At 60.6% G+C, this 57,671-nt stretch carries 53 protein-coding genes and 1 pseudogene (1 of these 54 only partly in view); 30 read left to right on the plus strand and 24 right to left on the minus strand.

Annotated features, from left to right (window positions below; all coding sequences use genetic code 11):
- Window positions 1-72 precede the first annotated feature (72 nt).
- The 6 genes from CK226_RS20765 (at window position 73) to CK226_RS20790 (ending at window position 7,834) form a co-directional block, all read left to right on the plus strand.
- Window positions 73-2,022 carry a BTAD domain-containing putative transcriptional regulator gene (locus tag CK226_RS20765; RefSeq protein WP_095792912.1) on the plus strand — a complete coding sequence of 650 codons (1,950 nt, stop codon included), beginning with the start codon at window positions 73-75 and terminating at the stop codon, window positions 2,020-2,022.
- 21 nt (window positions 2,023-2,043) lie between these two features.
- Window positions 2,044-2,577 carry a hypothetical protein gene (locus CK226_RS20770; RefSeq protein ID WP_095792913.1) on the plus strand — a complete coding sequence of 178 codons (534 nt, stop codon included), beginning with the start codon at window positions 2,044-2,046 and terminating at the stop codon, window positions 2,575-2,577.
- A 4-nt stretch (window positions 2,578-2,581) separates the two neighbouring features.
- Window positions 2,582-3,835, plus strand: coding sequence for a YcaO-like family protein (locus CK226_RS20775; protein ID WP_095792914.1), 1,254 nt, complete (start codon window positions 2,582-2,584; stop codon window positions 3,833-3,835).
- Complete coding sequence (locus CK226_RS20780; protein WP_095792915.1) at window positions 3,832-4,548, plus strand: TfuA-like protein; 717 nt, start codon at window positions 3,832-3,834, stop codon at window positions 4,546-4,548. Before CK226_RS20775 ends, CK226_RS20780 begins: the two co-directional genes overlap by 4 nt.
- Entirely contained in the window at window positions 4,545-5,879 is a 1,335-nt protein-coding gene (locus CK226_RS20785; protein WP_142887639.1) for a hypothetical protein, read from the plus strand. Before CK226_RS20780 ends, CK226_RS20785 begins: the two co-directional genes overlap by 4 nt.
- A gap of 1,169 nt (window positions 5,880-7,048) precedes the next feature.
- On the plus strand, window positions 7,049-7,834 hold the full coding sequence (locus tag CK226_RS20790; protein WP_245437791.1) for a hypothetical protein: 786 nt from the start codon (window positions 7,049-7,051) through the stop codon (window positions 7,832-7,834).
- 29 nt (window positions 7,835-7,863) lie between these two features.
- On the opposite strand, the gene CK226_RS20795 is transcribed toward CK226_RS20790, so the two are convergent.
- From CK226_RS20795 to CK226_RS20815, 5 genes are all read right to left on the minus strand, one after another.
- On the minus strand, window positions 7,864-10,230 hold the full coding sequence (locus CK226_RS20795; RefSeq protein ID WP_245437803.1) for a type I restriction enzyme HsdR N-terminal domain-containing protein: 2,367 nt from the start codon (window positions 10,228-10,230) through the stop codon (window positions 7,864-7,866).
- Window positions 10,231-10,752: 522 nt separating this feature from the next.
- A complete protein-coding gene (locus CK226_RS20800; protein ID WP_095792919.1) occupies window positions 10,753-12,168 on the minus strand; it encodes a trypsin-like serine protease in 1,416 nt (471 codons plus the stop codon).
- Window positions 12,168-12,692, minus strand: coding sequence for a hypothetical protein (locus tag CK226_RS20805; RefSeq protein WP_142887638.1), 525 nt, complete (start codon window positions 12,690-12,692; stop codon window positions 12,168-12,170). Before CK226_RS20805 ends, CK226_RS20800 begins: the two co-directional genes overlap by 1 nt.
- Window positions 12,693-12,742: 50 nt before the next feature.
- Window positions 12,743-13,318, minus strand: coding sequence for a hypothetical protein (locus tag CK226_RS20810; protein ID WP_095792921.1), 576 nt, complete (start codon window positions 13,316-13,318; stop codon window positions 12,743-12,745).
- A gap of 91 nt (window positions 13,319-13,409) precedes the next feature.
- A complete protein-coding gene (locus tag CK226_RS20815) occupies window positions 13,410-16,376 on the minus strand; it encodes a hypothetical protein (protein WP_095792922.1) in 2,967 nt (988 codons plus the stop codon).
- A gap of 162 nt (window positions 16,377-16,538) precedes the next feature.
- Between CK226_RS20815 and CK226_RS34975 the strand changes: the two genes are divergently transcribed.
- Both CK226_RS34975 and CK226_RS20825 read left to right on the plus strand, forming a co-directional pair.
- On the plus strand, window positions 16,539-16,880 hold the full coding sequence (locus CK226_RS34975; RefSeq protein ID WP_210202248.1) for a hypothetical protein: 342 nt from the start codon (window positions 16,539-16,541) through the stop codon (window positions 16,878-16,880).
- Between the two features lie 296 nt (window positions 16,881-17,176).
- Complete coding sequence (locus CK226_RS20825; RefSeq protein ID WP_095792924.1) at window positions 17,177-18,055, plus strand: DUF4365 domain-containing protein; 879 nt, start codon at window positions 17,177-17,179, stop codon at window positions 18,053-18,055.
- Here the strand turns inward: CK226_RS20825 and CK226_RS20830 are convergent, their stop codons facing one another.
- Window positions 18,056-18,550 carry a hypothetical protein gene (locus tag CK226_RS20830; RefSeq protein WP_142887637.1) on the minus strand — a complete coding sequence of 165 codons (495 nt, stop codon included), beginning with the start codon at window positions 18,548-18,550 and terminating at the stop codon, window positions 18,056-18,058.
- A 340-nt stretch (window positions 18,551-18,890) separates the two neighbouring features.
- Here CK226_RS20830 and CK226_RS20835 point away from each other — a divergent pair, with 340 nt between their 5' ends.
- On the plus strand, window positions 18,891-19,751 hold the full coding sequence (locus tag CK226_RS20835) for a DUF3800 domain-containing protein (protein ID WP_245437792.1): 861 nt from the start codon (window positions 18,891-18,893) through the stop codon (window positions 19,749-19,751).
- A 270-nt stretch (window positions 19,752-20,021) separates the two neighbouring features.
- On the opposite strand, the gene CK226_RS20840 is transcribed toward CK226_RS20835, so the two are convergent.
- Together CK226_RS20840 and CK226_RS20845 are read right to left on the minus strand one after the other, a co-directional pair.
- On the minus strand, window positions 20,022-20,504 hold the full coding sequence (locus tag CK226_RS20840) for a hypothetical protein (RefSeq protein WP_095792926.1): 483 nt from the start codon (window positions 20,502-20,504) through the stop codon (window positions 20,022-20,024).
- A gap of 296 nt (window positions 20,505-20,800) precedes the next feature.
- Complete coding sequence (locus tag CK226_RS20845) at window positions 20,801-21,274, minus strand: hypothetical protein (protein ID WP_095792927.1); 474 nt, start codon at window positions 21,272-21,274, stop codon at window positions 20,801-20,803.
- Between the two features lie 33 nt (window positions 21,275-21,307).
- Here CK226_RS20845 and CK226_RS20850 point away from each other — a divergent pair, with 33 nt between their 5' ends.
- A complete protein-coding gene (locus CK226_RS20850) occupies window positions 21,308-21,664 on the plus strand; it encodes a hypothetical protein (RefSeq protein ID WP_095792928.1) in 357 nt (118 codons plus the stop codon).
- 552 nt (window positions 21,665-22,216) lie between these two features.
- Here the strand turns inward: CK226_RS20850 and CK226_RS20855 are convergent.
- Both CK226_RS20855 and CK226_RS34980 read right to left on the minus strand, forming a co-directional pair.
- Complete coding sequence (locus CK226_RS20855; protein ID WP_095792929.1) at window positions 22,217-22,777, minus strand: hypothetical protein; 561 nt, start codon at window positions 22,775-22,777, stop codon at window positions 22,217-22,219.
- 1,154 nt (window positions 22,778-23,931) lie between these two features.
- On the minus strand, window positions 23,932-24,096 hold the full coding sequence (locus tag CK226_RS34980) for a hypothetical protein (protein ID WP_179295996.1): 165 nt from the start codon (window positions 24,094-24,096) through the stop codon (window positions 23,932-23,934).
- A 240-nt stretch (window positions 24,097-24,336) separates the two neighbouring features.
- Here CK226_RS34980 and CK226_RS20860 point away from each other — a divergent pair, with 240 nt between their 5' ends.
- A complete protein-coding gene (locus CK226_RS20860) occupies window positions 24,337-27,090 on the plus strand; it encodes a winged helix-turn-helix domain-containing protein (RefSeq protein ID WP_280951479.1) in 2,754 nt (917 codons plus the stop codon).
- On the opposite strand, the gene CK226_RS20865 is transcribed toward CK226_RS20860, so the two are convergent.
- A complete protein-coding gene (locus CK226_RS20865; RefSeq protein ID WP_095789170.1) occupies window positions 27,087-27,743 on the minus strand; it encodes an NAD(P)-binding domain-containing protein in 657 nt (218 codons plus the stop codon). The genes CK226_RS20860 and CK226_RS20865 overlap by 4 nt on opposite strands.
- Before the next feature lie 207 nt (window positions 27,744-27,950).
- On the opposite strand from CK226_RS20865, the gene CK226_RS20870 reads away from it, so the two are divergent.
- The 3 genes from CK226_RS20870 to CK226_RS20880 are packed head-to-tail and all read left to right on the plus strand — an operon-like array spanning window position 27,951 to window position 29,900.
- Window positions 27,951-28,769: a DJ-1/PfpI family protein gene (locus CK226_RS20870; RefSeq protein ID WP_280951037.1), complete on the plus strand. Its 819-nt coding sequence runs from the start codon at window positions 27,951-27,953 to the stop codon at window positions 28,767-28,769.
- A 55-nt stretch (window positions 28,770-28,824) separates the two neighbouring features.
- Window positions 28,825-29,121, plus strand: a complete 297-nt coding sequence (locus CK226_RS20875; RefSeq protein ID WP_095789171.1) for a putative quinol monooxygenase — start codon at window positions 28,825-28,827, stop codon at window positions 29,119-29,121.
- A 20-nt stretch (window positions 29,122-29,141) separates the two neighbouring features.
- Window positions 29,142-29,900, plus strand: a complete 759-nt coding sequence (locus CK226_RS20880; RefSeq protein ID WP_095792931.1) for an alpha/beta hydrolase — start codon at window positions 29,142-29,144, stop codon at window positions 29,898-29,900.
- Between the two features lie 722 nt (window positions 29,901-30,622).
- Here CK226_RS20880 and CK226_RS20885 read toward each other — a convergent pair.
- The 3 genes from CK226_RS20885 to CK226_RS20895 all read right to left on the minus strand — a co-directional run bounded on the left by CK226_RS20885 (window position 30,623) and on the right by CK226_RS20895 (window position 32,515).
- Complete coding sequence (locus tag CK226_RS20885; RefSeq protein ID WP_095792932.1) at window positions 30,623-31,093, minus strand: hypothetical protein; 471 nt, start codon at window positions 31,091-31,093, stop codon at window positions 30,623-30,625.
- 146 nt (window positions 31,094-31,239) lie between these two features.
- A complete protein-coding gene (locus CK226_RS34985) occupies window positions 31,240-31,680 on the minus strand; it encodes an ROK family protein (protein ID WP_179301100.1) in 441 nt (146 codons plus the stop codon).
- A gap of 403 nt (window positions 31,681-32,083) precedes the next feature.
- Window positions 32,084-32,515, minus strand: coding sequence for a substrate-binding domain-containing protein (locus tag CK226_RS20895; RefSeq protein WP_245437794.1), 432 nt, complete (start codon window positions 32,513-32,515; stop codon window positions 32,084-32,086).
- 159 nt (window positions 32,516-32,674) lie between these two features.
- On the opposite strand from CK226_RS20895, the pseudogene CK226_RS35595 reads away from it, so the two are divergent.
- Window positions 32,675-32,956 (plus strand): annotated as a pseudogene (locus CK226_RS35595) (SDR family NAD(P)-dependent oxidoreductase); the annotation flags it as partial.
- 98 nt (window positions 32,957-33,054) lie between these two features.
- Here CK226_RS35595 and CK226_RS20900 read toward each other — a convergent pair.
- From CK226_RS20900 to CK226_RS20920, 5 genes are read right to left on the minus strand one after another with little or no spacing between them, the layout of a single operon-like run.
- Window positions 33,055-34,080, minus strand: coding sequence for a leucyl aminopeptidase (locus tag CK226_RS20900; protein WP_095792934.1), 1,026 nt, complete (start codon window positions 34,078-34,080; stop codon window positions 33,055-33,057).
- Between the two features lie 50 nt (window positions 34,081-34,130).
- On the minus strand, window positions 34,131-34,820 hold the full coding sequence (locus tag CK226_RS20905; RefSeq protein WP_095775919.1) for an N-carbamoylsarcosine amidohydrolase: 690 nt from the start codon (window positions 34,818-34,820) through the stop codon (window positions 34,131-34,133).
- Window positions 34,821-34,831: 11 nt separating this feature from the next.
- On the minus strand, window positions 34,832-35,587 hold the full coding sequence (locus CK226_RS20910) for an Asp/Glu racemase (RefSeq protein ID WP_095792935.1): 756 nt from the start codon (window positions 35,585-35,587) through the stop codon (window positions 34,832-34,834).
- A complete protein-coding gene (locus CK226_RS20915; protein ID WP_095775917.1) occupies window positions 35,584-36,408 on the minus strand; it encodes an alpha/beta hydrolase in 825 nt (274 codons plus the stop codon). Before CK226_RS20915 ends, CK226_RS20910 begins: the two co-directional genes overlap by 4 nt.
- Window positions 36,408-37,547, minus strand: a complete 1,140-nt coding sequence (locus CK226_RS20920; RefSeq protein ID WP_095792936.1) for an FAD-dependent monooxygenase — start codon at window positions 37,545-37,547, stop codon at window positions 36,408-36,410. Before CK226_RS20920 ends, CK226_RS20915 begins: the two co-directional genes overlap by 1 nt.
- 391 nt (window positions 37,548-37,938) lie before the next feature.
- Here CK226_RS20920 and CK226_RS20925 point away from each other — a divergent pair, with 391 nt between their 5' ends.
- The 4 genes from CK226_RS20925 to CK226_RS34990 all read left to right on the plus strand — a co-directional run bounded on the left by CK226_RS20925 (window position 37,939) and on the right by CK226_RS34990 (window position 43,155).
- On the plus strand, window positions 37,939-38,418 hold the full coding sequence (locus CK226_RS20925; protein WP_095792937.1) for a MarR family winged helix-turn-helix transcriptional regulator: 480 nt from the start codon (window positions 37,939-37,941) through the stop codon (window positions 38,416-38,418).
- Window positions 38,419-38,455: 37 nt separating this feature from the next.
- Window positions 38,456-38,959, plus strand: coding sequence for a (2Fe-2S)-binding protein (locus CK226_RS20930; protein WP_095789177.1), 504 nt, complete (start codon window positions 38,456-38,458; stop codon window positions 38,957-38,959).
- Window positions 38,956-42,522, plus strand: a complete 3,567-nt coding sequence (locus CK226_RS20935) for a molybdopterin cofactor-binding domain-containing protein (RefSeq protein ID WP_095792938.1) — start codon at window positions 38,956-38,958, stop codon at window positions 42,520-42,522. The genes CK226_RS20930 and CK226_RS20935 overlap by 4 nt, the downstream gene beginning before the upstream one ends.
- A 420-nt stretch (window positions 42,523-42,942) precedes the next feature.
- Window positions 42,943-43,155, plus strand: coding sequence for a hypothetical protein (locus tag CK226_RS34990; protein ID WP_179301101.1), 213 nt, complete (start codon window positions 42,943-42,945; stop codon window positions 43,153-43,155).
- Between the two features lie 220 nt (window positions 43,156-43,375).
- Here the strand turns inward: CK226_RS34990 and CK226_RS20940 are convergent, their stop codons facing one another.
- Entirely contained in the window at window positions 43,376-44,068 is a 693-nt protein-coding gene (locus CK226_RS20940; RefSeq protein WP_095775912.1) for an alpha/beta hydrolase, read from the minus strand.
- 102 nt (window positions 44,069-44,170) lie between these two features.
- On the opposite strand from CK226_RS20940, the gene CK226_RS20945 reads away from it, so the two are divergent.
- A complete protein-coding gene (locus tag CK226_RS20945) occupies window positions 44,171-45,094 on the plus strand; it encodes a LysR family transcriptional regulator (protein WP_095792939.1) in 924 nt (307 codons plus the stop codon).
- A gap of 476 nt (window positions 45,095-45,570) precedes the next feature.
- Here the strand turns inward: CK226_RS20945 and CK226_RS34470 are convergent, their stop codons facing one another.
- On the minus strand, window positions 45,571-45,849 hold the full coding sequence (locus CK226_RS34470) for a hypothetical protein (protein WP_142877206.1): 279 nt from the start codon (window positions 45,847-45,849) through the stop codon (window positions 45,571-45,573).
- Window positions 45,850-46,004: 155 nt separating this feature from the next.
- On the opposite strand from CK226_RS34470, the gene CK226_RS36025 reads away from it, so the two are divergent.
- From CK226_RS36025 to CK226_RS20990, 10 genes are all read left to right on the plus strand, one after another.
- Complete coding sequence (locus CK226_RS36025; RefSeq protein ID WP_280951258.1) at window positions 46,005-46,139, plus strand: hypothetical protein; 135 nt, start codon at window positions 46,005-46,007, stop codon at window positions 46,137-46,139.
- 50 nt (window positions 46,140-46,189) lie between these two features.
- Window positions 46,190-46,711 (plus strand): hypothetical protein, encoded by a 522-nt coding sequence (locus CK226_RS20950; RefSeq protein WP_245437795.1) that lies wholly within the window; start codon window positions 46,190-46,192, stop codon window positions 46,709-46,711.
- A gap of 87 nt (window positions 46,712-46,798) precedes the next feature.
- Window positions 46,799-47,101 carry a YdhR family protein gene (locus tag CK226_RS20955; protein WP_095775909.1) on the plus strand — a complete coding sequence of 101 codons (303 nt, stop codon included), beginning with the start codon at window positions 46,799-46,801 and terminating at the stop codon, window positions 47,099-47,101.
- A gap of 640 nt (window positions 47,102-47,741) precedes the next feature.
- On the plus strand, window positions 47,742-48,875 hold the full coding sequence (locus CK226_RS20960; protein WP_095792941.1) for a transporter substrate-binding domain-containing protein: 1,134 nt from the start codon (window positions 47,742-47,744) through the stop codon (window positions 48,873-48,875).
- A complete protein-coding gene (locus CK226_RS20965) occupies window positions 48,875-49,519 on the plus strand; it encodes an ANTAR domain-containing protein (protein ID WP_095792942.1) in 645 nt (214 codons plus the stop codon). Before CK226_RS20960 ends, CK226_RS20965 begins: the two co-directional genes overlap by 1 nt.
- 249 nt (window positions 49,520-49,768) lie before the next feature.
- Window positions 49,769-50,614 carry a nitrilase family protein gene (locus tag CK226_RS20970; protein ID WP_095792943.1) on the plus strand — a complete coding sequence of 282 codons (846 nt, stop codon included), beginning with the start codon at window positions 49,769-49,771 and terminating at the stop codon, window positions 50,612-50,614.
- 53 nt (window positions 50,615-50,667) lie between these two features.
- Window positions 50,668-51,819 (plus strand): substrate-binding protein, encoded by a 1,152-nt coding sequence (locus CK226_RS20975; protein ID WP_095792944.1) that lies wholly within the window; start codon window positions 50,668-50,670, stop codon window positions 51,817-51,819.
- Window positions 51,820-51,883: 64 nt separating this feature from the next.
- Window positions 51,884-52,717 (plus strand): branched-chain amino acid ABC transporter permease, encoded by an 834-nt coding sequence (locus CK226_RS20980; protein ID WP_095792945.1) that lies wholly within the window; start codon window positions 51,884-51,886, stop codon window positions 52,715-52,717.
- The gene (locus CK226_RS20985; protein WP_095792946.1) at window positions 52,704-54,482 is read left to right on the plus strand and encodes an ATP-binding cassette domain-containing protein; all 1,779 of its coding nucleotides are present in this window, start codon (window positions 52,704-52,706) and stop codon (window positions 54,480-54,482) included. The genes CK226_RS20980 and CK226_RS20985 overlap by 14 nt, the downstream gene beginning before the upstream one ends.
- Window positions 54,475-55,203, plus strand: a complete 729-nt coding sequence (locus tag CK226_RS20990; protein WP_095792947.1) for an ABC transporter ATP-binding protein — start codon at window positions 54,475-54,477, stop codon at window positions 55,201-55,203. Before CK226_RS20985 ends, CK226_RS20990 begins: the two co-directional genes overlap by 8 nt.
- Before the next feature lie 364 nt (window positions 55,204-55,567).
- Here the strand turns inward: CK226_RS20990 and CK226_RS20995 are convergent, their stop codons facing one another.
- The 3 genes in view from CK226_RS20995 to CK226_RS21005 are tightly spaced (each overlapping or abutting the next) and all read right to left on the minus strand, a layout consistent with a single transcriptional unit that may run on beyond the window.
- On the minus strand, window positions 55,568-56,479 hold the full coding sequence (locus tag CK226_RS20995) for an ABC transporter permease (RefSeq protein WP_095792995.1): 912 nt from the start codon (window positions 56,477-56,479) through the stop codon (window positions 55,568-55,570).
- A complete protein-coding gene (locus CK226_RS21000) occupies window positions 56,476-57,576 on the minus strand; it encodes an ABC transporter permease (RefSeq protein WP_095792948.1) in 1,101 nt (366 codons plus the stop codon). Before CK226_RS21000 ends, CK226_RS20995 begins: the two co-directional genes overlap by 4 nt.
- Window positions 57,573-57,671 carry the final stretch of an ABC transporter ATP-binding protein gene (locus CK226_RS21005; RefSeq protein WP_095792949.1) on the minus strand. Its footprint extends 1,425 nt past the window's final position, so only the last 99 of its 1,524 coding nucleotides appear in the window; the start codon falls outside the window, past its right edge — the gene reads right to left on this strand; the stop codon is at window positions 57,573-57,575. The genes CK226_RS21000 and CK226_RS21005 overlap by 4 nt, the downstream gene beginning before the upstream one ends.

Consider the following 57,671-nt stretch of genomic DNA (forward strand, 5'->3'; position numbering starts at 1 on the left):
ATGCCGAACCAGCGCGAAAGCATTTGCCTTCATTGATTTTTTGATCGAATATCGGGTTTGGGGGTTGGGAAAATGGCGTCGATACAGCCTGAGAATACTGTTTCGTTTCGATTGTTTGGTTTCCCCCAGGTCGGTTCCTCGAAAAAAACGAGCGTGTTTCCGTCGCGGGGCTTCTGCCTTTTGGCGTTGCTCTGTTTGGCGCCGGTCAAAAAGCTGACGCGTGCTCGGGTCGCCGCGCAGCTTTGGGACAGTGCCGACTCGACTGCAAGCCTGGGCAACCTGCGCCAACTGCTGTTGCGCATGCAGAAGGCTCTACCCGATCTGAACACGATCCTTGCGGTGGACGACAAATCACTCTGGCTGACAAACGCCGCCGGCCAGATCGATGTTTGCAGATTTCTGGAGCTGGGTGACGGGCCTGCGGATCAAACTCTCCTGGAGCTAGTCGCACTTTACCGGGGCGATTTTCTGGAAGGCCTGGCCGCCGCGGCCAATCAACCGGATGACGCCTTGGCTATAGCCAGCACCTATTTGCGAGAGCGCTATTTCGCCCTTGTTCAAGAGGCGCTGAAGGCGCTCACCCGCTACGGGACTGCTGACTTGACGTTGCTTCGCGCCGTCGAACGACACAGCCTTTCCATCGACAACGCCAGGGAAGACACCTACCGCGCACTGATCATGGCCTACGGCGCAATCGGCAGGCCCGAAGAAGCAAGGCGGATTTACGGCCTCCTAGCTTCGGTGCTGAACATGGACGGCGCCGACAGTCCCGTCCTGAATACACGCGTTTCGCTTGCGCACGCGACAGCAAGGCTCATCGATCAGACATTCGGTCGACCCAATGACGTCGGCGAAGCCGGAACACGCCTGATGCGGGTCGCCCTGCTAGCACCTAATTGGGCATCACGGATGTCGGATCGCGACAATTTCCTTCGCGCTCTTGTGGAAGACATCGCGAACGAGCTGGCACGATACAAGAGCCATCTGACGCTGGCACCCCACAGCAGCTTTCAGGTAATGCACGACGGCGGCGTTCTGCAGGAGAACAGCTTGTTGCGGGCAGATTATACGGTCAGCAGTTTCGTCCGGCCCGCAGCCGGTCCTGGTACCTTGTGTGTGCGCCTCGTGCACAGCGATTCCGGCGCCATCGTCTGGGCTGGTGACTTCGCGCTGCAACATGAGGTGCTTGTCCACTCCAGTCGGGTGCTCGTCGCGCGGATTGCTGCCGAAGTGTCCGGTGCCGTGGAAAGCGATTCGCTCAAGCAACTGGAGCGAACCGGGAACGCCTCGTCGTACTTGCATTTCCTGAGAGCTCAAAGCGCGCTGAAGACATGCGACCTGCGAAGCGTGCGACGGGCGCGGCGGTCGTACGCCAATGCGATCAAAGAAGATGGCCGCTTCGCAGAAGCTTACTCCGGTGTGTCCTGCTCACTCTATCTCGAGTGGCTCTTGCTCGGCGGCAACGATCCGAAGCTGCTGTCGGAAGCGCGCGAACTAGCCGATCAGGCGATACGCTACGATCCGAACAGCTCGTCCGGCCACTGGCGCAAGGCAATGGTCGCGCTTTATCAACACGACTTCGCTCAATCGGAACAGTGTTTTCACCGGGCGCGGGACCTGCATCCGAACTCCGCTGACATCCTGCTCGACCACAGCGACGCCATGGGCTTCGTCGGCGACGCCAACGATGCATGGCGGATGTACGAGCGCGCCATCGATCTCAATCCCACACCGCCCGACCACTACTGGTGGGCCGGAGCGAGCATCGCCTTTTCCAAGGCGGACTATTTCAAGGCCATCGAATTATGTAGCCGGCTTGACCACGAAGAGTCCGTTCTGCGACTGCTGGCCGCGTGCCATGGGCAGTTGGGAAACGTCGTCGAGGCGCGAGAGTACGGCCACCGACTAATGGAGATGTATCCCGGCGAGAGCGCCGAGAGCATGACGCGCCTGCAGCCGCACCGCAGCAGGCAGGACCTGCAACCATTCATCGACGGACTGCGGTTGGCAGGTATCAAGTGAGAAGAGGGAAGGGGAAGTGCAATGAAAAATCTGAAGCCATCTAGGGCCTTCATCATCGGAGATCGCGATCTCGGTCTCACAATCGTCATTACCGATCCGGTGATGGTTGTTTACTACTCTGCCGAAGATCTCAAAAAGGCGGAACACAACGACATGAGTGGGCAGGAGCCCATCGTCTCCATGGCAGCGATAGTCAAGGATCTGGTGCCGCATCTGCGTGGGGTCGAGGTGGTGCAGCTGAAGCAAAGATTGAATCAGATCGACCAAGGCAAGCACGGCGACTTTTCGCTCGCTCAGGAGGAGGCCGCGTTCGCCGAGGCTGACTATGCCAGGACTATCGGCAGGATCATCAGAAACGGTGGCAATGTGTGCGATGTGGATTTCTGCGTCGCGCTGGATGTCGATCCTGCGGAAATAGTCGCGAAGGGGCGAAACACTGAGCCGGCCTCGGAGATTGCGGACTACCTGGCAGCCAACGCAAGCAAGCCGCAGCAATTCCACATCGGCAATCTTGCGCCCAGCGAGCTCGATCCGCTGGAACCGTGGAAGCCCTGAACCGGTGATCAAGCAGGCGGCCGATGTGGCCGCAGCGCTGGCCGCGCTTCGGATGCTTTACGCAGATTTGCAATGCGGCAATCCAGCGGCGTGCAAAAGACTGTCGCGCGCGATGCTCGAGCCGGAGTTGGCACGGCTCGGCATCTCACGCGTCGGGGATATCACTGGCTTGGACCACATCGGCATTCCGGTCTGGTTCGCAGCCAGGCCTGCCTCGCGGTCGCTATGCATCGCCAACGGCAAAGGGGTCACCGAAGAGGGCGCATGGCTTTCGGCAGTGATGGAGAGCGCCGAACAAGCCATCGCGGAGGAGGCATCGCTCCTCGTCAGCTTCGTTGCCAGCCGGGCCGCCGTCGCCCGGAAGGGGCTGCGCAGCATACCACTCGAGCGGCAGGCCCGCTGCGCAGCTCGCCGCCTGACCCAGGAGGCCGAGCTTGGCTGGGTGATGGGCCTGTCACTGAGGACGGGCGAGCCGGTATTCGCGCCTTATGAGCTCGTCGGCATGGATATGGTTTCCTCGGCGCCGTGGAATACGCGCGACTTTCGAATGTCGTCACTCGGCCTTGCCGCGGGGGGCGACCTGGCGAGCGCCATCCTGCACGGGCTGCGGGAACTGGTCGAGGAGGATGCCATTTTCGGTCCGCTTGCCGGCGGCGCGCCGGCCGAGCGTCGCGACGTGATCTTCAATCGTCCCCGCGCGACAGGGATCGCCTGGGCGATCGAAAAGTTGGCGGAACGGGATATCGAGGCACGCTTCGTGCAAGTCTCGGACGACATCGCCATGCCGGTTGTCATGGCCGCCCTGAAGCCTCGACATGGAGATCAGGCCGGCCTTGCGTATTTCTGCGGATCAGCCTGCAGGTCCACCGTGGAGGATGCCGCGTTGGCGGCCCTGCTCGAGGCTGTGCAAAGCCGGCTGACATATATCTCCGGGGCGCGAGACGATCTCTATGCCGAGGAGTATCACCGGCAACTGAGACCGGGGACCGAAGCTCTTTTCGGCGGCCACCGGTTCTCCGACGAGCGGCCTGCTGAAGAATCTGGCCAGGATGGATCGGATGACCTCGCCGTGCTGCTTGCGGCAGTGTTCGCAGCAGGCATTGGCGACGTCTATGCCTTTCCTCTCGGCGGTTGCCGCTATGGCTTCGAAGTTGTGCGGGTCCTGGCCGACGATCTGGTTGCCTTCGAGGTCGTGAGAGGCAGCGCCCGCACCGGCCGAGCTGGCCACAAGCTGTTGCGCAGGTGGATGCATTCGTGAAGCCCATTGTCTTTGCCGGACCCAGCCTGCACGGCCTCCAGTTGCCGAGCGAAAGCCGCGTCGAGTTCGCGCCGCCGGCGGGTTGCGGCGATCTGCTGAGGGCGGCCAGGGAGGGCCGTGGCGTCATCGGGCTCATCGACGGAACGTTCGAGTCCGGCCCGGCCGTCTGGCACAAGGAAATCCTGTTCGCCTTGGCGTCCGGCTGTACGGTCCTGGGGGCGTCCAGCATGGGGGCCATTCGAGCAGCCGAGTGCGCGGCATTCGGCATGATCGGTATCGGGCAGGTGTTCGAGGACTTTCTCGCCGGCAGGCGAAGCGCCGATGCGGACGTCGCCCTGATCCATGGGCCGATGGAGCTCGGCTATGTCCCGCTCAGCGTAGCGCTGGTCGATGTGGAAGACGCGGTCGCCCGCATGCACGCGGCCAGAGAATTGTCCGATACATTGCGCGACGAGATCGTTGGCCAGGCGAGAGCCATGTTCTTCAAGTCGCGAACGTGGCCCAGCCTGCTATCGGCAGCCGGAGCGGACACTGGCTGCTCGCAAAGGATCACGCGCTGGATTGCAAGCAACGGCCCGGGATTGAAGGCCCGCGACGCCCAGCTGCTCCTCGAAGCACTGCCTGGAACCGGGCGCCGGGACGACCGTATCGACACGGCTTTCCTGGAAACAAGGTTCTTTTCCAAGCTGATAGCCGGGATGGGGGATGGATGATGGACACGCGTGGACGTTTTACGGCGGGCGCCGTGCTGGTGCTCGCGTTCGTCACCCTTCCGGTCGTTTGGTATCTTCGACCGGTGCCCGCTGCCGGCAAAGAAGGACAACCCTGCGCATATGGCGCTGCCTACGGAATGGTGTACGACCTGGCGACGGGCGACGAGGTCAAGGTCACTCCGGATACCGTCGGGCCGGCGATGACGCAGGTGCGCAATTGCGCCGAAGATCGCCTGGCTGATGCCGAGCGAAGCAGATATGCGCAACAGAGCCAGCTGTTGCCGATCGCAAGCGCCGGCGCCCACGCGATGGAACGCGATATTGTCCTGGTCGAACTCGCGGCAGCAATCTCTGTCGACGTCACGGTGGACGAGCAAAGCCGCATCGCCCGGCGCCTTTTGGCTCAGATCGGAGGAAGCAACGTCAACGAAATCGTCGAGCACAGCGGCGCGAGAGACCTGTTGGCCGCGAATGGCTGGGTCGGGCAGACGCCGGGCAAATACGCGCAGTACGTCAAGCAATACCTGGACAACTGCCGAACGGCGCAGGTTCCCGTGCCTGACGCGATATCCAGCGGAGGGCACTGGTCCAGCCCCTTCGATCTCGCAGCCGATGCAGGCAAATACTTCTTCGGCAAGGACATAAAGAAGAAATTGACGCTTTGGAAATACGACGCGGGCAGTCAGGGCATGTGCGTGACCTTGCTGCGCGAGGCGTATCCGGACGAGCATGGAAATCAACCCGTCCCGCTGATTGGAACGATCTGTACGGATGCAGGCCGAAAATATGCCTGTTTCTTTGACAATATAGTTTACGGAAAAGATGGAAGTACCCAGCGCATCGACGAAGCGACGATGCTTTCAACCAGCTTTGACCAACTTGCACATCCAGCCGATTACGATGATGATTGCAACCTGTGCCATCTTGGAGACAATCCGCTCATCGTCCATCCAGGAATGCGCTTGGGCGAAATTCTCAATCCGAATGCCGACAAGACAAATAGCGATCAGTTCGCATTCGTCGAGTTCGGCGCGCCGCTGCTGAGTTGGATCAACCCGGCGCCTGTGGATTCGACCGGAGAAGGCGGCGCCTGCATGAGGTGCCACGATATTCCACGTACGCGCACTTCCTACTGTTCGACGGTCCTTGGCAACGCCGCCAACGACACCATGCCACCAAGCTGGCATCACGGAGAGAACGATGAATTCTGGCCCGACAAAGATGGCTGCTTTTCGGACTCCGTGAGCGGCCTGAAAAAGTACTTTGCGAGCATGCGAAGATTGAAGTCGGTATGCGACGGAGTTCCAGAGAAATCCTGCCCCGAGAAATAGAGCCTGGTGGGGATTTCGGCGCAATCGAAATCGATTTTCCTAGGGGTTGCGTACTCGCCCGTCACAGGCAGTCCCCTACCTGGCCACCACGGCGAGATTTCGGTCTCGCAGCGAGGGGTCAGATGGGCAGGGGCCTAAGCCCTATCGTGGAGATCAGATCGCCTGCTTCGTTGGGAAAACCGGATCTCGTCAATTTCCAAGGTCCTTGGGTCGCCCCATCGGGACAGCGCGGGCGATGATCGAGGCCGGATTGCCTGATCTTGATGGGAATCAGGTATCGCCTCCTGCCCGCCCGTTGTGCCTTCGCCGATCGTGGCAACTCGGCAAAGGTCGCGCCCGGCCGTGTGAGGTGGGCTTCACTTCGTGGCGGAGTGCCTCGCCGACGGCACGGATGTGGTGGGACAAAAAACATTGAAAGACATCGGAGCAGATTTGAATGCCGCGCGATCCCACCGATCGATAACCGTTTATTTTCCTTGTTTTGCAAACATCCTCCGGTTCACCAAAGTCTTTTAATATTAATTGCTTATGGCCAATTTCGCCAATCGAGCTTCACTGTGCCCCAGCACTCTCAGAATGATTGTTCTCATGAAGACGATCCGGGAGCGGGGAGGGCGATCTCTGCCTGCTTCATCTATCTTCGATTCTTGCTGCTGTTCGCCAGTCAGTCTCTGTATGGCCGCACATAGCGCAGCTATTTCAAGTCTGGAAAGCCCATTGCTCAATGCGTGCGGCAAAGGGCGGTAACGACCTACTAATGGGATAGTTTGGAGCGCCTGATCGAGAATGCCGAGGCGGCAAACGGGTGAAACGCCAGCATCCGACCCCGCAGCAGACTTTCGCGTACGGGGCCGTGTATGACCGCTCTGCGTCTCATTTCGGCCGGTGCGGCAAGTTTGCCGCTAGCTGAAAGCGGACATCGCCATCAGCACGCTGGGTGCGAAGCCGGAACGAGAGCTGGCCAACATATCTATTGATGGAGCGCCACGGCACTAGCTTCATTGTCGCAAAGATGCGCGCCGATAGCTACGTAATGCCATTATCCTGTTGCGGTTTGACGACGGGTGTTACCAAGCCCTACTTGTATGCAATAGCGACAACACCTTATTGATATCGAGAACCGATCAATGAAAATGGAGAGTTCCTGGCGATTCGATACACCCGGTCCCATGCCATCTGAAGCGGTGCGTGAGTTCGACACCCTCATCGGCAAGGTCGTGGCTCAAGGCAACCGCTGGCGAATGCTTGAACATTTCAAGGGATACTTCGGGGCATCGGGCAGCAGCTCTTCTGAGAGCTGGGCGGAATCCGACCTGAACAGTTTCATGTCGCAGACAGCAGAGAATGCGCCGCTGTTCATCGAAGCCTTTTACGAGGGGTGTGAGGCGCTGCGCGGCGACGACGGTATTGCTGTCCCTGATGTCGGCCGTATGAACCGCATTCTGAAGGAGCACGGCGTCGGATACGAAATCAGGCCGCCGGAGCTGGTGGCAGTCGGGTTCCATGAGCCGATCTCCGTCCCCGAGCGCTATCAGTCGCTCGATGAACAGGCGCAGGACATTGTGCAGCAATCGCTCCAGCAATCCGAGAAGCTGCTTGCCGAAGGACACCCCCGGCAGGCCGTCCAGGAAATCCTATGGCTGATGGAATCAGTCGTAACGGCTTTCAAAGGACTCAGCGCCGGCAATTCGACGATTGAAGAAAAATACTTCAACAAGATCGCGCAGGAACTCCGGGCCAAGAAGAAGGGACAAACGATAGAACAAGTTCTTACTTGGCTCACGACGCTGCATGGCTATCTTTCATCACCGACGGGCGGCGGCGTCAGGCATGGCGTTGACCTTAAGAGTGGCATCACGATCAACGCGGATGAGGGGCGACTCTATTGCAACCTGATCCGCAGCTACGTGACCTTCCTTATGGCCGAACACTACCGAATGAGCCGGGGCACCTAGGGACAACGCACGCAGCGCCCATTAACCGATCAATGCAGACCCGGGAATTCTTGCAAGGCAGGTCGAATTTTGCTGACCAGCATTTCGCTTGCCCAGGATGCAACTTGTGGGTTGCCGCCCTCTACCAGCGCAAGAAGCGCAACTTCGATGCGCGCCAACAAGGGGAATGACTTGCGCTCGATAGCTTCATCGATCCAGTCCTCCACGCCGGCATGGTCGCGGCGCAGGAACGTATGGATTGAATAGGTGATCGGTTCGACGATGCCCGCATTGTGACAGACGATCGATCCATGCCCCTCGATATGGTGCATGAGAACCCCGCTCATGTCCTCCTGCAAAACAGGCCGGCGCAGAGCCATGGGCGCTGTACCGATCTCAGTAAGAAGCATGGGATCAGCGCGGCTAGCTACCGTGCCGTCCGGGGTCTGCGCCACAAATGGATATCCCGCCAAGTGCGCAAGGATCATCCAACTATCCATATCAGCGTACATCTCGCCGTCCGCAAATTCCTCCGCGGCAAAAACCTCCTGGACTGCACCGGTTTCCACCATGACCTGACCATCCTCACGGACAGTGAACTCGATGCGGCCTGAGCCTGGCACATTCATGGCAAACTTCATCCCCGGCCTTAACTTCTCGGCGCGGGGCTTAACGCTCAGCATCTCTGTGATGAAGTTCATAGGTATCGACCCGCCAATGGTTACAAAATCGAACAGCGCTTGCGCGCCAATTATGTCCCCCAGCGGCAATCGCGCGCACGCGGCAATGAACCACGCGGCGGCGCTTGGCGGGTTGGCTATTCGCGATTTCAGGTCATGAGCCAAATGGAAAGCCAGTTCCGAAGCCAGCAGTTCAGGAAGACGAGCGACAATCACCATATCTTGGTCTTCGTTCACGCTCTCCTTGGCAAATCCCCTACTTATGAGTTCCTTCAGCTCCCTGGTGTCGATGTGGTCTTTTAGTGTCTTGCGGCGGATGACGAACGTCTCCATCGACTGCAGTACGGTTGCCGGCAGCCGGCTGTTGTCCGCCGTGTCCACCATCACGGCCTCGGCGAGTGCCCGGTAGCTATGACGAATGACGCTGTTTTCATCAAAGCGCTCCCGGGCACGATTCAGCAACTCCACCCCCAATAGGGGCGGCAGGGCTGCGGCCAACGCTTCATTCGCATATTGCGGCGAAGTCGTAATATCAGCGCCCAGAGAGCGCAGTACCCATGGAATTCTATATTCGATTGCCGACTGTCCGCCCTGCATGATCCCGATGCGGTGGTCTGACAAAAGATTGACGGCTTGGCCGAACTCCGATGCTGCCAGAACGTCCAGTGTTACGACAGTTGAGCGCCTTCCTATCTTGGTGGCTTTTCGTCCTGTCTCGTTCATGGTCAGACGGGTGGTGACTGTATCATCCACCCCGATAACGAGCCGGAGATTACTGCCATACCGATCGCCGGACAGCTCTTCGATATCTCTTCTGACTTCGTCGCGCGCCGTCCCTAAACCGTCGATCGCCAGCACAAGTGCCGGGCCATCCTGCTTGGAAAGGCTGGCAAGCCAGTTTCGCGTATCGTTAGCAGAGACGTGCCAGCCCAAGGCATCCCCAAGGATTGCGGAAATCATGGAAATTATCCCTCCACCATGGCTGTCCGCCTCTACGAAGAGAACAGCCATGTCATCAACGGAGAACTGGCTCAGAGCGACCTCGCGCAGAACATTGCTTTTGCCCGCCAGCGGTGCGCCCTCGACAATGGTAATCCGTTTCCTTGCACGGACATTGTCCAGTACCTCGGCTGTCGCAGAGCGGGGAATGAGAAACCCCTCTACAAAAGGCTTCTCAAATTCGTCCCAGCGCCCAGTCATGTCAGCAAGCGTAGTGTCGGTAGCAGCGCGAACGGCGCTCATCCACACGCGGGAGCTAGGCCCCATCAGTACCTCGACCGCCCGCTGCAGGTCGGAAGCGGCGAGCATGCCGGCGGCAGAGAACAGCTTTCCGAGCGCAACTTCCGATGGCGTACCCGGCTGCCATTCTTTGGCGGCATGTGTTTCGATTAAGGTAAGGTCCACGCCGTTCGTGATGACGACGAGAGGAGGACGCGGGTCAACCATCCGCGCATATGACAGCCCCTGATCCGTGTCGTCTTGGGTAAGCGGAAGCCCCTCCCTCTTTAATTCCAGAACAGCCAGCGGCGTCGAACCGTGAAACACGAGTATGTCGGCGCGCGCCTGCGCTTGTGAAGCCGCCGCGCCGTCCACCTCGACAATCTTATGGCCGAACTTGAACGTGAATTTTAATTGATGTTTCAGGCTGCCAGGGGGCAGCCATGGGAAGGCCAAGAGAAGCACAGCGTGAATCCGCGCCTCCAGATCGGCTTCGGTCGGCGCGGTGGTCACCGGCACTAAGGTCAAGGACGCTCCTGACGATTGAAGTGTATGCGTGTTGCGATAGTCCCAGATACCGCACCAATAGGTCAAGCTAACGGCTTGATCTGTATTTCCCGAGGGCGCGGCCGCGCCGCGCAATCGCTTCGTGCAACGGCTGCCGTTCCGCACAATTCACGACGTGTGGCACTCATGCTCGACCGACGCCAGGAAAGGCGCGAGCACAGCCGGTGCGCCGCTGTCATCGTGTGCGGGCATCCTTGAGGATGTCGGTCTTAGCGGCAAGCCGTGTGCGTCTCGCACGGTTCTGCGGCTCACATCGCCGGAAACGCACGCTTGAGGCCTTTACCGGTGCACGGCGTGCTCCGCCACAGGTAGTCTTGGTAACGCGGCACCAATCGTCCGCTGTTGCCGACATGCGCGGGACTGCGGTTTATGTGCCGTTTTTTTGGGACCGACCGGTTGCTTGGGTGCCCCATTTTTCCGGTGGTCAAGAAGCCGGTGAGTTGGAAGGACAAATACTGGCAGCCGGTCCGGCCCCTATTGCAATCGGCTGTCGATCCACTGGTTATGCGCATCAACGCGCATCTCGATTCCGCGCGTACAATTCTGATCTCCAGCCGAGGTAATGCCGACCAAGATAAGGTCGCCGCTCTTCTGCTCACGCAGAAAGGCTGGGCCGCCTGAATCGCCGCTACAGGTGTTTGATGCCTGCCCCTTGAAGTAGAAATTGAAGGTGTCCAGGTCCGAATAACGCCATGTCGCTTCCCGCTTGACGCCGGCGCCAGATCCCTTTCCGCCTTTCATAACCTTGAGGCCAAAGCCGACAAAGGTAAGCTCGGCGGAATAGCTCTTCTTGATATCGGACCAGGTCGGGTTGAGTTTGTGTAGCGCGGCATTGGGAGCGCCGATGTCCGCGGCGGTGTACATGAGGCCGATGTCATGCTGGATTGAGTTCTTGGTGCGCTTGTATTGGATGCCCATTTCGCCCTTCGGAAAGGCCGCGTCGACTACCTGTTTCAGGGCGCCAGGCTCGAAGATGCTATTGCCAAGAAACAGCTGAACCTTGCCTTCAGCTATCGCGGTTTCGTAGCCGTCGATGCAATGCGCCGCAGTCAACACCGTGCGTTTGCCGACCACCACGCCCGAGCAATGGATCCTGCCGTCAAGCAGAATACCGACGACGGAATCGTACAGGCCGTCCGCCACCGGCGTTCCGCCAAGAATGTACGGATCGAGCGGCTCTTCGGACGCAATGATCGCATTGGGGGTAACGCTGACCTTGACGGCCGACGAATGCTCAGCTCGGCTCTCGCAACAACCGCCGGCATTGCTTGCCGCCACGTGAGTGCCGACCGTCAGGAAGTAGACGTCCCCTTCCTTGGGCTCCACGTTCAACGCAGCCGCGTGGCTTGAGTCGACCGAGGTGGTCGTGCCGTCCGGCGCCTTGAGCGCAATCGACAATTCGCCCGTGGCGCCGGTCGCGGCCACGGCTATCGTATAGGCGGAATGGTTGAGCTCTTTGCTGAACTCGATCTTGGTTACGCTGACGGCACCGCCCTCGCTGCGCGCAGTTGTGTCGTGTCCGTCGATAAGAACGCATTGATCGTTCGGACCGCAGAAGCCGCACGTGCGGTAATGTCCGCCCGCAGCAAAGGCGGAGGCACGCAGCTCGACGAACATACCATCGGCGCTCTGATCGGAGTAGGAGACGCCGGCGTCGGCGGATGCCGTACTGATGCGCCCATAAGGGGTGCACATGCTCGCCATCGTCCCGTCGGCCCGTGTGCTAACCGGGCCGGTGCCGCTGGCGGTTTGCGGCTGGCCATCGGATACTGAGGAAAACGTAGTGTTCGTCGACGTCGACGAGATCGAAAAATCCGCGGCCAGAACGTAATTGGGGAGCATGGAGGCAAGCGCCGCCAGCGTCCAGAGGATCGTTTTGGGGGAGCGCATCACCGGCCTCCGCACGCACCGGATTCGGTGCAGGAAAATATTGTGATGCCGCCGCCGTCCTTGCCGATTTTGGCGGTCCCCGGCGCATTAAGCGTCGTCGTGTAGATGTTCTTGAACTTCAGGTTGATCGTGTTCTCGCGGTAGCCGGTAGAAGTCTGTTCGCCAGTCACGGTGGCGCCCAGACCGACGCCAGCCAAGGCCGTGTTGGCGACGTCTACGGTGAGCTTCTGCGAGCCGCCCTGGGTGGCGTTTGCCGTCACCTTCAATGTCGCGTTGACCTCGTCGATGAGAAGGCCTGCCCGCATATGATTTTGATCGAGTTCCTGCTTCAACACGACCAAACTCTTGCCGATCTCGCGCGTCGCGTCGACCAGCGTTATGTTGCTAGGTTTCGACACGTCGACGGGGGTGTAGGCTGCGCAGGAACACAGGCCAAGCAGCGAGGCTGCACCAACACAAACATTGGTTATCTTGGAAAATACGCGGAACGATATTGGCATTTTTCTTCTCCTTGGTTTGTTCATGACAGAGCCGGCTAGTTCTGCGAGACACCCAGCATCCCGCTGAGAAGACGCTAATCATCGGGTGCGACGATCGCGTCGATGGTGACGAGTTCGCCCTCGAGCGGAGCGGGTGTGATAGCGCCTGTCAGTGGGTCAGCGATGAAGGCGCCGGGGCTGGTCAATGCGGCGGGAAAATCCACGCCGCCGGCGCGAGGGCGCGGCACCCTCGCGGAGAGCCGTTCGGCGGCGTCGATCGTGGCCCCATCGAGGTTCCAACGATCGGATTTGAGTTGGCGCGACAGTTCCGCATCGCAGGTCTCGATATCGCGCCCTGGGCAGGCGAGCGCCCAAACCTTCAACGCCGGACGCGTACGGCCGATCAGCGCGGCGGTGGGTGGCGGCTTGTCTGTTTCGACCAGCGAGCAAACGACCATGCTCACCTTGTTGCCTTCGACGATGTCGTAGTCGGCAATCTCCGGTTTCCCGAAACCCGGCAGCTTTGCCTCGATCGCTGCGCGCCCGATGGCTTCCAGCGCCGCCTGGAGCAGCTTCTGTCCAGGCTGTGCCTCGCCGGGTTTCGTCTGCTCGAGCTCTTCCCTGGTGAGCGGTTGCGACACCACGCACCATTGGCGACCTTGCGGAAGCATGGCCTCCACAACGTTGTCTGCCGCTGCCGGGAGTGATTGGCAGACCAGTGTCGCTGAGATTAGCGCCGGCCACGCGAGGGTCCAATCAAGCTTAGCCATAGCAAATCACCTGCCCTACGTTGATGACGGACTCTGCGATCTGACCGACGGTCTGGAGCAAGCCCGCCACGAACAGGGTCTGGGCCGGCTCAAGAGACGCTGAAATGAAGGCATTGATGATGTTGTCGGCGTCGCGAAAGTTGCTAACGATCTGTGGCGAGTAGCCGCCCACGACGAATGGTGGGGGTTGCATGATCGCTACCCCGCGGTTGCAGGCCTTGATCTCGTCTTGCTTGAGCAGGACGATCGGATTGCTAAGAAACAGGGTCGCTCCGGCCGCTCGCACCGCCAGCTTGATGTCGTATTTGAAGTTGACCTCTGGGGTGCTCCAAGACCATTTGCACTTTTTCGGTGGAAAGCCGCAGATGCCCCACGTCCAGCCCGATTGCTCTGGAATGACAACCCACTTCTTCGTCGGTCCGTGACACTCGCGTCCCGAAGTCGTGTGAAAAGCAAGGCCGAATGGGCCGGTAGAGCCGGAAGCCGAGAAGTTCCCCTTGTCTGCTGTCAGATTTAGGCTGGTCGGCCCAAGCCCGTAGTTGTACTCGACCGGGACCTTCAATTTATTGCCGTCATCGCATTCGAATCCCATGTCCAGATCGCCGGATTTCGAACCAGTGAAAGCGCCGAGCGATATGTGGCCGTTGCCGGATAGCTGGTCAGCGCGGCCCTCGGCATTGAGCTCGACGGCAAAGTGTGGGCGGTTGTTTTGCTGGGCATCCAGCTTGCCGTCAGCGGCGATGCGCGCTGCCGTCAGATGGACGAACTCGCCATCATTCGCCCCGAGCCGTTCGATCCGGCGTGCGTTCAGGCTGATGCTTGCATCGAGCGCCCGCATGTCCTTGCCGAAACGGATATCACCGTTGGCGACTGCAAGGCTGAAATCGTCGATGAGGAGATATTCAAGCGATAGGCTATCTTTGTAGTCGACCCTCGCCGCGCGTGCCTGGCCGACGGAGAGCGGCGAAACAACGGTGGAGGAATAGCTCACCTCGGTCGGGCTGTCAGGATTGGCTGGCTTGTAGAGGCGGCTAGCCCCGGCCTTCAGATTGACCAATCGGGCCATCGCGATCTCCACGGTCGCAGATCGTGCTATCGACACCTCGAACAGATCGAAACGGACGTCGGGATCAACTAGGTGGGTGCCATCAAGGTCGATCTCCGCGCCGGGCTCCAGGAAATGGAAGTGCGTGTCTTCAGCCACGAGCTCGGCGCGTGCGATCAACACCCGGCCCGTCGCCAGGTCGAACAGAAGGTCGGCACCTGCGCGGGTTTTCAACCGCAGGCTCGCTTTGGCCTTCTTGCCATCCTCGCCGATTTTTAGGATGGGCTCGCCGACGATCATGGCGCCGACGCTGGTCTCGAGGAAACCGTTGCTGGCCTTGCCAATCGTCAGGTCGGTGGCGCTTGCAATCGCCAGGTCGGCCGTCGACAAGGTGGGCACGACGCCGGCAATCACCGGTTCAAGGAACGCCGTGGCGCCTAATGCAAGTTCGAAGTCGCCCACTTTGACGGACAGATGGCTCGCCTCGATATCCGCAAGCGGGACCCGGAGCAGCCCCTTGAGCCGGAAAGCTTTGAGGGCGCCGGTAAGCGAGACGCGGTGGTCGTCTGTCAGAAACTTCACCGCACCTGAGGCCGGGGGGATCGCGAAACTGACCGGAAATTCAAGGGTAGGCGCGGTGGCATTGGCACTCATCACACTTTCTGCGAACGCCATGCTTTGGTTCGCTTCGACCTGCATTTTGCCGAACAGCAATGCGGCCGTGTCGAGCTTGCCGCTGACCTTGATGAGATCGGCTGCGCGTGCAATGCGCACATCGGCCGTGCCCGGTGCATCGGTCAGCATGCTCAGGATGCTTGACACGGGCGAGGCGAAACGCAGATCAGCCTGAAAGCCAGTCGCCGCAATGCTGTCGACGGTTCCAGCCACGGCGCCCTGAAGCAGGCTTTCCTTGGACGGACTGGCAATGCCACCCCGGTCGGTAGCGAACTTCAGTGTATGGAATGCGAAATCGCTGGCAGCAAAGCCATGATCGGACTGCGCGATTGCCGCGGTGACCCGGGCGACGTCAAAAGTGGGCCGGTCGGCGCTGAAGCTGGCAGCATTGCCACGCATGCCAGCTTCGCCGGATGCGCCCGCAACTTCGACGAGGTCGACGGTGGCCGCACCAGCAACCGCCGTGATCCGCACGGACCGCGCGCTCATCTTGAAATTGCTAAGGAAGATGTCATCCAGTGCGAGCGAATTGCCCTCAAGGGCGATTGGCTTGGACGCGAGTTGACCCTTCCACAGGCAGCCCTGTCTGGCTTTGAGGTCAAGGCGATAGACGATGTTTTCGGTGCCCGGGTGGGCGGAGGCCAAAGTAAGGTCGGCAATGTCGCTGCCATCCACCGTCAACCGAGCGTGTTCAATCGTGCGGTTCCAGGCCTCGATCTCGAGTTCCCCGGAGACGCCGGAAGGATCAATCAAAATAGGCTTGCTGTTGGCAATCCACAGCTTCGATCCAGCCAGATCGGACGTACCGCCGCTAACCGGTACGACGCCGGACTCAATGCGTCCAAGTTTTGCTTGGAAGGCGCCTGCATCGATATAGTAGCGGTTGGTGCCTGTGTTGGCTTCGAAAATCCAGCCGCCGACGTTAAGCTGCTCGACTTGGCCGGCTAGGAACGCCGGCCGTCCAGCTGCCGCCTCGTGGCCGGCTAGGGCGTGACACGATTCGACCGGACCAGACATTTGCGGCTTCGCCGCGAAGACAACAAGGAACCTGTCGCGGCCTCTCTGGCTAGACGGCTTCAGAACTATGCGTGTCCATTTGCCGTCAGCCATATAAATCGTCTGGTGGCTGTCTGCCTGCGTGGTGGCACCGTCGATGCAGAAGTCACCGATGACAATTCCTGCCGCGCCAGTCGGCGTTACGGCGAGGAAGATGAAGAGAAGCAATGTGAGGACGCGCATTTGAACCACCTGTGCCTCGACCGCGTTTCAAGATCGCAAGGCAAGCCGGTTCGCTTGGGAGGATGCCAGCGCGACGGAAGGAGCCGTTGTGCTGAGGACGAACCGGCATTGGATGCCTTGGCCGCAGCCCGCCGTTCGCTTGCGGGTTGCTGACAGAGCGCGTTGTCTCACCAGTGGCGTGACACGGGCGTTACAGGCGGTTTGAATGCAAGGGGGCCGCCAGCGGCGAAAGCGAATTTCCTTCGTCCAGTGCTCGCCAATCGTTCGCTGTTGCGAACGGGCGCAGGACTGCGCTTATCCGCTATTTCTTCTTTGGGGCGCACCGATCCGTTGCCCGGGAAAAAAGCGAGACAGGCATTCGCTCCACAAATGAGGAACGTGCTGCCTCCACACGCGGTGGTCACCTATAAGGTCGTTCATGTGGGCTCCGCAGTAAAGCTGCGCCTGCATCACATGGAAACCCTGGACTTGGAGAAGGTATGGATGATGGTGAAAAAGGCTTAGGCTAGGGCTAGACTACACAGGCGCACTCTTGAATGCCGTTTCTTATTTCCAGGTGAATTGCGTTTTCGAACGCGTGCAAGCAATCTCCGCCCGCTATGGTCACGGTGCATCTGATTCCCGGAGATATCCGCGAAACACACGAGATCCAAGAGTGGCGCAACGCCGCTGGCGGGATTTCGACCGCGCATCCGAACGAGTGGGCAGATCTTATCGGGGTGCCCGACGATAACTGCAAGCGGACGTGGGCGACCTATGCGAAGCACAGCGCTTCGCGATCGCCTGCTGCGGAATAGCCAATGGCGAGCGTCGTTGGTTCCGCCCTAAAGGAGCGAGAAGGCGTTATTGCCGCCGACACGATCTTTACGAAGCAATTCCGCTGGCTCTTTCGAGAGCAAAAGGTTCTGGATTTCGGGGTCGATGCCGAAGTCGAGATTACTGAAGACGATATGCCCACTGGCAAACTCATCGCGCTTCAAATCAAGAGCGGCACCTCGTTCTTCAAGCGGGAAATCAAAGAAGGGTACGTGTTTTACGGAGAAATGCGCCACTTAAAATATTGGACGAACCACGTCCTACCCATGTTTCTCATTCTCCATAACCCGGAAACCGGCGTTACCCTTTACCAGCGAATTGAAGAGCGCCTTTGCAAGGTAACAGATAAAGGGTGGAGCATTGTCGTTCCCCGCGACAACGCGCTCAATGCCAGCGCCGCGGGGGACCTTGCAGCTGGCCCCGACCTAGACGAAGAAGGCCAGCTGCGTCTCCGCTTCAGCCTGGACGCGCCCCTGATGGAGCGCTTTGTTGGCGCCGATGCCAAGATGATCTGGGAATACTGGTTCAATAAAAGCCTGAGCCTCCGCAACGCCCGCTTCATCTTTGAGGACGAAGAGCCGATAAAAGTGGGAGGCTGGTATCCTACTGATGACATTGGCCTCGCCATGCAGAATCTATTCCCCTGGCTCACCTATCAATACGAGGACGATTCTACCAAATGGGATGTTTCCGGCGAAGCTGACATCTTTACCCTCCTGGTTTCTTTGAGGCCGGAAGCTAAGGCGTATCTGGAAGCCGAGAGATTCTTTCGAGAGGGTATTACCGACGAAACGCCCGACCAGCCCGTCCGCGACGACGAGGAGGATGATGGTTGGATTTACCGCATTCGCGACGACGACTGACTATCCCTTTTTCGCCTGCTCAAAAAATTTGCGCATTACGTCGGCGGGAGTTTGCGGAAGCTCTATTCGGCTTTTGACAGTGGCTTTCGTCACAAGGATTTCCATTTGAGGCGCCTCGGCCGGCGGGCCATCCCAATAGCGTGCTGCAGTGGCGTCTTCGAGTGGCTTACCCTCCTTCACGGCATCTTTAAGCACTGTGTAGTGTCGCAGGTCGCCAGCGTGAATGAAATCCACCTCATCGTATTTCATTGTGTAGAGATATTTTCTCGGGTCAGAAGTTTTGCCACGAAACTCCCAAAGGTATTTTGCTACCCGCAAGTCCTGCCACAGATACAGCGCGCCCTTTCTCAGAGCCTCACCCTCCTCGTGTGCAGCTCTTAGAAACAGCTCGGCCTTTTTCTCGATTTCGGTCAAACCATCCATGTTATCGCGGCCAGACACAACGATCCGGCCATCTTCATAGTCCTCGTTTGAATAGTGATACCCGATCGGCACGTACAACCCCCACCTGCGCCCGACAGAAAATGCAGGTCGGGCTTATGGTAATGGAGCTTTCTGGCGTTCGTAAGCGTCTGCGGGCACATTTCCCCGCTTAACTTCACCTAGGTCGGCATTCTCTTGCCAGTGATCCTGAAGCTGCCAAGCCGGCCCCTAGGCTGCCGAGCAACAATGCGCCGCCCCTTGGCCATTCAGCGCCGTTCGCTTCTGCCCAAAAGCTGCGGTCGGTTCATCTCGCTCGTAACCACGTCCGTGAATGTGTACGAATGGGGCAGGTCGGACTCAGCCGTCCGCCGGGATTCCGGCTAAATTCTAGCGGATTGCAAGGAGGCGCCCGTTGATAGAAGGAGGTATCTACGTCGACGATTCCGGAAATCCTGGTGTCGATTCGGGGTCGGAATTCCTGCCCTCCTCGCGAAAATCTTGGACCGCCGTGATCGTGCCGTCGGCGATCGCCGGCGTCGTTCAGGGCGCCATGGATATCTTCCTGACGGGCGTACGGGACGAGTTTGGCGCCGGGGAATTGCACTTCACCAATATCTACAGCGGCGAGGGGCCGTGGAAGTCGGTCAACCCCCATAGGCGCGCGGAGATGATCGGCATCATGGCAGATCTCATGGATCGGCTCAGCCTCCCCATCGTGCACCAGACTGTCAGCGACTTTACACTTCTTGATCATCCGGATCTTGTGCGCTCCCTTGAAGGCAAGCGTGTCGGCGGCTGGAATCTAGAAGACATCTCCCACTTCGGACTCTTGCTGCTTTGCTCCCAGGTTTCGATGCAAATCCGCACCATGAAGGACGATAGCCCCCAGGCCTTCGAACTTCCTCTCCCCCTCTACGTCGACGAGGGGGTCATGACTGCGGGCCGCGATCGCAAGTTGCCAAACTGGTCGGACGTAATCGAGGGGCCGCAGGCGTGCTTCCGCAGATCTGCAGATGTCCCAGGCATACAGCTGGCCGACTTCGCTGCCTTCATCCTCACCCGGTCGCAATGGATCGCGGTCAATAGGAACCCGGGGCCAATGTTCGGCAGGGCCGATGAGCTAATTCTCCGCGCCGCAGCGAGACTTAACATCCTGAATCTGTCAATGCGTTGGGCGACGCCGGGTGAGCTTGAACGTGGAAACTATGAGGACTGGCTTTCGGCCGATAGGGTTGCGAAGGGTCTCCCGCCACGGCCTTTCGACGGCAAGTGAATGCACCTGACTGGCATCTGCTAGCGTTCGATCCGACGGACTGTGGCGAGCGAAAACGGAACAAAGTTGAACCGCCTTCGGCGAGGATGGGGGTAGCACGGACAAGGATAGACGCGGCTGGCGCACAAGCGAAGCGGGAGCCGCACGCTTCTCCGATCCGTCGCGCCGGGGATCTTCGCCCGTGTGTGCCGAAAACTCTGGCAGCGGGTTCGGCCGGGCGAATGTGAGATAGAGTACGTCCGCTGCAAGGGGGCACGCAACGTTGAAAGGCTAGCTGAAAATTGGAGTATCCCAATCGATTTCTGAGAAAACTCGGTTTGCGATGAAGTTCATGAGGGCGATACCGGCCGGCAAGAATCGTGCTGTTCGATCGTAGGTGAAAGGTGCAGGCATCTGGTGCTTGTTGCCGTGAGCGGCGTTGTTGCGGAGTTGAGCGTAGCTACGCGAGAGGAGCCAGTCCCAAGATGCTATTGGCTCGTCGTCGCAATCCCAACCAAGGCGACCGTCGTGCTTTATGACGAGGTATTGCGGCGCCGCTTGAGCGAAAATCTCGAAACCGGAACTGGCAAAGTCGAACGAGTGAAAAGGGAAATTTGCTTCGACGCGTTGCGCCACTCGTGTCCAATTGACGCCGGAGATGACGATGAGCCCACCAACGGCGTTTGTATGGGCTAACGATGTGTCTCGATTGACTAAGAAGAACTCAAACTTCGAGGCCTTCAACATGAAGTCGGCAATGTCTTTCTCTTCCATCGCAATCTCCGTTGACTAGAAAGCCTCATTGTAACCGAGCCCTGCAAGCGTGCCGAACTAGATCAACGCGCCAGGCGCGCCGCCGGACATCATCGAAGAGAGTGGCCCAGCATCATGGTCGCCGAGCGCGTCGGCCCATACTAGGTCAGTTTTCAGAAGGGGATACGCTCGTCCTGGCGGAAGGAACTGAGACCCGATGCCATAGCGGGCCTGCGGCGTTTGTCCGGCTTCAGGGCTGCTGTTTGTGGGTTGCGGAGGGCAGCCAGTTCCAGCTTGATGAAAGCCACCAACCGTCGTTAAGGCCGATCGACTTCAATTCCTACCGATCGCAATCGTGCCGCTGCGGCATCCAACACCGAGTCGTCAAACCTTTCAGGATGTCGCAGGGCGACCGCTTCGAAAGTCAGCTCGGCCATTTGGCGTTCGATGAGCATGAAGAAACCCTCCGATGGTTTCGCGCCAAGGATCAGATCCTTGATGGTCTCTAACTCGCCCACTCGGGCGATCTTTGGACGTGTTCGCCCCAACCGTGTCGTTCTTTCGCGTTCGCCCGTAAGGGTGCCTTCCAACGCGTGGATGCTTCGCCATACATCATGCTCAAATGTGCCCGGCTTTTCCGATGGAAGGATTTCATAGAGACGCAAATCAACTGCGCGGGCAACAGCCTGCTCACCTTTTCGACGGGCATTTGCAGCGATTTGCCTGAGGCTCTTCGGATCAACGCACCCCTCTATCATCTTCATGGCGCGTGCGGCGGCAATATAGGTCATGGTCTTGCTTTCTGCTCATGCGACGGGGAGAGATTGAACAAACCGGGCCAATCGGTCGGCTTCCCGGTCTGTCAGATCGTCGGGCAGATCGATTCTAATCTGAAGGCCGGGGCGGAGATGGAAGCTGTGTTGGAGCAGACCCGCCTCATTCGCAGGAGCCTCGGCCAACTGATCCGGGTTTTCCAGGCGATCGATTGCAGTAGCGATCCGCTCAACATGCTGAGTGCCAACGTTTGCATTCCTGTTCATCAGGTTATGCAAGATTGTTCCACTAAAACCAAGTTTGCCACCCAAAGCGGCATAAGCCATCCCGGTTCTTTGTTTGACCGCCACAAGGCGTTGGATCGTTTGCGGCGTCAGCGGTCCATTGGGGAATTGCTGGTATGGTAGGGTCAAAAGCAGCCATTTGGTTTTCCCACGGCCCGGCTCATCCGGGGATGAAGGCCGTGTAATAAGTTTTGTCAATTATTGATCAGTGATAATTAGTGATGTGTTCAATCCTATTAGACTGGAACGACCTGCAAGATCGCCAGAGGGTTGCGATGCTATTTGAGCCAATGAATCGCCAAGCGGACAGTGGCAAGTGAAGTCGTCAGCGGAACGACAGCTTGTTGGCGTCTTGATCCCGAAAACGGACGAGCTGCTTACGGCCCCAGAGCAGCCAGTCTGCAATGCGCCTCATTTCGGTCGTTTCGAAGGCTCCACTCCTCTGCCAAAAGCGGACGTCTGGGGCCGATGCCGGACATCCAATGACGCCGCCGCGCGTGGTCGCTGCTTCGCGCCTCTATCATGACCCTTCTGCAATTGGTCGGAGGCCTCTTAAGTTCACATCAATTACATCAAGGTTGGCGGCGTGCATGGAAAGACCGTCGCCTGGCCCGGCGGGGCTGCGGCCTCTTTCAAAGCTCGGCCGTTGGGGTAAATCCAGGCTAGGCTAGGTCGCTAGGATCGAGTGCGGTATTCGATGCCAATAGCAGGGTAGACTATTCGCCGAGGCATGATGCCACCGAAGCGATGACCTTCGTTTGTGATAACCCATGGAACCATTGCAGTAGGCTTGGAGATCCGAAACCCAGGTAGGCTCTCGAAACCCTGCGTGTTTTCGAGGTGGGCATAGACTGCGAATTTGATGATGTCTTCTATTTCGAGGTAGTAGCCAGGACGAGAGCGAACACGTTCAAAGGCAATCCGACCGCATGAAACCATGGTGTCGCCGCGACGCTTCACGATGTCAAAGTGGTCGTGAGTATTGATCAGTCTTCCCTTGAACGAGATAGCCTTCCCAATATAGGCGATCCGCGCCCTGCCTTGCTGTCGCCAGTGTTTGCGTGTGAATGCATATACCCCGCCGTGGCCGGCCCATCCTACCGGAACAGGGAAGGATCGGTCATCGGGATGCCAGACGAGTGGTTCGGACCATGTGATCGTAGCAAGTCGGTAGTACGCACGGCCCGCATAGCCCGTGACGTCTCGGAAGTCCGCTCCCAGATCCAGCAGCTTCACACGTCCCCCCACATTGACTGAATCAGTGAATCCGCCCGCACTTTAGCAGGAGAACGCCGGGTTGCTACCGGCGGAAGGAAATATACACTTTGATGCCTGCATCGCGGTTTAGCCATACCTAGATTGACCAAGCTCGAGACGATTACTGAGTCCAGCCGCCGCCAACTCACCAGCGGTAAACGGCAGCTATCGGATCCTCGATGCTCGAATCCGGACTGTCTGGAGACGGCCCCAATCGAGACGCTCCTTGCTCGTCCAAGAACGTCGTTAATGGTGCTAGCGCAAATTTCCGATGAGAGACTGAAACACCGTCACGATCCTTCTTCGCGAGATAGGGCAAGTGAGACGTTCATCGGGCGAAATGCAGCGGTGTAGGTGGGACAAGAACATCGAAAAACATTGGAGCAGATTTGAATGCTTTGCTGTCCCACTAGTTCCTAACTGCTTGATTTAGCTCCTTTTCCAAACATCCTCCGGGCCCACCAAAATTGTTTAATATCAATTAGTTATGGTCAATTCCGCTTAGAAGTGGGCCAATCTAGATTCGCTATGTCCCAGGACTCAGGTGCATTGACTCAATCCATGAGCGGGGAAGGGCGAGTTATGCCTGCTCTTAAGTTCGATTGTCCTCCGTTCGTCAGTCAGGTTTGTGCAGCCATGTATAGTCCAGCTATTTCGAGGCTGGAAAGACCCTCGGGCGATGCGTGCGGCAAAAGGCGGTAACGACGTGCGAATGGGATGGTTGCCGCGACCGATCGAGCATGCCGCGACGGCAATTAAGCTGGTGTCGATACCAGCATCTGTGACTTCTGCTGAGCCGGAATTCGACCCGAAGACGACTGAGGTCGGCCGTGGCTTGGACGACCGCTTTGCGTTGCCAGTTCGGTCGTTGAGAAGTCCGCCGCAAGATTCTGAAAGCAGTCACCCGCGCGACTAGGTGCGGCGGCCCTTTTGCGCCACTAGCAGACATTGACAGGCGCGGCACACGTCTCTGAACTCGGTCACCGGGGCCACGAAGCCGATTACGCCTCACTCGGCGCCCGATCCACTTCGCAAGTGGGACATTCGAGCCTGCGAGCGGCTCATGGCCTCTACCATGTCGCGCAATGGGATCGGCTTCTGCAGCCTCACGACATCCGCCAGCTCGGCGGGGATCACTTCGGCGCGTCTCTGGTGACAAATGCGAACGGCACGTCGCGTTGACGCAGCAAATGCACGATCTCGAACTTCGGCCCGCCACCGCCGAGATTGAGCTCGAACACCGCGGACGTCGGCGTTTCTGTTTCAAGGAGGCGGCGCGTCGCGTCGGCGTTGAGCATGGGACATGCGGGCTCGATCCTTCTCAGGACCTCGTTGCCGATCGAGTGGCTTGCGCACTAGGCCAAAAAACGCTCATTTGAAGTGTCGGCGAGGAATGACAGTCGCGGTTGTACCTTGCAGCACGACTGTTGAAAGCGCGAGGCGGTCCCGTGGGCACTGATTCAGATCGCAGAACGCTGTCATTCGGCCCCTTTCACTTGGTTCCTACGCGGGAGCTACTCGTACGCGGGGATCAACCTGTGCGGATTGGTAGCCGCGCCTTGGGGATCCTCGTCGCAATGGCCGAACGTGCTGGCGAAGTAGTCAGCAAGAGGGAGCTGTTCGACATCGTTTGGCCCAACACGGCCATCGAGGAGAGTAGTCTCAGGGTCCATGTCGCTGCCCTGCGCAAAGCGCTCGGCGAAGGTGAAGGCGATAACCGCTACATCGCCACAATTCCTGGTCGTGGCTATCGCTTCGTTGCGCCAGTCGCAACATCTGGGCAACCGGCGCCGCGCCAAACAGACGCCGCCGCACGACCGCGAAGCGACGGGATAGTCGTCACCGGAATCCGCATCTTCGGCCGCGACGACTTCGTGGCCTCGCTGGACGCCCTTCTTTACGAACGGCGCTTGGTCACCGTGGTCGGTCCAGGAGGCATGGGGAAGACGTCCGTCGCACTCGCTGTCACGGAATGTGTCGCGCCGCGTTACTCCGACGGGGCATTTATCGTCGAACTCGCGCGCTTGGCTGACCCACGACTCGCCCCTACGGCGCTCGCCACGGCGCTGGGCAAGCCGGTGCGCTCCAAAGATGCGACCCCCGAGCTCCTCGAGTTCCTCCAGGACAAACATATGCTGGTCGTGCTCGATAATTGTGAGCATCTTATCGACGCGGCGGCTGAGCTGGCCGAACGGATCACCCAAAACACATCACAAGTCAGCGTCCTCGCCACAAGCCGCGAGCCCCTTCGGGCTCTCGGCGAGACGGTGGCACGATTGCCATCGCTCGGCTTCCCAACCCGGCTGCAAGGCCTCACAACGGTCGAGGCGCTCAGCTTTCCGGCCATGCAACTCTTTCTCGATCGTGCGAAGGCGACGCGAAGCGATTTCGAGCTCGACGATTCGACGGTGCCATTTGCCGCCGACATATGTCGTCGCCTCGACGGAATCCCACTTGCTATCGAGCTTGCCGCTGGCCGCGTCGACGCGTTTGGCACCCGCGAGCTTGCATCCCTGTTGGACGAACGATTTCGCGTGCTGAACCGCGGCAGGCGAACGGCTCTGCCGCGTCAGCAGACTTTGAGCGCAACCTTTGATTGGAGCTATGAACTGCTGTCGGAAAGCGAGCAGAGCGTCCTCAGGCGCCTCTCGGTGTTCGTCGGAGCCGTCTCGATGGAGCCCGCGCTTGCCGTAGCGGCGGGCAGCGGCCAATCCGAGTCCACGACAGCGGCCGTCATTGCAGGGCTGGTATCGAAGTCGCTGGTGGCGGCGGACACCACTGGACCGGCGACTCAATACAGGTTGCTCGAATCGACCCGAAGCTATGCTCGCGAGAAGCTGATCGAGGCAGGCGAGAGCCCCGCAGCGGCGCGTCGCCATGCCTCCTACTACGCCGCGCTACTTGATCGAGCGAATTCAGAGTTTCTCAGCAAGCCGCTAGCCGAGTGGATGGCCGAGTACAGCAGCTGCATCGACAACGTCCACGTTGCCATTGATTGGGCTCTATCGCCTGATGGCGACGGTGATGTCGGCGTGGCGCTGACTGCCAACGCCGTTCCGTTGTGGACTCGCCTGACGCTCCTTGAGGAATGCCGAACTCGCGTCGAACGCGCCCTTTCAGTCTTGAGTCCAGATGTCGCTCGCGGAGGCAAGCGCGAGATGCAGCTCTTTGCAGCATTTGCGGCGGCCTCGACCCTTACCAAGGGACCGGGACCGGAATCGGAACTAGCCTGGTCAGCGACGCTCCAGATCGCTGAGCGGATCGGCGACATCGATTATCAACTGCGCGCACTATGGGGCATTTGGATTGGCCATCACACCGGAGAGAGCCAGGCCAAGGCCCTCGAGGCGGCGCGCCAGTTCAGAGAGGTCGCAACGCTGTCGTCGGATGTTGCCGATCCCATCGTCGGCGATCGGATCATTGGAACGGTCCTCTGGGCTCAGGGAGAACTGCAGGCCGCTCGCAACACGATGGAACAGGTCCTTCGCTCATATGTGGCTCCGTCCGACCGTTCGCACCTGATCCGCTTCCAATTCGATCAACGGGTCACGGCCTATTCGGCACTGTCTCTGACGCTTTGGCTTCAGGGTTTTCCCGAGCAGGCAATGAAGATAGTCGAGACCAGTGCGCAACTGGCACAAAACCTTGCCCACGATCCTTCGATATTTCATGCGACCGCATTGTCGGGTTGCCGGGTAGCGCTGCTCGCGGGCGACAGGCCTTCCGCCGATAGGCTGCTTGCCTTGCTGCAGGGCGCGGTAGCGAGGCAGGTCAGCTACGGCGTCTGGATTCGAGCCTACCGAGGCGAGATCATGATCCGCGACGGCGATCCTGAAGCTGGTTCGCGTTTATTGGAGATGGCTCTGACTGAGCTCCCGAAAGCGGCCTTTCACGCGCACTACGCGTCGCTTCGGGCCGCCCTGGCGCAGGGCTTCCACGCGGCGGGCCGGGCTGACGAGGCGACGACGGTGATCGAGGATGCGCTCGCACTCGCCGAACGGTCGGGGGACGTCTGGTATCTTCCAGAGTTGCTGCGGATCAAAGGAGGGTTCCTGGCCGCGCGAGGGGCAGTCGATGCGGGCGAGGAGATTTTTCTGCTTTCGCTGGACTGGGCGCGGCGGCAAGGGGCGCTTGCATGGCAGCTCCGCACGGGCATCAGCCTGGCGCGTCTCTGGTCGGAACAGGGCAGGATCGACGCGGCGCACGCGTTGCTGTCTGAGCTGCGGGCGAGATTTACGGGGGGTTCGAGACGGTCGATCTTGTCGAAGCCGCACAGCTGCTCTCGCGGCTAGAAGACAGCCGACGGGGCGATACTGATGAGATTGAGACCGACAAGAGCGCCCGAGGGAAACTGCTGTAACCTGCCGCCTTCGGAGAGTCGGCCGAGATCGATGCCGGCCAGGCCCAGATGCGCGATCATCCTGCCGATCACCGCCTTGGCACGCGCATGGTCGCCAGAAAAGAAGATGACACGCCGTCCCGTCGCCGCCTCCGGGGGCATCAGTAGCAACTGAGGCGGCAGCGTGTTGAAGGCCTTTACGAGCCGTGCGCCGGGGACGAGGCGGGATACAATCTCGCTGGAGTTCCTCGCCAGGAAATCGGGGAGTGCGGCGGTAGGCATGTCGGGGTTCGTTGCATCGATCACGATCCTGCCGTCCCAATCGGGCACTTCCAGTAGCGCCACGGGAAGCTGGGACCATGGTACGGCGAGCACGACGATTTCCTCTTGCGCCGCCTCGGTCACGCTAGCGGCGACGGCCAGGTGCCCGAGTTCCCTTGCAAAATCCTGAAGGGTTGACCTTCCTCGTTTGTTGCTGACAACCGCCACCATACCGGCCCCCACTGCGAGGCGCGCGATGGCTGACCCGAGCCGCCCGCAGCCAATGATGCCGATCCTGGCATACTCGATATCGGCAAGACTGCTCGGACCTGGTCGGAGGGGCATGGGCTGGTTGGCTCGCGCACTACCTCCAGGATGATACATGGCGCTCCGTGAAGCGAGTGAATCGATGTGAACGCCGAAGCAGCTAGCGCAGCAATTTTTCACATCGATTCACTCGCCGGCTTAGCCCTTCCAACCTATCGTCCACCTACCGACCTGAAACGGTGCCCTCCACCGAGCGCTGGAGGCCAAGTCCACCTAAGACACGTAATGGAGGACACTGTGAGCAAAGGAAAAGTGCTTATTCTCGGGTCCAATGCGACCAGGATCGAGATCAAGGGTGGCCGGTGGGGCGCTACGGGACAGTACCTCAATGAGACGGTCGTTCCGGCAATGGCCGTCATCGATGCCGGCTATGAGGTCGTGCTCGCGACGCCGAATGGCGAAAAACCTGTTATCGACAGGGCTTCTGATGCGCCGGCGCATTTCGGCGGCGACAAGGCGGCGTACGATCGCGCCAAGGCCTTCTACGCCAACCATCCATCAATGACCCCGCGAATGCTCCGGTCGGTAATCGAAGAAGGGCTGGACAACTACGCCGGCGTATTCGCTCCGGGTGGGCAGGCCCCGGTCGTCGACCTCATGCAGGATCAGGACGTCGGTGATGTGCTGCGCCATTTCCATGAGAAGGCGAAGCCCACGGCCCTGCTTTGCCACGGGCCCATATCAGCGGTCGCCGCGATGCCCTACGCACGCGAGTTTCGCGCGGCTTTGATTGCCGAAGATCCGGACAAGGCGGCAGAGTGGGCCAAAGGCTGGCAGTATGCGGGCTACAAGATGACAATATTCTCTTCGACCGAAGAGAAGGTGATCGAGGACAACATCTTGCACGCGAAAATCTATTTCCACATGCCTTACGCGCTGACGCTCGCAGGCGCCAACGTGACCACAACTCCGGTCGATTTCGAGCCCTATGTGGTCGAGGATCGCGAACTGATCACGGGCCAGAACCCGCGTTCGGATCATCCGATAGGGGCAGCGCTGATCGCTGCGCTCGACCGCAAGCGCGAAGGCAAGCGCGCCGCCTGAGGTCCTGTGGGTCGGCCTCGGCGTCGACCCACTCTCTCGGAGAAAGAACTGAATCATGTCGACCGGCGTCAAGATCGTGGGAATCCTTACCGCTCGGCCAGGCAAGGCCGCGGAGCTCCGGCGGTTACTGTCCGCCACGCGGGTATCCAGCCGGGGGGAGCCCGGCAATCTGCGGTGGGACATCTGGCACGACCGGGCCAATTCGGACCGCTTCATACTGGACGAGCTCTACTTGGACGACACGGCGCTTACGGCCCATCGCGAGACGCCGCACTTCAAGGAGTATGCGCGCAAGATCGGCGATCTGGCAGAACGGACACCGATCGTTCTCGACCCGGTCGAGGTCACTTGAAACGCTAGGAGAACAGGACAATGAAACGTGCAATTACGGGATTGCTCGCAGCCATGATCGCAACTGCTTCCGCGCTCGCAGCCTCGGCTGCCGAAAAGGCTGTCTCAATCGTGCTCGTTCACGGTGCCTTCGTCGATGCCTCCGGGTGGCAGGCCGTCCATGACATCCTGTCTGCGGAGGGTTACGAGGTGCTGGCGGTGCAGAACCCGACTGTCACCCTTGAGGGCGATGTTGAAGCGACCCGCCAGGTTATCGCCAGGGCCAAGAAGCCGGTCGTGCTGGTAGGCCACTCCTATGGCGGCGCGGTCATCACCGAGGCTGGCGATCTGCCCAAGGTCCAAAGTCTGGTCTACCTCGCCGCCTTCGCACCGCAGGCCGGAGAATCCGTCTTCGACATCGCAACCGTGCCCACGCCTGGCGAGGATAAGGCGCCGCTGCTCCCGCCAAGTGATGGTTTCCTTCTCGTAGATTCGGAGAAGTTTCCAGCTGCCTTCGCTGCCGAGGTCGATCCCACGAAGACTCGCTTCATGGCGGATGCGCAGGTGCCCTGGGGTCTGGGAGCCGTGCAGGCAAAGATCACTGCCCCCGCTTGGAAGGATAAGCCGACCTATTTCATGGTGACAACTGGAGATCATATGATCCCACCCAGCCAGCAGCGCGCCATGGCGGCACGTGCGAAAGCAAAAGTGGTGGAGATCGACTCCAGCCACGCGGTGATGCTCTCGCATCCTCAGGAAGTCGCCGACTTCATCGCCGGCGTGGCCGCCCAGACGAATTAGTGGCCTGTCGTAACTCATAGACAGGCAGCCGGAGACAGAGAGACCGCCTCGCGGCAGTCTCTCTCCATCCAGCGGGTAGGGGGCTCGTCAGCTACGCTGAACTGCGGCCACCGCCTTACGGATGGCCGGCGTCGGCCGCGTCCAAATGCTTGAGCGACCGAAGGATCCGATGGCGGCTGTTTCGAGTTGAACCCCCAGAAGCGGCGAGTCCGCTTCCGGCCCCGATCGAGACGATCCTTACTCGTCCCGGAGCGTCGTCAATGGCGCTACCGCGACCTTCCAATGTGAGACTGAAACACCGTCACGGTCTTCACCGCGCGTTAAAGTGAGGCGCTTATCGGATGAATGTCGCGCTGTAGGTGGGACAAAAACATCGAAAAACATTGGAACAGATTTGAATGCTTCGCGATCCCACTGATCCCTAACCACTTGATTATGCTTCTTTTCCAAACATCCTCCGGGCCCACCATGATCTTTGATTTTGTTGACGAAAATTCGACTCAACCCAAAACGTTCTGGGCCCATTGTGGGCCACCCGTGCCTCAGTCTGCCTGCGGTCCTCGCCGACTTCACCAAGGTTTTGTCAATTCGCTGGATCAATAGGTTTGGCTCGCGATGATTGCCGGGTTGATATCTGCCAGTTGCATGTTGGTTGCCGCGCTCACAGTCGCACCGTAGTAGCGGCCGTCGGCAAGCGACCTACCGAGCCGAAACAGGTGCAATTAAATGTCAGCGCGGTCGAAGCCCGGGGACCCATAGATGCGTATTTCGCTGCCCTCAAAGGCAGGCTGAATGTCAGCAATGCCCAGCGTAAGGTTGCTTTGGTTGATCTCCCGTTTAACATCAGCTTGCAACTGCCTTTGGAGAACCTCAACCTCTCCTGTCCCTGCATAGCTTTCGATAATGCGAGGGCTTCCAAGTCCGAGTCGTCTTTGTGGGCTTGTAGCATCTTCGCTGATCACGGGTCGTTCGACGATGGCGCAGAACGTCGCTTCGCCCACTGTTATATGTGCGGAATAAACTAGCCGCTCAGCGCCGACCGGCACCTTCTCAAGATCTGTAAATTCCAGATCGCACGTTACACCTTTGACGGCGACTACCTCTTGGAAGCGCGCCAGTTCGACCCCTGCTTTTGCCACGTCCGCGATTGAAATTTCTATATCATCCGTCGCGAGCGACTGCAGAAACAGCAAGGCCGGGTATATATATTGTTATTGCCTTGCCCAAAGGGACTCGAACCCCTTAATAAGCAAGCGCTCTACACGGCTCTCAGTCGCGTTGGTCAGAAGCCCGCCGAACGGGACGTGTGCCGCCGCCAAGATCGATATGGACCTCGAGGTCAGGTATGTCCGGTTGGGCGGGTTCCGCTCTCGCGCTCAAATCCCGCAGTGCTTTCGAAGTCGAAGAACTGCTGAATCGCGAGTGCCGAAGCGCCGCGGGACCAGACGTTGTTGTCCCAGTCGATTTCAATCGGCGGCGGGGTCGCGAACGAGGATTCGCGGACAGTGGCAAGGAGGGGCTCGATAAGCGCCGGACCAAAACGGGCCGCTTCTCCGCCGACGATGACGACTTCCGGGTCGATGAGATCGATCAGGCCGCTGAGCCGATGACCGATCTCGCGGCCGACTTCGCCAAGATAATCCAGGGCGAGCCGTTCGCCTGGTTCGATTGCCTGCTGCAGGAAGGAAGGGACGCTTCGGATGACACCTGACCGACTGCACCTGCATCGTTTCGATGAACAGGGCATTCGGATTCCGACTTTGAACTGACGGCCGTCCAACGGGTATATTGCATGGGACTCAAGCCAACTGCGGAGCACGAGGTGGTGGCTTGCGTTCTACAGGATGATAGGCTCTTCGCCGGCACCATCGCCCAGAACATTGCAGGGTTTGATCGGCCCCCTGGAACGCCGTGGAGCACTACGCATCGATTCCAAAACGTTGTTTCCTGCTGCCAAGGCGCTTCAAGGAAGCGGGCTTCCAGCAGGCTGGGGCTTAGGCGGTGTCTTAAGAAGCAAAGATGCGGCCGACCTGACAGCATCGGCCGCATCCGGGTTCAGTCCCGCGCGGCCGATCCGACCGCGAGTTTATCTAGACCGTTCAGCCTGCAGGCGATCTGGGAAACCGCCCGCGGCAATGAAGACGCCGGTAGACCTCGAAGCCGTCGGTCTGCTTTCGGCCGGACTATTCGGCCGGGTCGAATCTGCCTTGCACCAAGATTGCCGCGACCGGCCCAAGTGGATTTGCGATCCGGCTCGCCAGGCCCTCGATGAGTTTGTGCCCGACATTTGCCATGTCTACCGAATGAACGCCGATCTTCGCCGGCAGGAAGCGCGCCAGCCGGGTGTTGTCGCGCGTGACGATGTGGACGTCGCGGCCCGGTGTAAGACCCAGCCTGCCGAGAGCGTGCAACGCTCCCAGCAGGCCCAATTCGTTGGCGCATGCCAGGCCCGTCGGCGGATCCGACGATGCCAGCAGGCGATCGAACCAGGCCGCGCTCGATTCCATCGTGAACGTGCCGTCACCGATCAGCGATTGGTCGATCGGGATACCGGCCTCGGCCATAGCCCTCTTATAGCCGGCGAGACGGGCGGCGCTCGCCTGATCCTTCTGCACGAGAAGTTGTAGAGCAATGCGTCGAGACCGCGGCACGACTTCCGGTCAATCCGGAATGCTCTTGCCATGGTTTGAAGTCGCCTCAACCGGAAGAGCGCGCCAGCCGGTTCTAAGGCACGGTCGGCGTCACTTTGGGTATTTAGATCCGCCGATTGAAGCATGGAGCGCTCCCGCGTCGACCTTTCAGCTAAACGAATCTCGTAACCTGGGTATCTGGGGGGCTGGGTATCGAGACGGCGCAAGCGTGGTGGCGTACGGCGCCAAGGTGGTGGGGGCGGCGCGCAATCTCGACAAGGCGCGCACCGCGACCGAAATCGTGCGTGATGCCGCGAATGGGGCCTACGATTGGTCGAGCTCGACCTCGTCTCACTGACGAGCGTCCGGGCTTGCGCTGATGCGCTCCTGCCCGATGGTCGGTCGTTCGACCTCATCATATCCAATTGTCAGAAAACTGCATCGTGTCTGTTGCATGTCCCACCAATGTTGAAAGAGTTGGTTTGAACGACGCTGGTGCACTCCGTGAGTGCCGGCAGTTTCCTCTATTGGCTTTGCTGCATTTCCTTAACGACGATGTCTCCGTCCACCACGATCGGTTCGTCATCCAGGAAAAGACTGCAACCGCGCATCGGAATGTCCAGGTGGCAGGCGGTGTCATTGGGGCCGCCGAGTTCGTTGTTGGGGCCCGTCGAAAACATCACGTTGCCGTAGAAGGAGCGCAACTCCATGCCCATGCCGCCGGGAAACTGTGTCAGGCCGTGCCACTGCGCCCGGTGGTCGAGGCCCCAGCCGACATGGCTCATGCCCATGCCGCGCGGGTCCTTGAACTCGCCCATGTAGGATTTGATCAGCTCGGCTTCGAGCCCGCCGCGGATGTCTTGAACGAAGCCTTTTTCGATCGTGTAGACGACCGGTTCGCGCACATAGGTGTTGAATGGCAAAAGCACGTCGCCAGGCGCCAGCACGATCTTGCCGTCGACACCGTCGTCAGCGCCGCCGGTGAAGACGAAGGCCGCTGGCCAGTGGTCCCAGCGTCCGGGCTGGTCGGTGTAGCCGTATTCTCCAACCGTCGGATAAACGCCAAGCCTGTAGATCACGTCGGTGCCGTGGGGGGAGGTGATGCGCATGGTCTTGGCCTTCGACAAAAGCGCCTCGCCGATTTCGACGCGCTCGCGCAGTTCCTTGGTCGGCAGCAGCCGGGCAAGCAGCGGCGCGGGTTCGACGGCTGTCAAGACGCGCGCACCGGCCGCCTGGATCGCCATCTGCTCCGGGCTGAACAAAAGAAAGATGAGGTCGACGACCATGTCGGCCTGCTTCAGCGCTTCGACCGCCTCGGGATTGGCGGCCAGGCCGGTCTCGCCGACCGCCCAGGCGCCATTGCCGGGCAGCGGCGGGGGCAGGCGCATGTGGTACATGCGTGCGCCGAGGCGCTGGCCGGCGGCGAGGAACGCATCGGCATAGTCGAGGCGCTCGCTGCCTTGCGACAGGACGATAACCTTCTCGCCTTCGTGCACGCCGCTGAGCGTGAGCTGGTGCAGGCAGATTTCAGTCAGAACGTTGCGGTCCATCCAGCGATCTCCTTTGCAATGTGGGCGGCATCGCGGCCCATGGGATTCAGTTATGCGTTCTGCTTGGGCGCTCTTCGCTGGCCGGCGCGCCCGATTTCGTCCAGCGCCTCTTTCAGGCCGACGACGTCGCCATATTTGGCATCGATGTCGAACAGGTTGGCTTCATGCGGCCCGGCGTGCCGGTCGCCAACGCAATCCCTGACCACGATGGTTCGGAATCCGTGCTGGACTGCGTCCACTGCGGTTGCCCGGATGCAGCCGCTGGTCGAGCATCCGGCGAGTATGACGGTGTCTACGCCGTCGGCATGCAGCATCGGCGCCAGGCTCGTGCCGAAGAAGGCGCTGGCATACTGCTTGGTGACGACCAGTTCATCCGGCAACGGTTCGACGCCGTCGCAGAATTCGGCCAGCGGACTGCCGGGGACCAAGGCTGCCATCACCGGCGCCTTCTTCACCCAGATCCCGCCGTCGGCGCAGCTCGGCGCGCGGTAGAGGATGTTGGTGTGGACCACCGGTACGCCGGCTTGGCGCGCTGCCGCCAGCAGTTCGGGCGTGCGCGCTACGGCCTCCACCACGCCCTGTGCGAAGAGCGGCGCGCCAGGGGTCGTGTAGGCCTTCATGAAATCGATCACCAACAGCGCCGGCTTGCGACCGAAGCCGATGCGACTGCCCCAGACGCCGCCGTAGTTGTCGGCTGCCGACTGCGTTTCAGCCTCTATGGAAATTGTCGGCTGAGTCATGGCCGTCTCCCTCAGTACGCGCCGGAAAGCAGCGCGCCGGCGCCGGGAACGACTGGCTCCAGGCCGAGCGCCTTCAGCAGGCCGTAGGTGGTGGCGACCGCCGCCGTCAATACCGGTTTTCCGGTAAGGGCTTCGACCTTGGCGATGACGGGCAGCGACGGCATCTGCACGCAAGCCGACAGCACGACCACATTAACACCTTCGAGGTTCATGCCGGCAACGATGCCGGGCAGGTTTTCCGGATCGTGTCGCGCCACGTCGAGGTTGTCGGGGATCTCCAGCGCGCGCCAGTCGACGACGTCGAAACCTTCCTCGCGGATGTAGTTGACCACCAGTTCGGTCAGGGGCCGCACATAGGGCGCCACGACGGCGATGCGCTTGGCCTTCATCACCTTGAGGCCGTCGATCAAGGCGCCAGCGCTGGTGACGACCGGGATGTCGGCGCCGTTCTCCTGCGTGCGACCGCGCAACCGCGCCTCTGACTGCCTATGGTAGCCGAGCCCCATCGCCATGATGGCGACCAGGCAGGCATAGCCGAGCACGTCGACCTTCGCATCTGAAAGCTCGGCCGCGCAGCGGTCGGATTCGCCGTCCATGGCGGCAAGCTCGTCCTTGCTCACCGTCTTCATGCGCATGCGGCTCGAATGGAATGTGAAGCGCTCGGGGCGGATGGCCTGGCGCGCCATCAGCATAGCCGGGATCTCTGTTTCCATGGTCGTATTGGAGCTCGGCACGATCTGGCCGATCCGGAACGGTTTCGTGGTCATGCCGTTTTCCTCGCTGCCAGAGCGGTTCCGAGCAAGTGGTCAGCCGCGGCCAGAAACCCTTCGAGATTGTCCCAGGGGATCATGTGTCCGGCATCGGGCACGCGCTCGATGCAGATGCCGGGGTTGAGCGACTGAATTTCCGCTTCGTCGGCAGGTTCGATGACCCCGCCGCGCGTCGCCACCATGATGCCAGCGGGGACGGGAAGGCCGGGCAGATCCTGATGGATGTCGTCGGTGTGGAAGCCCTCGAAGGCGGTAACGATAGCGGGTTCGTAGCAAGTGTGCAGCCACTCGGCGCGCAGCGCGCGCTGCTCGTGGCTCCATGTCGGACAGAACGCACGCATCGCCTCGGCATCCATGCCCATTTCTGCCTGCCGTATCGAATCCACATACCAGGACAGCTTCGACGGGTAGGCGCGGCGGTCCGGCCCCGAGACGGGCGGGTCGACGAGCAGGAGCCGCGCCATACCGGCCGGGTTTCGCGTCGCGGCGCGGATTGCGATGCGCGCGCCCATGGAATGGCCGAGCACCGTCACGCCGGAAAGACCGAGCGCGGCGATGAAGCCGGTCAGGTCATTGGCAAGGCAGTCGAGTTGGTAATCGAGGCCTGGGCCGGATTGCGACAGACCGCGGCCACGCACATCGAGGACGTAGACATCGAATTCGCAAGCAAGCCTTTCAGCGACGAAGTCCCAGGTCACGGCCGGGCTGGTGATGCCCGGCACCAGCACCAGCGGCGCTCCCGCGCCGAGATGGTGCCGGTAGTGCTGGCGGATGCCGTTCGCGAAAACGTTCGCGCCCGACGTTGCCATGGCGCTCATCAGGCAACCTCACTCTTCAACGTGGCGCCATAGACGTCGTAGCCGAAGACCCAGGCCGGATCTTCCTGGCTGCGCAGCCAGGTGTTGGCATTGGACACCGCCTGCACGCGCGAGGCGCGATCCCTGCGATTCGCTTCGTAAAGGGCGAAGGCGGCTGCGTGATCTCTGGTCCCGGTTTCGCCCAGGCACCGCGCAAGCATGGCGGCATCCTCGATGGCCATGGCCGCGCCCTGTGCCATATGCGGCTTCATTGGATGGCAAGCGTCGCCGAGCAGCACCAGCCGCCCCTCGCTCCATACCGGCAGCGGCTTGCGGTTGAGCAGCGGCCATTTGGTGACCTCGTCGCTCGCGTCGATCAGTGAGTCCACCACCGGATGGCAGCCGGCAAAGGTGTCGCGCATCTCTTCGCGGCTGGAGGGTACGAAAGCCCCATCGAAGTCCCAGGCCGGGTGTGGGACGCCGGTGACGTAGTAGTATTCGCTGCGGTCCGCCGTGGTGTGGTAGACCATCATGTGGCGGTCCTCGAACCACCATTTCACGCAATCTTCGAAGTCGAGGCCGTAGCGGCTTAGCTTGTCGGACGAAATCACCGCCCTGTGGGCGACCCAGCCGCTGTAGTTAGGCTTTTCCTTGCCGAGCAGTGCTTCGCGCACCTTCGAATTGATGCCGTCGGCGCCGATAACGATCTCGGCTGTGACTCGAGTGCCGTCGGCGAAGCTGAGTTCGACGCCGGCGCCATTGTCCATCACCGCGTCCAGCCGCTTGCCGAAGTGCAGGTTTTCCGGGCGCAACAGCGATACCTGGAGCGCGTGCAGATCGCCGCGATGGACGGTCACATAAGGAGCGCCATACTCTTTTTCGGCGAACGCGCCGAGCCGAATTCGGGAAAGATACTCGCCGGAGCGCCCATCACGGCTGAACCAGAAATCGGGCTTCGACCCCATGTCAACGACAGCGTCTTCCATTCCGAGTTGACGAAACACCCGCATGACATTGGGACCCATGTGAATGCCGGCGCCGATGCGTGCGAAAGCTGGAGCCTGTTCGAAGACGTCGACATGAAAACCGGCTTGCTGAAGTAGGCTGGCAGCGGCAGCGCCCCCGAGACCAGCGCCGATGACGGCAATTTGCGTTTGCATGGGCTCGTTGACCCTCCGTGTGAATTTAGAAACCACGATCATCTGTGTATTTATAGAGTACACACTCTAAATGTCAATCGAAAAATAGAACGACGGTAAAAAAATCTGCGGAAACATGGGGATTTGACATCGTCTGCAAAACAGATATTATAGTGTATGCACTTTTTTATCACGCCTGTACGACCGAACTCCCCTACGGCTTACGGCCCTACAAAAGGCACGCAGCGTGGGCAACCGCGTCTTGGCTCCCGCAGATCCGGCTGCCGAAAGACTCTCGCGCAATGCGGCCCGCAAATCGGACATAAAAGCAGCAACGGAAGCTGTCTTGCCTTGCGCAACGCGGGCGTTTTATGCATGCGTCGGGTGCTACGACTTTGGAGCGGAACGCGCGGTGCCGGATCACAGGCCAAACGAAGCGGATCGGATCGAGAATGCGGATCCCTATGTTTTCACGGACCAGGTCGGCTACCTGCTTCGGCGGGCCTACCAGCGACATCTCGCAATCTTCCAAGCGAATGTTGGCGATCCGCAACTGACGGCAGTTCAATTTTCGACACTGTGTGCGCTAAAGGACAGCGGCCCTCAGTCGCAAAGCGAACTCGTGAAGGCAACAAGCGTCGACCAGGGCACAATTCGTGGGATCATCGACAGGTTGAAGAATCGCGACTTGATTGCGTTTTCGAAGGACGGCGCGGATGCGCGCAAGGTAATAGTCTCCATCACGACCGCCGGTCTGCAATTGCTGGAAGCAGTCGTGCCGCATGCGAGAGATGTCACCGAACTGACCTTAATGCCCCTGAATCCTGCCGAACGAATGGCACTTCTCCACACGCTTCGCCTCCTCGGAGAGGATACGGATCCGAACGACTGAAGTACGCCATAGTGCTTGCAGCCTTCAGCAAGTCTGGATGGCGGCATTGATTGCGCTGAGCGTCAACGGCATGGATGTGCAAGTCTCCGTCGCACCGTCGACGCCGCTTCTCCACGTGTTAAGAAACGACCTTGGCCTGAATGGCCCGAAATACGGTTGCGGCCTGGCCGAGTGTGGCGCCTGTGCCGTGCTCGTCGGCGATACCGCGGTTCGCTCGTGTACGGTGCCTGTCGGGGCGGTCACAGGCCGGTCGATCACGACATTGGAAGGGCTAGGAAAGCCTGAGCACCTTCATCCCGTTCAAGCCGCGTTTGTTGCAAACAACGCCGCCCAGTGCGGCTACTGCATCAACGGGATGATTATCGCCACCGTGGCGTTGCTGAGAAGCAATCCCAAGCCGGACGAGACCGCTATTCGAACTGCCCTGCGCCACCATCTATGCCGCTGCGGCACGTATCTTGAAATCCTTGCTGCTGTTCGCGAAGCGGCTCTGGCCCCATCCGATGTCGCAGTCGCTGAGGCAGAGGAGACGGCTTCATGACCGGCCCGCGCGACCGGCCTGCCGCGGCCTATCTGGCAGATCCCGATACGCTTCTGGTTCTGCGCCCAAATCCTTTGGAGGGCAGGGACGATGAACTGTTCCTTGCGCTCGACGCTAAAGGCAACGTTACGGCGTTCAATGGCCATGTCGATCTCGGCACCGGAATTCGCACTGCACTGGCCCAGATCGTGGCCGAGGAGTTGGATGTTCCGTTCGACCGCGTCCGCATGGTGCTTGGGTCGACCTCGGCCACGCCGGATCAAGGAGCGACCATCGCCAGCGAAACCATCCAGATCAGCGCAAAGCCGCTGCGCGCGGCGGCTGCGACGGCGCGCGTTCATTTGCTGCAATTGGCAGCGACCCGCTTCGCCTTGAAGGCGGAAGATCTGGTCATCGAGGAAGGGGTGGTCCGCGCGGGAGATACGGAAACAAACCGCCTGGTCAGCTTTGGTCATCTCATCGCCGGCGCCCACACGCGCCTGTTCATCAATCCGCACGCGCCTCAAAAACATGCTTCGCAATACCGCATCGTCGGCCGGCCGCAGCCACGCACCGACATACCGGCTAAAGCCACCGGCACATTCACCTACGTCCATGACGTGCGTCTGCCTGAGATGCTGCACGGGCGCGTTGTCCGACCGCCCTATGCCGGCTTCGATTCCGGTTCGCACGTCGGTGCCAGCCTGATTTCCGTCGATGAGAACTCGGTGGCCAATGTGCCGGGCCTCGTCGCCGTGGTGGCCGTAGGCGATTTCGTCGGCGTGGTTGCCTCACGCGAAGAGCAGGCCGTCGAGGCCATGCAACGTCTCGAGGTGCGATGGCGCGCCGCACCGGACATGCCCGACCTCAATGCACCGCAGGCGGCGCTGCGCGGGAATCCGTCGACGGCCCGCAAGCTGGCCGATCGGGGAGATGTCGAACGCGCGCTCGGCGCGACAGCCGAGCCGATGCAACGCACTTATGTCTGGCCTTACCAGATGCATGGGTCGATCGGACCGTCCTGTGCGGTCGCCGACTGGCGCCACGACGGCCTGACGGTCTGGTCCGGCACGCAGAACCCGTTTCCGATGCGCGCCGACCTGGCACAACTTCTCGACATGCCGGAAGACCGGATCGTTGTCGAACGACTGGAAGCGGCCGGATGCTACGGACGCAACTGCGCCGACGACGTGACGGCTGACGCCGCCCTGTTGTCCCGGGCTGTCGGCCGGCCGGTGCGGGTCCAGCTTACTCGCGAGCAGGAACACGCATGGGAGCCAAAGGGTGCCGCGCAGGTCATCGATGTGCGCGGCGGCCTGGACGAGGAGGGTGGTCCGGCGGCCTATGACTTTGAAACGCGTTACCCGTCCAATCTGGCGCCGACCCTGCCGCTGATCCTGACCGGCAAGGTTTCACCAGTCGCGGAGGTCGCCTTGATGGGCGACCGCACGGCGGTGCCTCCCTATGCATTCGGCAATCTGCGCGTCACCGTCCACGATATGCCCACACTTGCCCGCGCCTCGTGGTTTCGTGGTGTCTCGGCGCTGCCAAACAGCTTTGCGCATGAATCCTTCATCGACGAGCTAGCGACGGCGGCCAAAGTCGATCCAGTCGAATACCGCTTGCGTTATCTAACCGATCCGCGCGCAATCGATCTGGTGCGGGCCGTGGCCGAACGCGCCAAGTGGAAACCGCATACCAAGCCGGGCACGCATGGCCGCGCGGGCGATATTTTGTACGGGCGCGGCTTTGCCTATGCCGTCTATGTCCACGGTCCTTTTCCGGGCAAGGCAGCCGCTTGGGCGGCCTGGGTCGCCGACGTGGCCGTGAACAAGGTGACGGGCGAGATCGCGGTGACCAAAGTCATCTGCGGTCAGGATACCGGCGCGGTGATCAACCCGGACGGCGTTCGCCACCAGATTCATGGCAATGTCATTCAGTCGACCAGCCGCGTTCTGAAGGAGGAGGTCAATTTTTCTTCCACCGCGGTCGCCAGCCTCGAATGGGGCGCCTATCCGATCATCGGCTTTCCAGAGGTGCCGGACATCGACGTGCTGATGATCCCGCGCCCCGACGAGCCGCCGCTGGGTGCCGGCGAGTCCGCCTCCGTACCAAGTGCGGCCGCGATCGCCAACGCGGTGTTCGACGCCACCGGCATGCGTTTTCGCGAACTGCCGCTGACGCCGGAGTGCGTGCGCGCCGCCCTGAATCCGCTGCCGGCTTCGTCGCCATCGAACGGGAACAGGCGAACGGCCCGAGCCAAACGTTCGCGCCTGCGGTTTGCCTGGCCACTTGCCGGCGCTTTTTCCGGCGCGATCGCCCTTGGCGCAGGAATTTTCCCGTTCAATGCGGCCATTGCCCCTGTGGCGCGTCCGCTATCCGATGTCTTTTCGCCTGCCACGATCGAGCGTGGCCGGCTGGCCGCAGCGGCTGGCGCCTGCAACGTCTGCCATGTCGGCGTCACCGGCACGCCCTTTGCCGGAGGCAGGGCTCTCGAAACCCCCTTCGGCATCGTCTATGCCACCAACATCACCCCCGATGAAGCGGCCGGCATCGGCACCTGGTCCTACCCGGCTTTCGCCAGGGCGATGCGCCAGGGTGTTGCGCGCGACGGACACCATCTCTATCCGGCGCACCCCTACACATCTTTCGCCAAAGCAAGCGAGGCCGATCTCCAGGCGCTCTACGCCTACCTGATGGCACAGCCCGCCGTGACGGCCAAAGTACCGCAAACACAGCTCCGTTTTCCCTTCGGTGTACGGCCATTGATGGCAGGGTGGAACGCGCTTTTCCTGTCGTCACCGCCGGCACCGTCCGATTCGGCCCGAAGCGCGGCCTGGAACCGCGGCGCGGAACTGGTCGAAGGCCTTGGCCATTGCAGTGCCTGTCATTCGCCGCGCAATGTCATCGGCGGAGAGATCAAGGGCGCGATGCATCTTGCCGGCGGCGTCGCCGACGGCTGGCACGCACATTCGCTGACGGCAAAATCCTTCGCGCCGGTCGCCTGGAGCGAAAAGGCTTTCTATGATTATCTGCGAACCGGCCACTCGGCCCAGCATGGCGCGGCGGCGGGACCGATGGCTCACGTGGTGGATTCGCTGGCACCGCTTCCCGATGCTGACATCAGGGCGCTGGCGGTCTATCTCGCCAGTTTCAACGTTGGCGGCGAAACGTTCGCGGCCAGCGGATCGATCCAAAGCGTCATCGATGCTGCAAATCTTGCTGCCCCCAAAGCTGCGGCCGCCTTTCCTCGCGGTGCGCGAATGTTCGCAGGTGCCTGCGAGACCTGTCATTCCGAAGCGTCGTCCATCACGTCGCTGGCTCTCAACACCAATCTTCATGCCGATGCGCCGGACAATCTCCTCCATGCCATCCTGGAAGGCGTGTCTGCGCCGGCTGCCTCGCCGCTCAGGACAGACGCGACCGATTTCGGTGTCATGGCGATGCCTGCCTTCGGCGGCGCCCTCGACGATGCCGATCTGGTCGACCTCGTGAACTATCTGAGGGCGCGTTTCGCGCCCGACAGACCGGACTGGCAAGCCGTCCCGGATTCGCTCGCCGCCGTCCGATCCACTCACCATTGATGCAGACTGGAAATATCAGAGTGCCAATGTGCCCTCCGGAAAACATGGTTGGAACGCCCAGGCGAGATTTGGATCGAGCGTGAAAACGGATTTTTCTGGGCTGCCGAAACACACGAACGACATGGGAAGATTTCTGACTTCGGCCCGCGAAAAAGTCAATGAAATCACCGACTCTGGCATGTCTCCCGGGTCATGACTATTGATTTTGCACCGAAAAAATCTGTTGGTTGGAGAAGTGACGGTACTTTTTGAAGCGGGTAAGGCGCGTCGTCGAGCGCCACAAAGTGAAAAAAATCGCCCGATTGTTCTCGATAGTTGGTGAAACCTCAAAATATTTTTTGCGGCGATTTTCCTTTTAGAATCAACGCCGTAATTTTTTGACGGTTCTGGTGTCGGACTTTGCACAATTCCGAAAAATATTTGACAGTAATTTCAACGAGTTATAAGCTGGTTAAACAATCGAGTGGGAATGACCGGATACAACCTGCGGCAAAGCAAAGCTTCGGTGGCGATTTTCGCTTGCCGCGCCGTTCCGTTTCTTACTTCCGCTACGCTGTACATTTCTTTCTCTCTGAACTTGCAGGTTCGATCTGCGCCCATGTCGCGGTTGATGTAAAGCGTTTGAAAGGGTGAGAGGGCTCTGGCGTAGAATGGCGTGCGCAAAGGCGGGTCCGTTTTGCGCCTGTGCGCAGTGGCGCTCGGCCTCGAGCTGACCCACCTAAAATTCTATCCAATCATAGGAACTTTGACCACGAGCCTAGCGTCATGCGCTCCTTCGCGTGGGCAAAAGAGAGAGGGAGAGGGCCGCCTCGCGCGGTCTCCTCCCTTCCCGATTAGGCCTTTGTCAGTTGTTCTAAACTGCGGCCACTGCCTTCCGGATCACGTCGATCACGACGGCAGGATGGGAAAGCATCGGCACGTGGCTACTCACCACCTCGGTGACATCAGCGCCCATGCGTTTCGAGACCCAGCGCTGCAGGTCGGGATGCACGGTATGGTCTTTCGTGGCTAGAACATACCAGCTCGGCTTTGACTTCCATGCGATTCGATCGGCGCTGAGATTCTGCTGATGGAACAGATCGAACACGGGCGCATAGTGGGTAGCCCATATGAGCTTCTGGTCTGCCTCGGATAGGTCGCCCGCGAAGAATTCAGGGCCATTCGGCAACATCCAGGCGCGTCCATCCGCGACCTCGACCCGCGTGAAGATATCCGATGGGTACTTATCGAGCTGGTTCTGCACCGTTTCGCCGGCATCCGGGGCAACTGCCGCGATGAACACGAGCCCCACGACGCGATCGTCAACGCCGGCGGCGGTAATGGTAGCGCCACCGTAGGAATGCCCGACAAGGAGGACGGGATTGCCGACGCGGTTAAGTGTCCGCTTTACAGTCGCCACGTCCTCCTCAAACGAATCCAGGCCATATTGAACAGAGATGACTTCGTGACCGTCTGCCTGGAGCGCTGGAATCACCTTGTTGAAGCATGAACCGTCGGCCCAGATGCCGTGGCAGAACACGATGGTCAGCTTGGATATTGTCGACATTTTGCGGTCTCCTGGTTGATCAAAAGAGACCTAGAGCTGTCTTCCACCGGCGACAAAGACTTTGTACGTTCGACCTATGCCTTAAAAGTATAACGGTGACCCATGGAACTCCGACATTTACGCTATTTCGTTGCCGTCGCAGAGGAGGGTAGTCTGCTAACTGCTGCCCAGCGGCGGCTAAACACATCGCAGCCTTCGCTGAGCCGACAGATTCGCGATTTGGAAGCCGAAATCGGTGTGATGTTGCTCGAGCGGCAGGCACGCGGCGTAGTGCTTACCCCTGCGGGACGCGTCTTCCTAGATCATGCCCGGCTCGCACTTCTGCAGGTCGAGGCCGCGGTCGATGGTGCTCAGAGGGCGGCGCAGCCGAATAGGCCCGTACTTTCCATCGGATTTCTTGTAGGGCTGGAGGTCACGTGGTTGCCTCATCTGTTGCGCATCATCCGCGAAGAAGTACCGGAAACGGAAGTCACGCTGTGCAGCCTGTCTTCCCCTGAACTTGCCCTCGCGGTGATGCGCGGGAAGCTGGACATGGCCTTCCTTCGCCCCGAAAAACAGAGCCTGGGCCTGACCTTTAAATTGCTGACGAAGGAGCCTTTGATCGCCATCCTGCCAGCGGGCCATCACCTGGCTTCGCGCAAAAAGGTCCGGCCGCGGGACCTTGCCAGCGAAATTTACGTCAGCTCAGCGAGGACGTCTCCGGTATTGCAAGCAGTGATCGAGGCCTACGCATCGAGCGCTGGAATCACGCTGAAACCTAGGTACGAAGGCGAGAACATATCGTCGGCGATGTCACTGGTCGCGTCCACTGGAGGCGTGACGCTCGTTCCGCTGTATGCACAGAATATGCTGACGCCGAACGTCGTTGCCAGGGCGCTCGAAGGTGTGCCTCCGACAGTCGATCTTACTTTGGGATATGCCGACGCTAACTCATCACCTTTGCTCCATCGACTTCTGTCCCGTGCGGACGAGTTGATCGAAAGCGTTCAAAATCAAAGCATCATTCGGTATGCTGAAACGCCATAGTAAAGTTACGGCCCAAAGCATCAACAGCAAAGGGACGTCCGTCTAGGCGATATCCGACGGTCCACTTTGAGGCACGCAGAATGCGCCGTTGGATGACCGGCTTAGTCGCTAGCGTGCATGGAGGCGATTTGACTTACTAAGGTCCGCTTTTGCGCATTGGCCGACCAAATGCTGCCGTTCCGCTGCCGGCTAGAAGCGGCCATATCGCAGTGAAATTCCAAAACGGATGTTCTGCGACTGCGAATGCCAGCTTAGCGCCTTGGACCGCGGTTCGGATTCATGCTGTGGAATGAAAGCATCTGGCCGAAAGCGGACGCATCAGTTCGGATCCCTTGCGGCGCGCCAGTTTTCTGGAAATTAGGGCTTAGAGATTGATGGCGGCCCGGCTTCGGCTGATCATTTGCCGCCTTCAAGTGGTTCCTGTCTTTGGATCAACGGGGATTTAGAACGATCGCCTCGCACGCAGCTTTCCTTTCTCACCAATTGCCCGTGCGGTTCTGCGCTGCACTCTTGAGCGCGCGAGAGGCGGATCGATCCAAGCTGTCTGCGCAGGCCGCTTCGACGTCAGCTTTGGTCAAGCCAACGTCGCGCAGATGGAAGTCGGACAGGTGACCAAGCCCGCGCTCTATGTTGCGGCGGGTCCGCCACTCATGGACAAGGGCCGGCAGGCGTTCGAGCGGACGATCAAGAGCAGTGCCCGGCAAGCCCCGTGCGGTCTGGCCTAGTGTCGTTTGCATCACGTTACGCCTGGTCATGGTAAACCTCCGTTGGCCGGGTTGCTCGAATGACGATCACCGTGACGGCAGAAGGCGGGAAGGCGCCAGGGCAGCTTCGGAAGCGCTCCGCTTCAGATTGTGAACTGGCCTTAGTCCTCCGCAAGGCCTAACTTGCGGCAAAGGAGCGCTCAGCGATGACGCGACGGCCTTACGGACTGCTCTGCCCGATCTCGCGCGCCTGCGAGTTCCCGGAGCCGCGCTGGACGATCCAAATCCTGACCGAGCTCTGGAACGGCTCGACCCGCTTCAATGACATTCGCAGGGGGTAGGCAACATCTCGTCCGCCCTCTTGTCGAGGCGGCTCAAGGAGATGGAAGCGTTGGGCCTGGTCGAGCGCGTGGAGGACGAGGCGTCGGGCAACGTCGCCTATTTCCGCACCGAGAAGTCGATCAAGCTCGAGCCGGCGATGAACGCGCTGGCGGAATGGGCGCAATGCAACATCGAGGCCGAGATCGCGCTCGCCGACGTGGATGTTTCGACCCTCATGTGGTTCGTGCGGCGAAAGATCGACCTCGCTGAACTGCCGCGGCGGCGCGCCGTCATCCGCTTCCATTTCCGCGACGATCCCCCACCGAAGTGCCCCCACTACTGGTTTGTGGTCGAGCCGGGCGCGGACTTGCCCGAGCTATGCTCGCTCGACCCCCGCCGAGACGTCGACCTTTACGTCGAGACCGGCGTTGTTTCGCTGGGGGCCATCCTGGAGGGCCGCTCCAGCATCGAGCGTGAGAAAGAAGAGGGCGGCCTTTTCCTGAGCGGCGACCCCGGCCTTGCACGCAGCATGGACCGTTGGCTGCGAACCTTGGTCTATGCGGCGCTCGAGGGAATCGTCCCGCTTTCTTGAAAACCACACTGAGGTTGCAGGCTCACGCGCGGAGGGTCGTTCGTAGCCGCGCAACGCCTACTACAGAGGAAATAAGGGAGGGAAGACATGTCGGCCAAAATCCTGCAAATCAACTACAAGCTCACCGGCCCGAGGGCCGAGTATGAGCGAGAAAACCTGCCCTATGCTCAACCCATCGCGGACCTACCTGGCCTGCGCTGGAAGGTCTGGATCATAAACGAGGCCCAAAGCGAAGCCGGAGGGATCTATCTTTTCGACGATGGCGCCACAGTGCAAGCCTTCTTGGACGGGCCAATTATTGCGGAGATGAAAGGTGATCCGACGTTGAGCATCAAGGCGTTTGACGTGATCGCGGGACTCACGACCATCACACGTGGCCCGGTGAAGTAGTGTTCTCGGAGGTTAGGATGGCGCAAGCGTCACTTAAGATAACGGGACGAGCGCCTCCCGCTGTCGCGCGTAGGTAAAGCCAGTTCAAGCCAATTTGAGGTTGTCGAGAACGGTGACATCTATGGGACGGCGGCATGTTGCAGCATGTGGCGAGAGCATCGCCAAGCCTGGAGGCGTCGCGCTGCCCCGCTGTGGTGCGAGACCAGCTCGGTAGTCGGCTCCGAGAGTCCGGTTAGAGGCGCAAAGGGGTCACCCGCAATCCGGTCGCGAAGGCCGGCTTTGGGCCAGAAGCGGATCTCTCGCAGTGGAATTCCACAACCGATATTCTCCGACTTTGATGGCAGCTTTGCGCCTCATTTCGGTCATTCTAGTAGTGCGGTTCGCCTACCAAAAGCGGACATCGCTGGTGCTTTGGATATAGGCGAGTTTGCGCCAACCTCGTTCAAAGTGGCCGCTACAATGGCGGCTGCTTGGTGGCATTCTTGACATTCGCTCAAACGAGACGTGCGCGGCGCTTTGCATTAACTACTGACCAAACGGCACGTCATCTGTACGCAACTAGAGCAACTATCCAATGACGATTGCCATAACGTCTCATGTGCAATAGGCCTTTCCCGGAAAAACGCAGGGGAGGATTGCCGTGCCAGGAACAGCCCAGACATGGCGTGTCGGCATCCTTTTTTCGCGCAGCGGCATCACCTCGGTCACCGAAAGCGAGCATTTCTACGGCACGGCGCTCGCAATCGAAGAGATCAATGCCGGCGGTGGCGTACTGGGGCGGCAGATCGAGCCGATTGCCTACGACCCGGGCAGCGACCCCGAGGCGTTTCGGTCGCTCGCCCGCAAGCTTTTGACCGAGGACGATGTCAACGTCATCTTCGGCTGTTCGATGTCGGGCAGCCGCAAGGCCGTGCTGCCGATCGTCGAGCGCTACAATGGCCTGCTCTGGTACCCCTCGATCTACGAGGGTTTCGAATATTCCGAAAACGTCCTCTACACCGGCGCCACGCTCAACCAAAACACCTTCGCGCTTGCCGACTTCATCCTGCAACGCTACGGGCCGCGCGTGTTCATGGCCGGGTCCGACTACATCTACCCGCATGAATCCAACCGGGTGATGCGCGACCTGCTGGAATGCAGGGGCGGCACCATCGTCGAGGAACAATATGTGCCGCTCGATGCCGACGAACGCCGGATGCGACGGCTAATGGCCGACATCGAAAAGGCCGCGCCGGACGCCGTCTTCTCGACGGTGATCGGGCGTAGCGCGCAGATCCTTTACAGGCTCTATGCCGAAGCCGGCATCGACCGGACAAAGCGGCCGATCGCCAGCCTGACGCTCGCGGAAGGCGAGATCCGGGTGATCGGGGCCGAGCATTGCACCGGCCATGTGCTGGCCGCGCCTTATCTGGCGAGTGTCGACAGCGACGAGAACCAGCGCTTTGTCGGTGACCTCGCCCGCCGCTTTGGCGACAGGACAACCGCGACCATGTGGTCGCAAACGGCCTATACGCAGGTGCATCTGTTCGCTCGCGCGCTGGAGAAGGCGGGAACCCTCGACACATTCCGCCTCAGCCAGGCGGCGCTCGAAGTCGACTATGCGTCGCCGGAGGGAAGGATGATGTTCGACCAGGAAAACCGCCATGTCTGGTCGACACCGCGCATCGGCATCGCCAACGCTGCTGGCCAGTTCGACATCGCATGGCAGTCGCAGGCGCCGATCCGGCCAGACCCTTATCTCGCCGCCACCCATTTCGAGGAGCCGTGGCTGTAATGACGGCGACGCTCAAACGCATCCTCAACGATCTGCGGCAAGCGAAGATCTTGGTCATCCACCCCAAGGACGAGGATGGCGCTGCCCTGGTCGATCACCTCAGGCGGTTGGGTTGCGAGGTCCGGGCGGCGTGGCCGCCGCCGGCGTCGATCCCGGGCGATATCGACACGGTGTTCGTGCAGGTGGGCGAAGCGCCGACCGATGCGATGGTGTCACTCATAGAAGGCGTGAATGCAGCAGTCGTCGCCATCGTCACCTACGAAAGCCCGACTTCGATCAAGGCGATCATTGACCTCAACGCCCACGGTGTCATCACCAAACCGCTGCGACAACTGGGCGTGCTAACGCAATTTGCGCTGGCCCGCTATCGCTACGGCTACGAAGGGCGGCTGGCCAACAAGGTGCGCAAGCTGGAGGATACGCTGAAAGGTCGCCGCACGATCGAGAAGGCGGTCAAGGTGCTGGTCGAGATGAACGGCGTCGACGAGGAGACTGCCTACAAGCTCATCCGCGATCAGGCGACATCGAAGCGGGTGGCGCTGGTTTCTGTCGCCGACGGCATCCTCGCGGCCCAGGAAGCGATGCGGGCTTTCGGCTTCGGAATTGCCACGCAAGGCAATCAGAAACAGCCGACCGATCGATAGGCCCCTAGCGATATGCTGCGGCAAAAAAGCTGGTATAACCAGCTGATTTTGCTTCCATAAATCGAACTTTACACCAGCGGTTTTGGCCAGAATCTTTGGCCCTTGACGCGATCTCCCGTCCGTGCAATTTCTTAAAGCACGAGCAGGTTTGCTCATCGGCAGGAATGCCGTTTCACATTGATGGCTATGTAGCCCTTGGCTCGCGGATGACTTCCGCGCCCAGGGGTTTTTTGCGTTTGGAGACAGGCCTTGACGACACATGCGAAAGCGACGGCGGACCTACGTCTGGCCTGCATCCAGTTCCAGCCGGCGATCGGCCGGCTGGACAAAAATCTCAAATCGATGGAGCGATTGATCCGCCAGGCCGCCGGTCTCGGCGCATCTGTGGTGGTGCTGCCGGAGCTGGCCGACAGCGGCTATGTCTTCGACAGCCACGAAGAGCTTGCCGAGCTCGCAGCGCCCATCCCGGATGGGCGCAGCGCCACGCTGCTCTGTTCGCTGGCCAACGAGCTTGACCTCCACATCGTCAGCGGTCTTGCCGAGCGCGACGGCGACCGCTTCTTCAACGCAGCCATGCTGTGCGGGCCATCGGGTCCCATCGGCACCTACCGCAAGCTGCATTTGTGGAACCGCGAAAAACTCTACTTCCAGCCGGGCAATCTCGGCCTGCCGGTGTTCGAGACCGCGATAGGCCGGATCGGCGTGGCGATCTGCTATGACGGCTGGTTCCCGGAGACCTATCGGCAGCTGGCGCTGAAGGGCGCCGAGCTGGTCTGCGTGCCGACCAACTGGGTGCCGATGCCCGCCCAGGGCGACCACCCGGAGCCGATGGCCAACATCCTGCACAAGGCCGCCGCCCACAGCAACGGCATCTACATCGCCTGCGCCGACCGTGTCGGCATCGAGCGCGGCCAGCCCTTTGTCGGCAGGAGCCTGATCGTCGGCCCGACCGGCTGGCCGATTGCTGGGCCGGCCAGCGAAGCCGACGAGGAAATCCTCATCGCCACGATCAACCTCGGCGAGGTCGCCAGGGCGCGCGCGCTGAGTGAGCGCAACGACGCCATCGGCGACCGCCGCAGTGACGTCTACGGATAACCAAGAAGAAGCCGGCACCACCCGGTAAGATCAACCAAAGAAAGGGGAATACCATGAAGAACAGAGCAGTGATCCTTGCATTCGCCAGCGCCGCCCTGACCAGCGCCGCCTTCGCCGCGGACGGACCGATCAAGATCGGCATCCCGGTCGGTCTCTCTGGCGCCAACAGCGTCGTCGCGCCTTCGGTCGTCCAATCGGCGGAACTGGCGGTTGCCGAAATCAACGCTGCCGGCGGCGTGCTCGGGCGCCAGCTTGCGCTGGAGATCGCCGACGATGCCTCGGGTGCGGCGGGGGCGCAGAAGGCCTTCGATTCGCTGGTCTTCCAGAAGGAGGTCAACGCCGTCATCACCATGGAGACGAGTGCTGCCCGCAATGCCGGCCTGCCGATCATCTCGAAGGGCGACATACCCTACATCTACACCTCGTTCTACGAGGGCAAATCCTGCAACGCCAACCTGTTCGTCAATGCCTGGGTGCCGGAGCAGCAGGTGCCGCCGATCGTCGACAATTTCATCAAGACGCAAGGCGCCAAGAAATTCTTCCTGATCGGCTCGGATTACGCGTTCGGCCGCGGCATGCTGGAATTCGCCAAGGCCTATATCGAGAAGTCAGGCGCCAGTGTGGTCGGCGAGGAGTATCTGCCGATGGAAGGCAGCGACTGGACGGCGATCATCTCCAACCTGAAGAGTTCCGGCGCCGATGCGGTGATCACCTCGACCGCCGGCGGCGCGCCGAACGTCACCTTGACCAAGCAGTTGCGCGGCGCTGGTGTTACCATCCCCTATGGCAACCTCGCCGTCGACGAAGGGACCGCCAAGAGCATGGGTGCGGATGCTGCCGGCATCTTCATTTCCGCTTCCTATGTGACCAGCATCGGCAGCGACGCCAACAAGGCCTTCCTTGCCGCCATCGAGAAGAAGTTCGGCGCCGACCTGCGCACCCCCAACGACCTCTCAGTGCCTGAATATGAAGGCATCTACCTCTACAAGGCCGCGGTCGAGAAAGCCGGGTCGACCGACACAGCCGCTGTGCTCGCAGCGCTTGCCGAGGTATCCTTCGTCGGCCCCCGCGGCACGGTCTCGATGAGCAAGCAGCACCACGCTCCGCTGACCATGTATCTCGGCCAGGTAAAGGCGGATGGCTCGGCGACCGTCGTCGACAAATTCGAAGGCGTCGACCCCGGGCAACAGTGCCCGAACCTGTAGTCGCGCCTCTGTTCGCAACGGGGCGGCCCTGAGCCGCCCCGTTCCACATCATCGAGGACCTGCCATGACGCTTCTCCTGGACATGGTGACGACGGCGGCGATCCTGTTCATCGTTGCCGCCGGCCTGCTTGCGATCTTCGGCGTGCTGAAGATCATCAATTTCGCCCACGGCGCCTGGCTGACGATCGGTGCCTATTGCGCGGTGGCGACGGCCGGCCTCGGGCTCAATCCCTGGGCAGCGCTGCCGATCGCATTTGCCGTCGGCGCAATCCTTGGCGGCATCACCGAACTGGTGATCGTGCGGCCGCTCTATCGCCGGCCGCTAGACGCCATTCTGGCGACCTGGGGGCTGGGCATCGTCATCGGCCAGCTGATCACGCTGTGGTTCGGGCGCGACGTGCAATTCACTTCCAATCTCCTGTCGGGCACGGTCGATGTCTTCGGTGTCGGCTATTCGCTCTACCGGCTGTTCGCGGTGGCCGCCGCGCTGGTGATCGGGCTTGCCTTCACCTTTCTTCTCGAAGGCACGCGGCTCGGCCTGTCGGCGCAAGCGGTGATCATGAACGAGGTGCTGGCCCGCGCGCTCGGCGTCGACACCGCCCGCGTGCGGCTGGCCACCTTCATCGTCGGCACCGGACTGGCGGCACTTGCCGGCGTGCTGCTGACGCCGCTGACCAGCGTCGATCCGAATATGGGCGTCGCCTGGCTGATCGGCTCGTTCATGCTGGTCATGGTCGCCGGATCGTCCTTCTCGACGCTGGCCATCGCCTGCATCGTCTTCGGTGGCGCCCAGGTTCTGGTCAGCACCTTCGTCAGCCCCATTCTCGGCGGCATCACGGTGGCGGTCCTGTGCGCCCTGGTGTTGCGCATCAGCCCGAAGGGATTTGCCCGTGCCTGAAAACCGTTCCATCCCACCGAGGGTCTGGCTGTTTGCAGCCATTGCGCTTGCGACCGCGGTCGTCGTCGTCATCGGACCTGCGCTGTTCGATCGCTTTACGCTCAACGTGCTGACCCGCTCGATGATCTACGCCATGCTGGCGGTGACCGTCGACATTCTGTGGGGCTACACCGGCATCCTGACCTTCGGCCAGGCGGCGTTCTTCGGCACCGGCGCCTATGCCAGTGCCATGGTGCTGAGCCATCTCGGCTCGACGCCCGCCCTTCTGGCGCTGGCGCTTGCCCTGGCAGTCATCGTGCCTGTGCTGCTCGGCGGTTTCGTCGGCTGGCTGTCGTTCGGCCATGGCTCAACACCGCTCTATGCGACGGTGATCTCGTTGGTGGTGCCGATCGTGGTGACGCAACTGGTGTTTTCGGGCGGAGTGTGGACCGGATCGAGCAGCGGGCTGGTCGGCTATTCCGGCCTGCCGCTCGGCCTGCCGGGTTATTTCCGGCTCACCGGCATCTGCCTGATCGTCACCACAGTCGTCGCCCTGGTCTTCACCCGCTCCGATGCGGGCAAGCTGCTCGTCGCCATTCGCGACAATGAAGCGCGCTGCGCCTATCTCGGCCTCAATCCGCAGCGCCTCAAGATCGTGCTGACGGCGCTGCTGGCCGGCGTCGCCGGCATTGCCGGCTTCCTCTATGCCAATGCCTCCGGCGTGGTGGCGCCGGAAAACACCGGCTTCGTCTTCGGCACCGAGATCGTCCTCTGGACCGCCCTTGGCGGTCGCGGCACCATTATCGGGCCGGTCATGGGTGCGATCGGCATCGACTATCTCAGCGCCCAGCTGTCCGGCGATCTGCCCTTCCTGTGGAACCTGGTCGTCGGAACCCTGTTCGTGGTCATGATCATCCTGTTGCCGAACGGGTTGGCGCAACTGGCCAGAATGGCCCTGCCGCGCCGCAATGGTGAGCAGGCCAACGCCGCCGGCAGCCCGGCCATCACCGTCGCGCCGGCCGGGAACGGCAGCACCGGCGACAACCGCGTGCTCTCCGTCAGCGGCCTCGGCAAATCCTTCGGCAGCCTGCAGGTTCTGCAAGGCATCGACCTCGATGTGCGCCCCGGCGAACTGGTCAGCCTCGTCGGCCCCAATGGCGCCGGCAAGACGACGCTGATGCGCTGCCTCAGCGACGGCACCGAGGCCACCACCGGAAGCGTCAGCATCGCCGGCCAGAACATCGATGGCATGACCCCGGACGAAATCGTGACGCTCGGCGTCGGCCGAAAATTCCAGGTGGCGAGCGTCTTCGACAGCCTGACCGTCGCCGACTGCCTGCGCATGGCACGCGCCTCGCGCCAGGCGCCGAGCCTGCTGCGCCGCTCCGCCACGCTTGGACTGCCGGCAGCCGCCGCCGATATTTTGCGCTCCACCGGGCTCGACCGTATGCTCGGCCAGCCGGTGTCGCTCTTGTCGCATGGGCAGAAACAGAGCCTTGAGCTCGCCATGGTGGTTGCGCTCGAGCCAAAACTCATCCTGCTCGACGAACCGACGGCCGGACTGACCAAGGTCGAGCGCACCACCATCGGTGGCACGCTGCAGAAGCTGACCGGGGAGCTTGGCTTTGCCGCCATCCTGGTCGAGCACGATCTCGATTTCGTCCGCGACATCTCGACCAGGATCGTCGTTCTCCACCAGGGCAAGCTTGTCCTCGACGGCAGCGTCGCCGAGGTCGTCAATTCCGAAACGGTCCGGACGATCTATTCGGGAGCCGCCCATGCTTGAGACCAGAGAGGCCAGAACCACCTTGCCGAAACTCTCGCTGTCGAACGTTTCGAGCGGCTATGGGCCGGTTGCCGTCATCGAGGCGCTGTCGCTTTCCATCGCGCCTGGGCAGATTTTTGCGCTGATGGGCAAGAACGGCATGGGCAAGACCACGGTGCTTAAAACCATTTTAGGCTTCGTGGCGCTGCGTTCGGGCGACATCAGCCTTGATGGCGCGTCGATGTCAGGCGTTTCCCAGGCCTCGCTGATCGCATCGGGCGTCGGCTATGCGCCACAGGAGCAGGCCCTGTTCCAGGATCTCAGCGTGCGCGACAATTTGCGGCTCGCCCTGCGTTCGGATCGCGGCTTTGCGCAAGCGGTAGAGCGGGTCTACGGGCATTTTCCGTTCCTGCGGGAGCGCCTGTCGCAACGCGCCGGAACGCTGTCCGGCGGCGAGCAGAAGATGCTCATCCTCGGCCGTGCGCTGATGCTGCAGCCGAAGCTGCTTTTGATCGACGAGATTTCCGAAGGCCTGCAGCCCTCCGTCGTCGAACGCATCGCCACAGCTCTCAAGGAAGAACGCCGGGCCAACGGCACGACGATCCTGATCGTCGAGCAGAACCTGCCCTTCGCGCTTGGCGTCGCCGACAACTGGGCGGTGCTAAAACTTGGCCGTATCGACGATGCTGGGGATGTAACCGAGGGAACGGCGAGCCGAGTTCTTCAGCATCTGAAGATCTAAGGCGTATCCGGCCCAGATACTCCGAACCCATTCGTTCCCCTGAACTGCGACGCTGTGGCCGGCGATTTGCAGAAGGAAGCTCGCGGCGACGGGAATGTCCGAACCGGCAACCAAGACAATATCCGGGTCAGGGCGCATTCCGACCTTTCAGTCTGGAGATCCGAGTGTCCGCCCAGGCCAGCTTCTCGACGAAGCAAGCGGCGTGCAGCAATGTCCGCTTCTAGCTATTTGTAGCTTAAAGCTGCCGGCCCGCTGTCGGCCCCAATGCGGCCGCGCTCATAGCGCCGTGGTTAAAATGCATTGATTGACCCGCTTTGGGATAAAGCTGAGCCACAACTCGCATGGAAACTAAATTTAGCTGTTGTTAATGCTCGAAGGGGTCACCGAGCGAGGCGATGCCGTTGAGCTGCATCATGCGGCGGTCTGATGAAATGATGCCGAGTACGATGATCGTGACCAGGTAGGGCAAGCTTGAAAGCAGTTGCGACGGCACGTCCAGTCCCGTTGCCTGCGCGGCGAGAGCCAAAAGCGACACCGCGCCGAAGAGGCATGCACCCAGGAAAATCCGACCGGTGAGCCACGTTCCGAAAACGACGAGGGCAATGGCAATCCAGCCGCGCCCGGCGATCATTCCATCTGCCCAAAGCGGCGTATAAACCACTGCGGCGTAGGCGCCGGCAAAGCCTGCCATCGCGCCGCCGAACGTGACTCCGGCGAGGCGGACGGCGATGACCGGATAGCCGATGGCGTGCGCCGCCTTGGGGTTTTCACCGACGGCCCGGATGACGAGCCCGGCCTTCGTATAGGCAAACATCGCCCAGATGGCCAAGGTCGCCGCAAGGGAAAGCCAGACGACGACATCCTGCGTGAAAAGCCCGCCGACGACCGGGATATCGGAAAGCCAGGGCAAGGCGAGCTTTGGAAGCCCCCGGACAGTAAGGCTTTCATAGGTCTTGCCGAACAGCGCCGAGAGGCCCTGGCCGAGGATGCCGATGGCGAGGCCAGTCGCCACCTGGTTTGCACGAAACCCGAGCGTGACGATGGCAAAGACGAGGGACAACGCCGCGCTGCCGGCGCCCGCGGCGAGGAAACCCAGGAAATGCCCGCCGCCATGATAGACGATGATGAAGGCGAGGACCGCGCCGAATGCCATCAATCCTTCCACACCGAGATTGAGCACCCCGGTGCGTTCGGCCACCAGCTCGCCCAGCGACGCGAGAAGAAACGGCGTTGCGGCCGCGAGCATGCCGGCAAGGACGAACTCGACGGCGTTCATGATGGGCTCCGGTGGGCGGGACGGCGCCATTCGAGACGGTAGCGCACGAAGGCAGCGGCGATGAGATAGGCGAGGAGCAGGCTGCCTTGGAAGACGCGCACCGCGGCGACCGGCAGATTGGCCGACACCATGGCGTTGTCGCCGCCGATATAGAGCGCCGCCATGATGAGCGCGGAAAAGACGATGCCCAGGGGATGCAGACCGCCGAGATAGGCGACGATGATAGCCGCGTAGCCATAACCCGTCGAGATCGAGCGCTGCAGTTGACCGATAGGGCCGGCCACCTCGGCCGCGCCCGCCAGTCCCGCGGCGAAGCCGCCGATGAGCAGAGAGAGCCAGATCGCCCGTCCCTCGGCGAAACCGGCATAGGCGGCAGCACGCGGCGCGCGGCCGCCAACCTGCAGTTTGTAGCCGGTGAAGCTCTTCTGTATGAATGCCCATGCCGCGATGGACAAGGCAAATGCCAGAAGCAGCGAGACGTTGACGCGGGTGCCGGGGATCAGGATCGGCACCATCGCATCGTACTGGAACATCACGGATTGAGGAAAGTTGAAGCCATTGGGATCCTTCCACGGGCCAAGCAGCAGGTAGTTGAGCACCTGTACGGCAACGAGGCTCAGCATCAGGGAGACAAGAATCTCGTTGGCGTTGAGCCGGACGCGCCAGAAGGCGGTTATCGACGCCCAGAGGGCGCCGCCTATGGCCCCGAGGAGCAGCATCGATGGCCAGATCCAAAGGCCCGTTGCCAGCGGAAACCATACGGGAATGGCCGAGGCGAAGATGGCGCCGAGGATAAACTGACCTTCGGCCCCGATGTTGAACACCTTTGCGCGAAAACCAATCGCCAGCCCCTGCGCGACGAGAAGCAGCGGTCCTGTTTTGAGCAGCACTTCCGAGAATGAGGCCCAGGACAGGAACGGCTCGAGGAGCATCGCATAGACGACTGCTGCCGGGTCCCGGCCGATCAGCACGTAGAGCCCAAGATTGAAAAGGATCGCCACGGCGAGCGCGGCGGGAGGGGCAAGCAGCGTAGCAGCGAGCGAGGCGTGCTCCCGGCGCACAAGGGCCGGGAGGATAGATACTGGAAAAGCGTTCATGCGGGAACCTGACCGGCGGTTGCAGATGCTCCGATCATGTATCGCCCGATGTCCTCCGGCCTGGTGTCGTTCGTGACCAGCGGGGGGCTCAGCCG

It is taken from the genome of Mesorhizobium sp. WSM4311 (assembly GCF_002295115.1).
Lineage (GTDB): Bacteria > Pseudomonadota > Alphaproteobacteria > Rhizobiales > Rhizobiaceae > Mesorhizobium.

What these genes read in the sequence shown, in the direction of transcription:
- CK226_RS20765 (WP_095792912.1), top strand. Translation starts at nt 73, where the DNA reads ATGGCGTCGATACAGCCTGAGAATACTGTTTCGTTTCGATTGTTTGGT.
- CK226_RS20770 (WP_095792913.1), top strand. Translation starts at nt 2,044, where the DNA reads ATGAAAAATCTGAAGCCATCTAGGGCCTTCATCATCGGAGATCGCGAT.
- CK226_RS20785 (WP_142887639.1), top strand. Translation starts at nt 4,545, where the DNA reads ATGATGGACACGCGTGGACGTTTTACGGCGGGCGCCGTGCTGGTGCTC.
- CK226_RS20790 (WP_245437791.1), top strand. Translation starts at nt 7,049, where the DNA reads ATGCCATCTGAAGCGGTGCGTGAGTTCGACACCCTCATCGGCAAGGTC.
- CK226_RS20800 (WP_095792919.1), bottom strand. Translation starts at nt 12,168, where the DNA reads ATGCGCTCCCCCAAAACGATCCTCTGGACGCTGGCGGCGCTTGCCTCC.
- CK226_RS20805 (WP_142887638.1), bottom strand. Translation starts at nt 12,692, where the DNA reads ATGAACAAACCAAGGAGAAGAAAAATGCCAATATCGTTCCGCGTATTT.
- CK226_RS20810 (WP_095792921.1), bottom strand. Translation starts at nt 13,318, where the DNA reads ATGCTTCCGCAAGGTCGCCAATGGTGCGTGGTGTCGCAACCGCTCACC.
- CK226_RS20815 (WP_095792922.1), bottom strand. Translation starts at nt 16,376, where the DNA reads ATGCGCGTCCTCACATTGCTTCTCTTCATCTTCCTCGCCGTAACGCCG.
- CK226_RS20825 (WP_095792924.1), top strand. Translation starts at nt 17,177, where the DNA reads ATGGCGAGCGTCGTTGGTTCCGCCCTAAAGGAGCGAGAAGGCGTTATT.
- CK226_RS20840 (WP_095792926.1), bottom strand. Translation starts at nt 20,504, where the DNA reads ATGGAAGAGAAAGACATTGCCGACTTCATGTTGAAGGCCTCGAAGTTT.
- CK226_RS20845 (WP_095792927.1), bottom strand. Translation starts at nt 21,274, where the DNA reads ATGACCTATATTGCCGCCGCACGCGCCATGAAGATGATAGAGGGGTGC.
- CK226_RS34980 (WP_179295996.1), bottom strand. Translation starts at nt 24,096, where the DNA reads ATGCTCAACGCCGACGCGACGCGCCGCCTCCTTGAAACAGAAACGCCG.
- CK226_RS20865 (WP_095789170.1), bottom strand. Translation starts at nt 27,743, where the DNA reads ATGCCCCTCCGACCAGGTCCGAGCAGTCTTGCCGATATCGAGTATGCC.
- CK226_RS20870 (WP_280951037.1), top strand. Translation starts at nt 27,951, where the DNA reads ATGGAGGACACTGTGAGCAAAGGAAAAGTGCTTATTCTCGGGTCCAAT.
- CK226_RS20875 (WP_095789171.1), top strand. Translation starts at nt 28,825, where the DNA reads ATGTCGACCGGCGTCAAGATCGTGGGAATCCTTACCGCTCGGCCAGGC.
- CK226_RS20880 (WP_095792931.1), top strand. Translation starts at nt 29,142, where the DNA reads ATGAAACGTGCAATTACGGGATTGCTCGCAGCCATGATCGCAACTGCT.
- CK226_RS20900 (WP_095792934.1), bottom strand. Translation starts at nt 34,080, where the DNA reads ATGGACCGCAACGTTCTGACTGAAATCTGCCTGCACCAGCTCACGCTC.
- CK226_RS20905 (WP_095775919.1), bottom strand. Translation starts at nt 34,820, where the DNA reads ATGACTCAGCCGACAATTTCCATAGAGGCTGAAACGCAGTCGGCAGCC.
- CK226_RS20910 (WP_095792935.1), bottom strand. Translation starts at nt 35,587, where the DNA reads ATGACCACGAAACCGTTCCGGATCGGCCAGATCGTGCCGAGCTCCAAT.
- CK226_RS20915 (WP_095775917.1), bottom strand. Translation starts at nt 36,408, where the DNA reads ATGAGCGCCATGGCAACGTCGGGCGCGAACGTTTTCGCGAACGGCATC.
- CK226_RS20920 (WP_095792936.1), bottom strand. Translation starts at nt 37,547, where the DNA reads ATGCAAACGCAAATTGCCGTCATCGGCGCTGGTCTCGGGGGCGCTGCC.
- CK226_RS20930 (WP_095789177.1), top strand. Translation starts at nt 38,456, where the DNA reads ATGGCGGCATTGATTGCGCTGAGCGTCAACGGCATGGATGTGCAAGTC.
- CK226_RS20935 (WP_095792938.1), top strand. Translation starts at nt 38,956, where the DNA reads ATGACCGGCCCGCGCGACCGGCCTGCCGCGGCCTATCTGGCAGATCCC.
- CK226_RS20940 (WP_095775912.1), bottom strand. Translation starts at nt 44,068, where the DNA reads ATGTCGACAATATCCAAGCTGACCATCGTGTTCTGCCACGGCATCTGG.
- CK226_RS20945 (WP_095792939.1), top strand. Translation starts at nt 44,171, where the DNA reads ATGGAACTCCGACATTTACGCTATTTCGTTGCCGTCGCAGAGGAGGGT.
- CK226_RS34470 (WP_142877206.1), bottom strand. Translation starts at nt 45,849, where the DNA reads ATGACCAGGCGTAACGTGATGCAAACGACACTAGGCCAGACCGCACGG.
- CK226_RS36025 (WP_280951258.1), top strand. Translation starts at nt 46,005, where the DNA reads ATGACGCGACGGCCTTACGGACTGCTCTGCCCGATCTCGCGCGCCTGC.
- CK226_RS20955 (WP_095775909.1), top strand. Translation starts at nt 46,799, where the DNA reads ATGTCGGCCAAAATCCTGCAAATCAACTACAAGCTCACCGGCCCGAGG.
- CK226_RS20965 (WP_095792942.1), top strand. Translation starts at nt 48,875, where the DNA reads ATGACGGCGACGCTCAAACGCATCCTCAACGATCTGCGGCAAGCGAAG.
- CK226_RS20975 (WP_095792944.1), top strand. Translation starts at nt 50,668, where the DNA reads ATGAAGAACAGAGCAGTGATCCTTGCATTCGCCAGCGCCGCCCTGACC.
- CK226_RS20980 (WP_095792945.1), top strand. Translation starts at nt 51,884, where the DNA reads ATGACGCTTCTCCTGGACATGGTGACGACGGCGGCGATCCTGTTCATC.
- CK226_RS20990 (WP_095792947.1), top strand. Translation starts at nt 54,475, where the DNA reads ATGCTTGAGACCAGAGAGGCCAGAACCACCTTGCCGAAACTCTCGCTG.
- CK226_RS20995 (WP_095792995.1), bottom strand. Translation starts at nt 56,479, where the DNA reads ATGAACGCCGTCGAGTTCGTCCTTGCCGGCATGCTCGCGGCCGCAACG.
- CK226_RS21000 (WP_095792948.1), bottom strand. Translation starts at nt 57,576, where the DNA reads ATGAACGCTTTTCCAGTATCTATCCTCCCGGCCCTTGTGCGCCGGGAG.